This window comes from Rhizobium oryziradicis, assembly GCF_001939045.1.
GTDB lineage: Bacteria > Pseudomonadota > Alphaproteobacteria > Rhizobiales > Rhizobiaceae > Allorhizobium > Allorhizobium oryziradicis.
Map to the genome: position 1 here is coordinate 1 of NZ_MKIM01000022.1, position 57,671 is coordinate 57,671.

49 protein-coding genes, 1 riboswitch and 1 other annotated feature (1 of these 51 running past the window's edge) are annotated in these 57,671 nt (G+C 54.8%); of the genes, 22 read left to right on the forward strand and 27 right to left on the reverse strand.

The window, feature by feature from the left end; genetic code table 11:
* Positions 1-181 precede the first annotated feature (181 nt).
* The 6 genes from BJF95_RS03860 to BJF95_RS03885 form a co-directional block, all read right to left on the reverse strand.
* Positions 182-790, reverse strand: a complete 609-nt coding sequence (locus BJF95_RS03860) for a thiamine phosphate synthase (protein WP_075638153.1) — start codon at positions 788-790, stop codon at positions 182-184.
* Positions 787-1,560: a thiazole synthase gene (locus BJF95_RS03865; protein ID WP_075638154.1), complete on the reverse strand. Its 774-nt coding sequence runs from the start codon at positions 1,558-1,560 to the stop codon at positions 787-789. The genes BJF95_RS03860 and BJF95_RS03865 overlap by 4 nt, the downstream gene beginning before the upstream one ends.
* A 1-nt stretch (position 1,561) precedes the next feature.
* Positions 1,562-1,759, reverse strand: a complete 198-nt coding sequence (gene thiS / locus BJF95_RS03870) for a sulfur carrier protein ThiS (protein WP_075638155.1) — start codon at positions 1,757-1,759, stop codon at positions 1,562-1,564.
* On the reverse strand, positions 1,756-2,748 hold the full coding sequence (gene thiO, locus BJF95_RS03875; RefSeq protein ID WP_075638156.1) for a glycine oxidase ThiO: 993 nt from the start codon (positions 2,746-2,748) through the stop codon (positions 1,756-1,758). The genes thiS and thiO overlap by 4 nt, the downstream gene beginning before the upstream one ends.
* 1 nt (position 2,749) lies before the next feature.
* On the reverse strand, positions 2,750-4,582 hold the full coding sequence (gene thiC / locus BJF95_RS03880) for a phosphomethylpyrimidine synthase ThiC (protein ID WP_075638157.1): 1,833 nt from the start codon (positions 4,580-4,582) through the stop codon (positions 2,750-2,752).
* A gap of 106 nt (positions 4,583-4,688) precedes the next feature.
* A riboswitch (TPP riboswitch) is annotated at positions 4,689-4,807 on the reverse strand.
* A 46-nt stretch (positions 4,808-4,853) separates the two neighbouring features.
* Positions 4,854-5,894: a dipeptidase gene (locus tag BJF95_RS03885; protein ID WP_075638158.1), complete on the reverse strand. Its 1,041-nt coding sequence runs from the start codon at positions 5,892-5,894 to the stop codon at positions 4,854-4,856.
* A gap of 177 nt (positions 5,895-6,071) precedes the next feature.
* On the opposite strand from BJF95_RS03885, the gene BJF95_RS03890 reads away from it, so the two are divergent.
* Positions 6,072-7,568 carry a serine hydrolase domain-containing protein gene (locus tag BJF95_RS03890; protein WP_075638375.1) on the forward strand — a complete coding sequence of 499 codons (1,497 nt, stop codon included), beginning with the start codon at positions 6,072-6,074 and terminating at the stop codon, positions 7,566-7,568.
* Between the two features lie 43 nt (positions 7,569-7,611).
* On the opposite strand, the gene BJF95_RS03895 is transcribed toward BJF95_RS03890, so the two are convergent.
* The 5 genes from BJF95_RS03895 to BJF95_RS03915 form a co-directional block, all read right to left on the reverse strand.
* Positions 7,612-8,478 (reverse strand): D-amino-acid transaminase, encoded by an 867-nt coding sequence (locus tag BJF95_RS03895; protein ID WP_075638159.1) that lies wholly within the window; start codon positions 8,476-8,478, stop codon positions 7,612-7,614.
* Between the two features lie 24 nt (positions 8,479-8,502).
* Positions 8,503-9,552 carry a DmpA family aminopeptidase gene (locus BJF95_RS03900; protein ID WP_075638160.1) on the reverse strand — a complete coding sequence of 350 codons (1,050 nt, stop codon included), beginning with the start codon at positions 9,550-9,552 and terminating at the stop codon, positions 8,503-8,505.
* Between the two features lie 89 nt (positions 9,553-9,641).
* Positions 9,642-10,130, reverse strand: coding sequence for a nuclear transport factor 2 family protein (locus BJF95_RS03905; protein WP_139317398.1), 489 nt, complete (start codon positions 10,128-10,130; stop codon positions 9,642-9,644).
* A 105-nt stretch (positions 10,131-10,235) separates the two neighbouring features.
* Complete coding sequence (locus BJF95_RS03910) at positions 10,236-11,393, reverse strand: CaiB/BaiF CoA transferase family protein (RefSeq protein ID WP_075638162.1); 1,158 nt, start codon at positions 11,391-11,393, stop codon at positions 10,236-10,238.
* A gap of 20 nt (positions 11,394-11,413) precedes the next feature.
* The gene (locus BJF95_RS03915) at positions 11,414-12,589 is read right to left on the reverse strand and encodes an acyl-CoA dehydrogenase (RefSeq protein WP_075638163.1); all 1,176 of its coding nucleotides are present in this window, start codon (positions 12,587-12,589) and stop codon (positions 11,414-11,416) included.
* Between the two features lie 101 nt (positions 12,590-12,690).
* Between BJF95_RS03915 and BJF95_RS03920 the strand changes: the two genes are divergently transcribed.
* Positions 12,691-13,605, forward strand: coding sequence for a LysR family transcriptional regulator (locus BJF95_RS03920; protein WP_075638164.1), 915 nt, complete (start codon positions 12,691-12,693; stop codon positions 13,603-13,605).
* Between the two features lie 25 nt (positions 13,606-13,630).
* Here BJF95_RS03920 and BJF95_RS03925 read toward each other — a convergent pair whose 3' ends face one another.
* The gene (locus BJF95_RS03925; RefSeq protein ID WP_175577194.1) at positions 13,631-14,575 is read right to left on the reverse strand and encodes a DUF535 family protein; all 945 of its coding nucleotides are present in this window, start codon (positions 14,573-14,575) and stop codon (positions 13,631-13,633) included.
* 547 nt (positions 14,576-15,122) lie between these two features.
* On the opposite strand from BJF95_RS03925, the gene BJF95_RS03930 reads away from it, so the two are divergent.
* On the forward strand, positions 15,123-16,082 hold the full coding sequence (locus BJF95_RS03930; protein ID WP_075638166.1) for a hypothetical protein: 960 nt from the start codon (positions 15,123-15,125) through the stop codon (positions 16,080-16,082).
* Positions 16,083-16,196: 114 nt separating this feature from the next.
* On the opposite strand, the gene BJF95_RS03935 is transcribed toward BJF95_RS03930, so the two are convergent.
* Positions 16,197-16,922 carry a pentapeptide repeat-containing protein gene (locus BJF95_RS03935; RefSeq protein ID WP_083638682.1) on the reverse strand — a complete coding sequence of 242 codons (726 nt, stop codon included), beginning with the start codon at positions 16,920-16,922 and terminating at the stop codon, positions 16,197-16,199.
* A gap of 510 nt (positions 16,923-17,432) precedes the next feature.
* Between BJF95_RS03935 and BJF95_RS03940 the strand changes: the two genes are divergently transcribed.
* The 10 genes from BJF95_RS03940 (at position 17,433) to BJF95_RS03985 (ending at position 30,863) form a co-directional block, all read left to right on the forward strand.
* Complete coding sequence (locus BJF95_RS03940; RefSeq protein WP_075638167.1) at positions 17,433-18,020, forward strand: ANTAR domain-containing response regulator; 588 nt, start codon at positions 17,433-17,435, stop codon at positions 18,018-18,020.
* Between the two features lie 11 nt (positions 18,021-18,031).
* The gene (locus BJF95_RS03945) at positions 18,032-19,324 is read left to right on the forward strand and encodes a CmpA/NrtA family ABC transporter substrate-binding protein (protein ID WP_083638683.1); all 1,293 of its coding nucleotides are present in this window, start codon (positions 18,032-18,034) and stop codon (positions 19,322-19,324) included.
* Between the two features lie 318 nt (positions 19,325-19,642).
* Positions 19,643-21,055 (forward strand): CmpA/NrtA family ABC transporter substrate-binding protein, encoded by a 1,413-nt coding sequence (locus tag BJF95_RS03950; protein ID WP_075638168.1) that lies wholly within the window; start codon positions 19,643-19,645, stop codon positions 21,053-21,055.
* Positions 21,056-21,149: 94 nt separating this feature from the next.
* The gene (locus BJF95_RS03955; protein WP_075638169.1) at positions 21,150-22,235 is read left to right on the forward strand and encodes an ABC transporter permease; all 1,086 of its coding nucleotides are present in this window, start codon (positions 21,150-21,152) and stop codon (positions 22,233-22,235) included.
* 10 nt (positions 22,236-22,245) lie between these two features.
* Entirely contained in the window at positions 22,246-24,006 is a 1,761-nt protein-coding gene (locus BJF95_RS03960) for an ABC transporter ATP-binding protein (RefSeq protein ID WP_075638170.1), read from the forward strand.
* Between the two features lie 9 nt (positions 24,007-24,015).
* Complete coding sequence (gene nirB / locus BJF95_RS03965) at positions 24,016-26,460, forward strand: nitrite reductase large subunit NirB (RefSeq protein WP_075638171.1); 2,445 nt, start codon at positions 24,016-24,018, stop codon at positions 26,458-26,460.
* Entirely contained in the window at positions 26,457-26,783 is a 327-nt protein-coding gene (gene nirD, locus BJF95_RS03970; protein ID WP_075638172.1) for a nitrite reductase small subunit NirD, read from the forward strand. Before nirB ends, nirD begins: the two co-directional genes overlap by 4 nt.
* A gap of 31 nt (positions 26,784-26,814) precedes the next feature.
* Positions 26,815-27,648, forward strand: a complete 834-nt coding sequence (locus BJF95_RS03975) for a formate/nitrite transporter family protein (RefSeq protein ID WP_075638173.1) — start codon at positions 26,815-26,817, stop codon at positions 27,646-27,648.
* A gap of 59 nt (positions 27,649-27,707) precedes the next feature.
* Complete coding sequence (gene cynS / locus BJF95_RS03980) at positions 27,708-28,151, forward strand: cyanase (RefSeq protein ID WP_075638174.1); 444 nt, start codon at positions 27,708-27,710, stop codon at positions 28,149-28,151.
* A gap of 33 nt (positions 28,152-28,184) precedes the next feature.
* Positions 28,185-30,863, forward strand: a complete 2,679-nt coding sequence (locus BJF95_RS03985; protein ID WP_075638175.1) for a nitrate reductase — start codon at positions 28,185-28,187, stop codon at positions 30,861-30,863.
* Between the two features lie 283 nt (positions 30,864-31,146).
* Here the strand turns inward: BJF95_RS03985 and BJF95_RS03990 are convergent, their stop codons facing one another.
* Both BJF95_RS03990 and BJF95_RS03995 read right to left on the reverse strand, forming a co-directional pair.
* A complete protein-coding gene (locus BJF95_RS03990) occupies positions 31,147-32,628 on the reverse strand; it encodes a SulP family inorganic anion transporter (protein ID WP_075638176.1) in 1,482 nt (493 codons plus the stop codon).
* 62 nt (positions 32,629-32,690) lie between these two features.
* Positions 32,691-32,746, reverse strand: a sequence feature (sul1 is cis-regulatory element that is thought to sense ions involved in sulfur or methionine metabolism; They are found in Alphaproteobacteria).
* 66 nt (positions 32,747-32,812) lie between these two features.
* Positions 32,813-34,138 (reverse strand): NAD(P)/FAD-dependent oxidoreductase, encoded by a 1,326-nt coding sequence (locus tag BJF95_RS03995; protein ID WP_075638177.1) that lies wholly within the window; start codon positions 34,136-34,138, stop codon positions 32,813-32,815.
* A 238-nt stretch (positions 34,139-34,376) separates the two neighbouring features.
* Here BJF95_RS03995 and BJF95_RS04000 point away from each other — a divergent pair, with 238 nt between their 5' ends.
* Positions 34,377-34,853, forward strand: coding sequence for an Lrp/AsnC family transcriptional regulator (locus BJF95_RS04000; protein ID WP_075638178.1), 477 nt, complete (start codon positions 34,377-34,379; stop codon positions 34,851-34,853).
* Positions 34,854-34,910: 57 nt separating this feature from the next.
* Here BJF95_RS04000 and BJF95_RS04005 read toward each other — a convergent pair whose 3' ends face one another.
* Together BJF95_RS04005 and BJF95_RS04010 are read right to left on the reverse strand one after the other, a co-directional pair.
* Positions 34,911-36,368 carry an NAD-dependent succinate-semialdehyde dehydrogenase gene (locus tag BJF95_RS04005; RefSeq protein ID WP_075638179.1) on the reverse strand — a complete coding sequence of 486 codons (1,458 nt, stop codon included), beginning with the start codon at positions 36,366-36,368 and terminating at the stop codon, positions 34,911-34,913.
* Between the two features lie 107 nt (positions 36,369-36,475).
* A complete protein-coding gene (locus tag BJF95_RS04010; protein WP_075638378.1) occupies positions 36,476-37,399 on the reverse strand; it encodes a 2-hydroxyacid dehydrogenase in 924 nt (307 codons plus the stop codon).
* A gap of 310 nt (positions 37,400-37,709) precedes the next feature.
* Between BJF95_RS04010 and BJF95_RS04015 the strand changes: the two genes are divergently transcribed.
* Both BJF95_RS04015 and BJF95_RS04020 read left to right on the forward strand, forming a co-directional pair.
* Positions 37,710-38,633, forward strand: a complete 924-nt coding sequence (locus BJF95_RS04015; protein WP_075638180.1) for a GNAT family N-acetyltransferase — start codon at positions 37,710-37,712, stop codon at positions 38,631-38,633.
* A gap of 180 nt (positions 38,634-38,813) precedes the next feature.
* Positions 38,814-39,239: a hypothetical protein gene (locus tag BJF95_RS04020; protein WP_075638181.1), complete on the forward strand. Its 426-nt coding sequence runs from the start codon at positions 38,814-38,816 to the stop codon at positions 39,237-39,239.
* 69 nt (positions 39,240-39,308) lie between these two features.
* Here BJF95_RS04020 and BJF95_RS04025 read toward each other — a convergent pair whose 3' ends face one another.
* Positions 39,309-39,974 (reverse strand): GntR family transcriptional regulator, encoded by a 666-nt coding sequence (locus BJF95_RS04025; protein ID WP_075638182.1) that lies wholly within the window; start codon positions 39,972-39,974, stop codon positions 39,309-39,311.
* Positions 39,975-40,268: 294 nt separating this feature from the next.
* Here BJF95_RS04025 and BJF95_RS04030 point away from each other — a divergent pair, with 294 nt between their 5' ends.
* Genes BJF95_RS04030 through BJF95_RS04050 form a run of 5 tightly spaced genes read left to right on the forward strand, consistent with a single transcriptional unit; the run spans position 40,269 to position 46,488 of the window.
* Positions 40,269-41,540 (forward strand): NRAMP family divalent metal transporter, encoded by a 1,272-nt coding sequence (locus tag BJF95_RS04030; RefSeq protein ID WP_075638183.1) that lies wholly within the window; start codon positions 40,269-40,271, stop codon positions 41,538-41,540.
* A gap of 12 nt (positions 41,541-41,552) precedes the next feature.
* A complete protein-coding gene (locus BJF95_RS04035; protein WP_075638184.1) occupies positions 41,553-42,317 on the forward strand; it encodes a LamB/YcsF family protein in 765 nt (254 codons plus the stop codon).
* Positions 42,318-42,320: 3 nt separating this feature from the next.
* Entirely contained in the window at positions 42,321-43,127 is an 807-nt protein-coding gene (locus BJF95_RS04040; RefSeq protein ID WP_075638185.1) for a putative hydro-lyase, read from the forward strand.
* Between the two features lie 7 nt (positions 43,128-43,134).
* Positions 43,135-44,730 carry a 5-oxoprolinase subunit B/C family protein gene (locus tag BJF95_RS04045; RefSeq protein WP_075638186.1) on the forward strand — a complete coding sequence of 532 codons (1,596 nt, stop codon included), beginning with the start codon at positions 43,135-43,137 and terminating at the stop codon, positions 44,728-44,730.
* 21 nt (positions 44,731-44,751) lie between these two features.
* Complete coding sequence (locus tag BJF95_RS04050; RefSeq protein WP_075638187.1) at positions 44,752-46,488, forward strand: acetyl/propionyl/methylcrotonyl-CoA carboxylase subunit alpha; 1,737 nt, start codon at positions 44,752-44,754, stop codon at positions 46,486-46,488.
* A gap of 66 nt (positions 46,489-46,554) precedes the next feature.
* Here the strand turns inward: BJF95_RS04050 and BJF95_RS04055 are convergent, their stop codons facing one another.
* The 6 genes from BJF95_RS04055 to BJF95_RS04080 form a co-directional block, all read right to left on the reverse strand.
* Complete coding sequence (locus BJF95_RS04055; RefSeq protein ID WP_083638684.1) at positions 46,555-47,487, reverse strand: SphA family protein; 933 nt, start codon at positions 47,485-47,487, stop codon at positions 46,555-46,557.
* A 180-nt stretch (positions 47,488-47,667) separates the two neighbouring features.
* A complete protein-coding gene (locus BJF95_RS04060; protein ID WP_075638188.1) occupies positions 47,668-48,660 on the reverse strand; it encodes a helix-turn-helix domain-containing protein in 993 nt (330 codons plus the stop codon).
* A 363-nt stretch (positions 48,661-49,023) separates the two neighbouring features.
* Positions 49,024-50,265 carry a saccharopine dehydrogenase family protein gene (locus BJF95_RS04065; RefSeq protein WP_075638189.1) on the reverse strand — a complete coding sequence of 414 codons (1,242 nt, stop codon included), beginning with the start codon at positions 50,263-50,265 and terminating at the stop codon, positions 49,024-49,026.
* 39 nt (positions 50,266-50,304) lie between these two features.
* Complete coding sequence (gene nspC, locus BJF95_RS04070; RefSeq protein WP_075638380.1) at positions 50,305-51,402, reverse strand: carboxynorspermidine decarboxylase; 1,098 nt, start codon at positions 51,400-51,402, stop codon at positions 50,305-50,307.
* 325 nt (positions 51,403-51,727) lie between these two features.
* Complete coding sequence (gene ligM, locus BJF95_RS04075; RefSeq protein WP_075638190.1) at positions 51,728-53,137, reverse strand: vanillate/3-O-methylgallate O-demethylase; 1,410 nt, start codon at positions 53,135-53,137, stop codon at positions 51,728-51,730.
* A gap of 217 nt (positions 53,138-53,354) precedes the next feature.
* Positions 53,355-54,089 carry a GntR family transcriptional regulator gene (locus BJF95_RS04080; protein ID WP_075638191.1) on the reverse strand — a complete coding sequence of 245 codons (735 nt, stop codon included), beginning with the start codon at positions 54,087-54,089 and terminating at the stop codon, positions 53,355-53,357.
* 472 nt (positions 54,090-54,561) lie between these two features.
* On the opposite strand from BJF95_RS04080, the gene BJF95_RS04090 reads away from it, so the two are divergent.
* The gene (locus BJF95_RS04090; RefSeq protein ID WP_075638193.1) at positions 54,562-55,458 is read left to right on the forward strand and encodes a methylenetetrahydrofolate reductase; all 897 of its coding nucleotides are present in this window, start codon (positions 54,562-54,564) and stop codon (positions 55,456-55,458) included.
* 4 nt (positions 55,459-55,462) lie between these two features.
* Here BJF95_RS04090 and BJF95_RS04095 read toward each other — a convergent pair whose 3' ends face one another.
* The 3 genes from BJF95_RS04095 to BJF95_RS04105 all read right to left on the reverse strand — a co-directional run.
* On the reverse strand, positions 55,463-56,257 hold the full coding sequence (locus BJF95_RS04095; protein WP_075638194.1) for an ABC transporter permease: 795 nt from the start codon (positions 56,255-56,257) through the stop codon (positions 55,463-55,465).
* Positions 56,254-57,123, reverse strand: coding sequence for an ABC transporter permease (locus BJF95_RS04100; protein WP_075638195.1), 870 nt, complete (start codon positions 57,121-57,123; stop codon positions 56,254-56,256). The genes BJF95_RS04095 and BJF95_RS04100 overlap by 4 nt, the downstream gene beginning before the upstream one ends.
* Before the next feature lie 84 nt (positions 57,124-57,207).
* A protein-coding gene (locus BJF95_RS04105; RefSeq protein ID WP_075638196.1) for an ABC transporter substrate-binding protein crosses the window boundary here: on the reverse strand, positions 57,208-57,671 show its end. 715 nt of this gene lie beyond the right edge of the window; the window shows 464 of its 1,179 coding nt (coding positions 716-1,179); its start codon lies beyond the right edge, outside the window; the stop codon is at positions 57,208-57,210.

Below are 57,671 nucleotides of genomic sequence, written 5' to 3' on the forward strand. Positions count from 1 at the left end.
CAACAAAGCCGCTCGCCGCTCTCGCGCCGCCGCCCCGTCTGCTGTGAGGCGGTTTCTAAGCCCACAAAACCAACAAGTCAAATGGATTTTTTCAATTTTATGACGTTTTTTGTAAGATATTGAAAAAAGACAAACTTAGATTGATTTTGACCCTTTGATTTCCCCGTTTAAGCGGACGTCCCTACCCCCGCCACTGGGCGGTCTTTGCCAGCCATTCCTGCACTCGTGCTTCAGGATTGCTGTTAAGGGTAATATCCGTGACAACGGCCGCACTGTCGGCGTGGTGAGCAAAAACATCGTCCAATCGCTCGACCGTTATTCCGCCAATGGCCACAAGAGGGATGCCTCCGGCTTTGGCCTTCCAGGTTTGCAGCTTTGCCACACCTTGCTGTTGCCACTTCATCTGCTTCAAGATGGTGGGCCAGATTGGACCGAGCGCCACGTAATCCGGCTTTACTGCTAGGGCAATGTCTAGCTCCGTATCATCATGGGTGGAAAGGCCAAGGCGTGCACCGGCACTGCGGATGGCCGATAGGTCGGCGTCCATCAAATCTTCCTGCCCGAGATGGATAAAGTCGCACCCTTCATCCAGTGCGATGCGCCAATAATCATTGATGATCAATTGGCACTGGTGCGCCGTGCACACGGCTTTGGCGCGTCTGATATGGTTGCGCAAGGAGGGCTCTTGCGCATCTTTCATGCGCAATTGCACCAACTTGACACCAAGCGGAATCAAGCGCTCAATCCAATCGGCACTGTCCACGATGAGGTAAAAGGGATCGAGTTTCATGCAAACACACCTTTGCCAATGACGGGAGTGGATGGAACAGCCATATCTCGAGGCTCAAGCATTCCGGCGAGATACGCCTCCCGCCCCGCTTCAATTCCTTTTGCGAAAGCACCCGCCATCAGGATTGGGTCCTGAGCACTTGCGACCGCCGTGTTGAGCAAAACCGCATCAAAGCCGAGTTCCATCACCGTGGTCGCATGGGATGGTCTGCCAATTCCGGCATCCACGATCAGCGGGATTTCGGTGAATTCAGCGCGCATGGCCCGCAAGCCGGGAATATTTTGCGGCCCCATGGCACTGCCGATCGGCGCACACCACGGCATCAGCACTTTGCAGCCCGCTTCCAGCAATCGCTCACCAACCACCAGATCCTCTGTGGTGTAGGGGAAAACCTCAAATCCATCGTCGCTCAGAATACGGGCGGCTTCGACGAGCTGAAAAACATCGGGCTGCAAGGTATCCTGATGGCCAATTAGCTCCAGCTTGATCCAGTTGGTTTTGAAAACCTCTCGGGCCATTTTGGCCGTCAGCACGGCCTCGGATACGCTGTGGCAGCCAGCGGTGTTGGGTAGCACGCGCACGCCGAGTTCTTTGATCAACTCGAAAAATGCGCCGCCGGATTTGCCACCTGCCGTTTCGCGCCGAAGTGAAACCGTAACGATCTCGGTTTTCGAATGGCGCACCGTATCGACGAGTACCGCAGGCGATGGATAACGGGCAGTGCCAAGCAGCAGGCGAGACGACAATTTCACATCATAAAGTGTCAACATATCAGCCCCCTTGCATGGGTGAAAGAATTTCGATGCGGTCACCATCTTGCAAAACATGGGTTGGGCGGTCTTCGGCATGAACAAGTTCGCCATTGACCGCCGTTGCCAGCCACTCTCCTTCATAGTCTAACTCAGACAACAGTAAGGAGAGAGTGTGTTCTGCGGTTTCCAATGCCTCGCCATTGACGACAAGCTTCATGATACCAACCTCGGTTTTTGATGATTAGCCACAGTTTGCTCAATGCGCTCTGCAGCCTGCCGGGCCATGGCGGGCGAAAGCAGAAAGCCGTGGCGATGCATGCCTGCAATGGCCAGGCCATCAGCGGTTTCGATCACGCGTGGAATATTATCGGCAAAAGCCGGGCGAGTGCCGACGCCGGTTTCAATCAGCCGCGCTTCGCCGAAGGCCGGATGCAACGTATACGCCGCATTGAGGAATTCCATCAGGGAGCGGGCACTGATGGGGCCGTCGTCTTCTGCCTCAATCATGGTGGCACCCACCATGAAACGGTGGTTGGCGCGCGGCACGATATAAATCGGATGGCGGGGATGCAGCAGCCGAATGGGACGGCTGAGGGCAACCTCTGGCGTGCGCAGATAGATCATTTCGCCGCGCACACCGCGCAAACCGGGCTGCTGCTCGATGGCGGCGGCCCCTGTGCAATCCACGACCAGGTCGAAAGCCGAGAAATCGGGTTTGGGCACATCGCCCAGATAAAAGCAAACGCCCCGCTGAAGCAGCGTACGCCAAAGCCCATCCAGGGCTTGTCGGGGGTCGAGATGCGCTTCCTGCGCAAAAAACAGTCCACGGCGAAAGCGCCCTGCAAGGGCGGGTTCCAATGCTGCAATCTGGGTTTCATTCACCCATTCAAATCCAGATGTACGGCTGGCGAAGCGATTGAGATCGCCTGCGTCGCGGCTGGGAGCCAACACCAATGTACCATTGCGGGTGACAGAGCCGGGAAGCGCCGCCTCCCACCAATCTGCCGCACCACGACCGAGGGTGAGAACGATTTCGTCCGCGGCCTCGCGCTCGCAATAGGGTGCCAGCATGCCGCCCGCATAATGCGATGCGCCCTGCCCGACCATTGATGCCGTATCAACCAGCGCAACCTTGATGCCGCGCCGGGTTAATTCTGTGGCCAAGGTGAGACCGGCAACGCCGGTCCCTTTGATCAACACGCTCATCTTACTCACCTGCGGGCTGGTTGGCCCCATCTGCAAGCGGCATGTAGAGATCGCCACCGTCGCGGTATTTTGCCGCCATGGCTTCCAAACCCTCTTTCTGCGCTTCTGCACGAATGTCGTGCGAAATTTTCATCGAGCAGAATTTCGGGCCGCACATGGAGCAGAAATGCGCGACTTTGTGGGCGTCTTTTGGCAGGGTTTCGTCATGGAAAGAGCGCGCTGTGTCCGGGTCCAGTGACAGGTTGAACTGATCTTCCCAACGGAACTCGAAGCGAGCGCGGCTCAGCGCATCATCGCGCACCTGAGCTGCTGGATGACCTTTGGCGAGGTCTGCTGCGTGGGCGGCGATCTTGTAGGTGATGACGCCCACCTTCACATCGTTGCGATCCGGCAGGCCAAGATGTTCCTTCGGCGTGACGTAACACAGCATCGCCGTGCCAAACCAGCCGATCATGGCAGCGCCGATGCCGGAGGTGATGTGATCATAGCCGGGGGCGATGTCGGTTGTGAGTGGTCCGAGCGTGTAGAATGGTGCTTCGCCACAAACGGCCAATTGTTTGTCCATATTGGCCTTGATTTTGTGCATCGGCACGTGGCCGGGGCCTTCAATCATCACCTGACAATCTTTCGCCCAGGCGATTTTGGTCAACTCGCCCAGCGTTTCCAACTCGGCAAATTGGGCGGCATCATTGGCATCGGCGATAGAGCCGGGGCGGAGGCCATCGCCGAGCGAAAACGACACATCATAGGCGCGGCAGATGTCGCAGATTTCGTCAAAATGCTCGTAGAGGAAGCTTTCCTTGTGGTGATGCAGACACCACTTGGCCATGATGGAGCCGCCGCGAGACACAATACCTGTCACGCGGTTGACGGTGAGATGGATATAGGAGAGGCGCACACCGGCATGGATGGTGAAATAATCCACGCCCTGCTCGGCTTGCTCAATCAGCGTATCGCGGAACACTTCCCAGGTGAGGTTTTCGGCAATGCCGTGGACTTTTTCCAGCGCCTGATAGAGCGGCACCGTGCCAATCGGCACCGGCGAATTGCGGATGATCCAATCGCGGATATTGTGGATGTTGCGGCCGGTGGAGAGATCCATCACGGTATCACCACCCCAGCGGATGGCCCAGACCATTTTTTCCACTTCTTCCGCCATCGAGGAGGTGACGGCGGAATTACCGATATTGGCGTTGATCTTCACCAGAAAATTCCGGCCAATGATCATCGGCTCGGCTTCGGGGTGATTGATATTGGCCGGGATGATGGCGCGGCCCATGGCCACTTCCTGACGGACAAATTCCGGCGTGACATAGTCTGGAATGGCTGCACCGAAGCTTTCACCATCGCGAATCAACGCTTCTTTGGCAGCTTTGCGGCCAATGTTTTCGCGGATAGCGATGAATTCCATCTCGGGTGTGATGATTCCCGCTCTTGCATAGGCAAGCTGGGTTACGGCCTTGCCGTCTTTAGCCTTCAAAGGCTGGTGGCGCACCGGAAATTCCGGCGTCAGTTTTTCGCCCGTGGCAAAGCCGTTGTCCTCAGGCTTTACATGGCGGCCATCATAGGCTTCCACATCACCGCGCGCAGTGATCCATTGGCTACGAATGCGCGGCAGGCCCTTATCAATGGCAATGGTGGCCTTGGGGTCGGTGTAAGGGCCGGACGAATCATAGACATTCACCGGCGGCTCGCCGGATGTTGGGTGCAGCGCGATCTGGCGCATGGGCACGCGGATGTCAGGGTGCAGCTCACCAGCAATGTGGATTTTGGTGGAGGCAGGAAGCGGACCCGTGGTGACTTCGGGTGTTGGGAATTGCGGGGCAATATTCATCTTGAGGCTCCAAGTGTTAAGGTTGGAGACCCAGTCATGACAGCCGGAATGATGATAAGACGCGTTAGCCCCAATGCGGGGCATCCAACCCAATAAGAGTCAGAGTTTTGCAGCGCTTGCACCGTCCCTACGCCAGTATGAACTGGATCAGGTTCAACGGGTCACCGCGCTGCATATCTGCCTAGCGGAATCTCAGCCCCTTGCGGGACACCCCTGGTGAATGAATCTAGATTAAAGCCGGGTAGCCCCCGGCGTCAATGATTCATTTGGATCAAACGCCCCAAGTGCGTTCCAGCACCGAAATCCAGTTGCCGTGGCAGATTTTGGCGACTGAGGCCGCGTCATAGCCACGTTTTTCCAGCTCTTTGACCAGAAGAGGCAGGCCGGTGGCATCTTTCAGACTTGCCGGAACCGTGGTGCCGTCGAAATCTGAACCGAAGGCAACGTGATCAATGCCGATGCGCTCGACAACATAATCAACGTGGCGCAACAGCACCTCCAGATCGGTATCGGGGTTTTTCACGCCGTCCTCGCGCAAAAACAGCACGCCGAAATTAATGCCCACGAGACCACCGGTCTCACGAATCGCGTCCAATTGTTTGTCGGTGAGATTGCGGCTGTGCGGTGTGAGCGCGTGAACGTTGGAGTGTGATGCCACCAAAGGTGCGTCGGACAGCTTGGCAATATCCCAAAAGCCCTGCTCGTTCATATGGGAAAGGTCGATCATCACCTTCAGTTCGTTGCAGGCGCGGATCAAATCTTTGCCAGCATCGGTCAGGCCGGGGCCAATATCGGGCGAGGATGGAAAACGGAAGGGCACGCCATGGGCAAAAATATTCGGCCTGCTCCACACCGGACCCAGCGAGCGCAACCCTGCCTGATGCAGCACATAGAGCGCATCCAGATCGGCTGCCACGGCCTCGATGCCTTCAATATGGAAAACAGCAGCAAAGGCACCCGTGTCGATGGATGCGCGAATATCCTGCGCCGTGCGGCACACCTTCACCTGACCTTGGGAATTGGCTTCGATGTCGAACAAAATACGGGCCATGGCCACGGTTTCATTCAAGGCATCGGGTTGTGATGGCGCAACGAAATCGCCATTGGCATCGGGTTTCATGGTAGGCGGCGGCACAAAAATTGCGCAAAGCCCGCCTGCCAACCCGCCTTGTTTTGCCTTTGGCAAGTCAATATGCCCCTCCACTTCCCCTTCGAGAAAGGCTTTATAGGCAGGCATTTTGCCAGATCGGCGCAGCCGCAGCAAAACATCATTGTGACCATCAAAAACCGGCATGAGGGATGAAGTGGACATGGTATTTCCTTGAAATGATTACAAAGCCATCAGAGCAGCGGGTGGCCTCACCCTTTCTAGAAGAAATAACCGCCGAGGCCAATGCATGGTTTGCATGGAAGCCCCTTAAAATAATAGGGGCATGCGATCCTTGTTTCGTGTTAGGCGCACTTTGAAATGTGCATGAAGGATTTTGCTATGACTGCCCCTCTCCACTGGACCGCTGCTGAAACAGCGGCAAAGACCTTTACCAACCAATGGGCATCAGACACCCCCGGTGGTGCGATTTTGGGTTTTGATCAGGATGGTATTCGCTTTGCCCTATGTGGCGGGGCGGAAAGCCTGAGCACGGGGAAGGCGTTTACCTCGAAAAGCGTGGTGCGCTACGCATCCGTCACCAAACATGCCTTTTGCACGTTTGTGTTGACCCACCCGGATCTGATCAGCCTGGATGATACGTTGGGCAGTCACCTGCCGGAATTGCAGGAACCTTTGGCCCGCGTCACCGTGGGGCGGGCGCTGGATATGAGCGGTGGCTTACCCGATACCCGCGAGGCATTAAGCCTGCTGGGTCTTTCGGTTTACACGGAAACGCAGGCTCCTGCTCTGCTGGAATTTCTGGCACGAATGACACGGCTGAATTTCGAGGCGGGCACAGAAGTGTCCTATTCCAACACCGGCTACCGGCTGGTGGAAGCAGCACTGGAGCGCAAAGGCGTATTCTTCCGCGATTACATCACCAAAGCGGGTGCGGATTGCGGCGCAGTGCTGGATGCGCCGGATGTGTGGAATGACACCGTTGCCAACCTGGTGCCGGGTTATTGGCACAATGGGCAAAAATGGCAGCTCTCGGCAGCGGGTCTGCATATTTCCGCCTCTGGCAGCATGACCGGCAGTGCAGAATCGCTCTCATTTTGGCTTCAAGACTTGCTGAAGAACCAAGACATGCTCGATGCCATGGCCGCACCGCGCGCGCTGAAAGATGGGCGGTTGAGCGGCTATGGTCTGGGGCTGGCCAAAACCACCATTGGTGATCGCGATTTCATCGGCCATGGTGGATCGCACCCGGGCTATAAAACCTATTTTCTGCTGGATCGGCAAAATTCTTGCGGTTTTGTGATTGTGTCCAACCGCGAAGACACAAATGGCGGCAAGATTGCCCAAAGTGCCATGGCAGCTTTGCATGATTTGGCACTGCCAGTGCCTTCCATCGCTTTGATCGATGGTCTCTATGTGACGGAAACCGGGGCCAATTGGCTTGAGGTCAAGGGCAGCACTGTGGTCTCGCTGGATGCCGATGATACCGCTTATGATGACGGACAAGGCTGGATTTCGTCTCGCTCCGCCACCTCGCCCATGCGGCTGAAAATGGAAGGCCATGATATTGTTGGAGAGGTCGGCCATGCTGCCCACCACTATCACCCGGCAAACTCTGAGCCAATTGCCGAAAGCGTGAGTGGTCGCTGGCTGTCTTCTGAAGGCGCACGTTTTGAGATCGATGGATCAGAGCTGATCATGGGCATCGGCCCCACCCGCCGCCGCATGCCGCTTCAAGCCTTGGGTGGTGGGCGGTTTTTGTTCACCCTGCATGATGGTCCATGGACCAAGCGGGTCTGCCTGAATGTGTTGGATGATAGCACTGTGGAACTGGTGCTGAACCGCGCGCGGATGATGGAATATCGGCGCGATCGGTAAAAAGTCCCCTCCCCCTTGTGGGGAGGGGTTCTCATTCGCGCAGTTAAACCGCCGTCTTCCGGGCATTATCCATGTAGAATTCCCGCAGCTTCGCAATCATCGGGCCGGGTTTGCCGCCACCAATGGCTTTGCCATCAATCTCGGTGATCGGCACGATGAAATTCGATGCGCTGGTCAGCGCCGCTTCGCGGGCGTTCAATGCTTCTTCCACCGTGAAGGGGCGCTCTTCAATGATCAGGCCATGGGCGCGGGCCAGATCCAGCACGGCGAGCCGTGTGCAGCCCGGCAGGGTGGCATTGCTGTTGGCGCGGGTGATGATCTTGTCGTCAGCGGTGATGATATAGGCGGTCGAAGATGCGCCTTCTGTCACAAAGCCATCTTCCACCATCCACGCTTCATCGCAGCCTGCTTCCTTGGCAATCCGCTTGGCCAGAACCTGCGGCAACAGGCACACACTCTTGATATCACGGCGTTCCCAACGCTGATCCGGCACGGTTTTCACCTTCAACCCGGTTTCCATCACGCTTGCCACATCCAGCTTTTTCGACTGGGTAAACATCAACAGGGTTGGCCGCAAATCCTTGGAATAGAAGAAGTTCCGGTCTTCTGCGCCACGGGTATATTGCAGATAGATCATACCTTCAACAAGGCCGTTTTCCGCAATCAGGCGACGTTCGATCTCAACAATCTCGTCGGTGGAAATTGGCAAAAAGCCGCCGATTTCACCAATGCTGCGCTCCAGCCGCGCCATATGCAGGGGGCTATCGACCAGCTTACCTTCCAGCACGGCGGTGACTTCATAAATGCCGTCGCCAAACAGGAAGCCACGGTCGAAAATCGAAATATGCGCCTCGTTCTCAGGCAGGAAGGCACCGTTAAGATAAACGGTACGAATGGCGGGATTGGACATGGGAACTCCTGATGCTTGCAAGAATTAAAGGCTGCGGATCGCATCCAGCGAAATAGCCTCAAAGGTAGAAGGCTTGCCGGTGCCAGCATTATAGCCGGTGACGGTATGGGCCATGGTGAGGGAATTGAGAATGGCTTCTTCGGTTGCCTCGATCACAGCTTCAAAAAGCGGCGAAACAACGTCATTGGAAAGCGCAACCGCATCGGAAATGTCCTTGCGGCGTTCCGGCGTACGCCGCACCGATTCCGCCGTGGAAAACGCCAAGGCATAATCGCCCGATCCATTGCTGAGTGCCGCCCCCGTGCGGGCGAGGCCGCCAAAGCAACGCTCGGCCAGACGCTTGAGATTGCGCGAACATAAAGGTGCATCAGTGGCCACAATCATCACAATCGAGCCGTCTTTGTCATGACTTGCCTTGGTCTGATAGGGTCTGCCAGCCACCATCAAATGGCCACCATAGTTGGATTGGACCAGAACACCCACAGTATAATAGGCTTTGCCCACCTTGACCTTGCGCGAACTGGTGCCAATGCCCCCCTTGAGGCCAAAAGCCACCGTGCCGCAGCCCGCGCCAACAGCACCTTCCGGTACAGGACCAGACTGGGCATTACGGATAGCTTGTTCAATCTCTTCCACGCTGGGGCGGCAGGCGCGAATATCATTGAGGCGGCTGTCATTGGTTTCGCCGACAACGGCGTTGATGGAGGTGACTTTTTCATTGCCGCTTTGCGATAGCGTATAGCGGTTCAGCGCTTCAATCGCACGGCCCACCGCGAGTGTGTTGGTCAGCACAATCGGCGTTTCCAGCTCGCCCAACTCAACAATCTGCGTGCTGCCGGCAAATTTGCCAAAGCCGTTCAGCACAGCAAATCCGGCGGGCACCTTATCTTGAAACAGATTGCCACCATGGGGCAGAACGGCCGTGGCACCCGTGTGGGTGCTCTCGCCCTCGTGCAGGCTCACATGGCCAATGGCCACACCGGCCACATCTGTTATCGCATTGAGCGGGCCTGTTGGGATATGTCCTACCGTCAGGCCCAGCTCTCTCAACCGCTGTCGCGGGGTTTCCGTCACGTTATGCTCCGCCAAATGCTGAATTCCGCGGCACACTACGCACATGCGTCGAGGATATCACGGCAAAAATGCAGATATCCCCTTGATCTTTACGGTTTTAATGCCGAATCCCAATGCTCGTCAGCCTTGCCATCCTTAAAGCGCCAGCTGTCAAACCATGTGGTGCTATAGGTCTTGGTTGGGTCTTTGGGATCTTTCATCTCTCGCGGGTAGGCCACCGTGACAATATCACCCTCGGCGACAACCGAGACGATTTGGGTTTTCGTCTTTGAGGGAATCGGTGTCGGCTTTACCTTCAACACCTTGGTGAAATAATCCACCACCCCTTGACGGCCAGAGGCAGCATTGGGGTTGTGCTGAATATAGCGCGCAGTCAGGTACTGATCCGCCTGATCCCAATGATTGGCCTCCAGCAACACCGTGATGATTTTATAGGTCACCTGCTTGTTGTGGTTTAATGCCGGGTCTTTGCTGGTAAACAGCTGATCGGCATTCTTCACCCCCACCACTGCTTCTTGCGCAAATGCCGCGCCACCGAACCCTAAAGAAGCCACCAGAGCTACGACTGCAAATTTCATGTCTGCCATCCTACCGTATCCGTATTGTCGCACTGGAAAATAGATGGGTGGGCATTTCTTGCAAGAAGGCATTTATTTGGCCCATAGGCAGGAAAAGCAAACCATCTAATCCTTCTGATCACCTGCCGAAAGCTCTGCCAAAATCTCATCTCGGTGTTCATTCAATCGTGGTGAACGGCGCGCGGTGTTCAAATCCGCATCGGAAAACATGATGGGCGTGCGAATGCCCGGCACGCCATCGGGCATGATTTTCATCTCACGAAAGGCAAATTGCGGATCAGCAAACAAATCGGCAACGCTATTGATTGGGCCAGCGGGCACCGTTGCACGCTCCAAAGCAGCCAGCAAATCATCACGCGAAAACCTGCGGGTTGCCGCTTCCATTATCTCGGTCAGTGCTGCCCTGTTGGCGACGCGCGCAGCATTGGTGGCAAACTCAGGTTTGATCGCCACACCATCCAGGCCAAGAACGCCGCACAGCCGCGCAAACTGACCATCATTGCCGCAGGCAATGATGATATGTCCATCTGCCACGGGAAATGTCTGATAAGGGGCAATATTGGGATGTGCATTGCCCATACGCTTCGGTGCCACGCCAGAAGCTGCAAAATTCATCGCCTGATTGGCCAGCACCGCTGACATGCAATCCAGCAAGGCCATGTCAATGGCTTGCCCCAAGCCGGTCTTTTCGCGCTGCGCCAGGGCGGCCTGAATAGCGATCACCCCATAAAGACCGGTGAAAATATCGGCAAATGCCACACCGATTTTCTGCGGCGGGCCATCCGGCTCACCGGTGAGATCCATAATGCCGCCCATGCCTTGAATCATGAAGTCATAGCCAGCGCGGTGGGCGTAAGGCCCCGCTTGTCCAAAGCCGGTGACAGAGCAATAAATCAGCCTTGGATTGTCCGCCTTGAGGCTTTGATAATCCAGCCCGTATTTTTGCAAGCCACCAACTTTGAAATTTTCAATCACCACATCGGCAGAGGCAATCAGCTGCCGCACCATTTGCTGATCATCTAGCTTTGAAAAATCTGCGGCAATCGAGCGCTTGCCGCGGTTGCAGGCGTGGAAATAGGCGGCAGACTTTTCGGCCCCGTCATCAATGAAGGGAGGCCCCCATTTACGGGTGTCATCGCCCTCCGGGCTTTCCACCTTGATCACATCTGCACCCAGATCAGACAGGGTTTGTCCAATCCACGGCCCCGCCAGAATACGGGCAAGCTCGATGACTTTCAATCCGGCAAGCGGGGCCTCGGACATGGTGAATTCCCTATCGGTTTTTAAAAGAACGCCTGAATGCCGGTCTGCGCACGACCCAAAATCAGGGCGTGAACATCATGCGTGCCTTCATAGGTGTTGACCGTTTCCAGGTTCTGGGCGTGGCGCATGACGTGATATTCAATCTGAATACCATTGCCGCCGTGCATGTCGCGGGCCATGCGGGCAATGTCGAGCGCTTTGCCGCAATTGTTGCGCTTGATCAGCGAGATCATTTCCGGGGCCATTTTATGCTCATCCATCAAGCGGCCAACCCGCAAGGATGCCTGAAGGCCAAGGGTGATTTCGGTTTGCATATCGGCCAGCTTCTTTTGATAGAGCTGCATGCCCGCCAGCGGCTTGCCAAACTGATGACGATCCAGACCATATTGGCGTGAACGCGCCCAGCAATCTTCTGCGGCACCCATAACACCCCAGGAAATGCCGTAACGGGCGCGGTTGAGGCAGCCAAACGGACCTTTCAGGCCGGAAACACCGGGAAGCAGCGCATCTTCACCGACTTCCACGCCATCCATGACGATTTCGCCGGTGATTGATGCACGCAGCGACAGCTTGCCGCCGATTTTTGGCGCAGACAGGCCCTTCATGCCTTTTTCCAGCACAAAACCACGGATCGCACCATCATGCGCCTCAGACTTGGCCCAGACGACAAACACATCGGCAATCGGCGCGTTGGAAATCCACATTTTCGAGCCGCGCAGACGATAGCCACCCTCGATTTTCTCAGCGCGGGTTTTCATGCCGCCAGGATCAGAGCCGGCATCCGGCTCAGTCAGACCAAAACAGCCAATCAACTCACCGGACACCAGGCCCGGCAAATATTTGTCTTTCTGCTCTTCCGAGCCATAGGCAAAAATCGGGTAGATCACCAGTGAGGATTGCACGCTCATCATCGAGCGAAAGCCGGAATCAACTCGCTCCACTTCGCGGGCCACCAGGCCGTAAGCCACATACCCTGCGTCCGCCGCACCATATTTTTCCGGCAAGGTCACGCCCAATAGGCCAGCCTTACCCATCAGCGGAAACAGCTCGCGATCGGTGGTTTCATTGAGATACATGTCAGCAACGCGCGGCGCGAGTTCGGCCTTGGCAAAGGCGCTGGCCGCATCGCGGACCATCCGCTCTTCTTCCGTTAACTGATCTTCCAGCAAAAAGGGATCGTCCCACACAAAGCTCATAGCCAACCTCGATAACCGTGTTTCTGGCAATAATTGTACAGATTGTGGCTGGAAAGCAAAACGATGTTTACGAAACGAGGTATGAGAGATATTCATAGCTGATGAAATCCTTGCAGCGCCGTCTCTTACCCTCGACCACCGCCCTCGTGACCATGGATTCCGTGGCGAGGCTCGGCAGCTTTTCGGCAGCAGCAGCAGAGCTTAACCTGACACAAGGGGCCATCAGCCGCCAAATTCTGGCGCTGGAACAGCAGCTTGGCACACCTCTGTTTGTGCGCAACGGTCGCGGGGTTGATCTCACTGCCCGCGGCGAGGCTTTTCACAAAACCATCCAGACCGCCCTTTCTCTTATTCAAGATGCATCGCTGGAAGCCATGACCGGCTCCGAAGACAGCCGTTTGAACATTGCCATCCTGCCAACCTTCGGCACACGCTGGCTCTTGCCCCGCATTTCGAGCTTTGTCGCTCTTTATCCCCATATCAATTTGAATTTCGCGACCAGAATCGGCCAGTTCGATTTTCAAGCCGAGCAATTGGATGCCGCCATTCATATCGGCAAGCCAAATTGGCCGCGAGCAACTTGCCGATTTTTGATGGATGAAACGGTGGCTCCGGTCTGTAGTCCATCTTTTTTAAAAGCGCACACTATCACAGGGCAAGACGCGCTCGCAACATTGCCGCTTATCGAAATGAAATCCCGCCCTTTGGCCTGGGATAACTGGTTCGCAAGCCTTGGCATAAAAGCCAATCCATCCGCCACCATGGGATTTGAGCAATTCATGAATGTGGCACAGGCCTGCATCGCCGGTCTCGGTGTCGCCCTTATGCCGCTGTTTCTGATCAAGCCGGAACTGGAAAGTGGTCAATTGGTGCTGGCCTCAGCCCATAGCGTCAAAAGCCAGAGCAGTTACTATCTCGTATCCCCGGACGACAAGCGGGCCTCAAAGCCATTGATTGCCTTCACACAATGGCTTTTGCAAGAGGTTGAGACATTTCGCGCCAGCACCTGCGACTGATCACGGACATAGTAGGGATGGAGCGTTACAGCGCCATCTCGCGGCGCTTCAAGCTTTCAAACATCTGGCACATTGCATGCCTCAAGCCCATCTCCAGTTCCTGACGCTTTTTGGCTTGAGACCGCTTGTTGGGCTTATACTCGGATAAATCGCGCGGCGGGCGATCGCAAGGGATCTGATACAAATACTGATTGATCTTTTCCCCGCCGCACTCCTCCCAGAAACCATCATAATCGGCATGAACGCGCTGCTTGAAGCGTCGGCTGGATGCGACCGCCTGCCCGATATAAGATGGTGCGAAAATCTCGGAAATTCCAAGCGCGCGGGCCAGGGACTGGACAAACATCACATGCAGATATTTGGGGCGCAGCCCTTCAAAAGCCTTGGTGAAATGGCGAAAGCTCTCTCGCCCCGGCTCTCCCGGAATACTGGATTTAACGATGCCGATCCAAAGAGCATCTCCAGAAGCGCCCAGGCCAAGCGTCTGCCGATTCACAAATGACATGCCCATCTGGACAATGGTGACATTGTTGAAGGTTAGCTTGACGCGAAGCTCCGCCTCGCGCGAGAACCCGTCCTGTTTGCATAAATACAGTGCGAGTTTCTGATCTTTATAGAGCATCTCCGCAATCAAAATCTCTTGGGTATGAGCGGCCAGAAACACGTTGTCATCGAAATACTTTGAAAACAAAGTATAGTGATCAACAATGGCACGAAATCGCCCACGCGCATTTGTGCAGCGTGAAAAATACCGGCCAACAGCTTTTGTCTGTAGATCGACCGATATATCTCTCACCTTACTAAAGGGAGGTTGTGACAAAAAGAAATTCAAGTCTTTCAATTCACGTCTATAAATCGATTCTAATACAAAGCGTCGTATTGAACAAATTATGAAACGCTTAAAGCTCTTTTTTTCGACTGAATACTCAGAAGCCGGCAAAAATTCTAATGTATTATTGACATCCGCCACGTCGCGCACCGTTTTAAAAACATCCCCATTTGCGCCCTAGCACAATAATTTTCACTATTTCAACGAAATAATGTTAAAACTATAAAAAAAATTTCACACCCAAATAAAGTAACATTCTGGCAAATTTGAAAATTAATTTTCTTTTGTATCTTTTTTTAGAAAAAAATATAGCGAATTAATTCTAATTGCCTATAAAAACTCAATCAAAACTAATAAAATTAGATTTTATTTTCAAAACCCGCCCGCTAGGAGAACGATTGTGTGGTATAACTTTCTGAAATTCTATTCATAAATGTGGAGAAATATACATAGTATTTCTACAACAAGACATTGATGTGAAGGTCGGACATACATACAGTCAATTCGGCTAATTTAAATATTACATTATAAAATTTAAATAATTTAGAAATATACGCTAAAAATTCAATAAATTCATTGCTATCAAAGCCTAACAGGATTAGAAGGTTTGTGTCGAAAGACACTCATGCATGGCTTGAATACCATCCAAATCGATTGCTGACATGGCGGTCACAAGGAGAATGCCGAGATGCAAAAACTTGATGTCCAATCCAAAGACCTTGAATCAATTGCGCGCAGCGGCAGCAAACTGCGTCGAATGGCCGTGCGGCTGCCAACCTATATTGCTGACATTCGCGAAAATCCCGCCTGGCTTCCAATGTTTATGTTTGCAAGAACCCTGCCTGGGCGAAACCTGCATTGGCTGACAGCCCGAAAGCCAAAAACAGAGCAATCGAGCGGCAAAAGCATGTTTCATGCTGATTACCGCTCTGCGGTATCCGCCTTAAAACAAGATGGCATATTCACCGGCTTACATCTTCCACAGGCCATCCATGAAGAAATTCATGCCTATGCTCTTAACACGCCATGCTTTGGCAACTTCGATCGCCGGCTGGAGTTCAAAGCGAGCGATCATGCAAACGCTGAAAAGCAATATGGACGCTCCCTGTTGAGCGGCCACCTGTTTGACCGGATTATGGACTGTGATGCAGCCCTTGCCGTGCAAAAAGATCCGCTTTTGATCGACATCGCCAAAAACTATCTTGGTGCCGACGCGCAATTGATTACAACGCGAGTTTGGTGGAGTTTTCCAACGCTCGCGTCCGAAAAAGACCGCAGCATGGCCTCGCTCGACAAATTTCACTTTGACCTTGATGACTGGCGGATGTTGAAATTTTTCTTCAATATCAACGCAGTCGATGAAGGCACCGGCCCGCACGTGTTTGTGCGTGGCAGTCATCGTCGTCGCCGCCTCAAACATCAGTTGACCTTGCTGGTCGGCCATCCCGCCGACGATGTGTTGGGATATTATGGCCCAGACAGCGCAATCACTCTCACAGGGCCAGCCGGTTCGGGTTTTGTCGAAGATCCCTTTGGCTTCCATATGGGAACAGTGCCAACATCAAAGCCTCGCTTGATGATGGAGGTTGGCTTTGGCGTTTCAAAACCCTCCAAGCGCCGCTTTCACGGCGAACCAATCATCCGATAGGCTGACACAAAAGCAGAAAGCACCGTGCGGATTTGAATGTTCTGCACGCTGCTATTCTGCATAATATTAAACATCGGATTTTTGAAAGGCTGGTGAGCGCGCAATCCTGTTCGCTCAATCCGGCTGGCAGGGCCAATCACTGGGGGCCGTCAAACCGAGAGGCAAGCGGGTTTGGCTATCACCACAGGCCAGATCAACCTGATCTTGCTTCAACCCTTTGGCCGTCGACAAATCAACGCCCTCAATGCGGGTGCGAAACATGAAGGCTTCACCAAAATCAACGCCCCCATCCAGGCGGGCGTTGTTCAAACTCACACGCGACATGTTGGCCAGGTTAAATTTGGCACCGGTGAGAATCGCTTTTTCAAAGTTCACCCGGCCAAGCTCGGCCTTGGTGAAATCGGCTCCGGCCAAATTGGCCGCCTTGAGGTTTACGCGCTGCATTTCAGCGTTCACGAAGCTCGCATCCACCGCCGAGATGCGCGACATTTCAGCCCGATAGGCTTCGATGCGCTCAAACTTTGCCCCATCCGCTTTGGCGCCTGCAAGCAAGGTACGGATCAGTGTGGCTTTTTCCAAATCTGCCGATTGCAGATTGGCGTTGCTTAAATCTGTAAAACTCAGGTCCGCATCATAAAGGTTTGCATCGCGCAAGTTGCTTCCGCCCAACATAAGCTGGCGTTTGTAACAGCCAGACCAGTCAACCTTGGTGTCGGGACTGCTACGGCAATCAGCGGCACCCGCAACTGTCGCTGAAACAATGAAAGCGACCACCAGAGACAACAGCACGCTGGCCCAACGACTGGCGATTTTGATCCCATACAACACTGTGGGTGTCATTTTCAAAACTAACCTCTCCTGCGGATGCTCTGCACGCACAAACCTGACGTCGCTATCGAGCTCGGATTTTCGCTCTAATTGACCCCAAAAATCAAATTTGATTTCCCGGACAAACTTAAACGACAGAATTCGAGCTATATTGGACTCATTGGCGTAAAAACAACCTATCGTTTTAGACTTTCTCGACTGGATGAAACCAGCAACCACTTACCCCATCATGCCGCGGCCATATTCCATACCATCGGCATAATCCTCGTCTTTATTCGGGTCCGATTTAAGGAATTATGCAGTAGCACGGATATGCACCGATGAATTTTACAATTCATCTTACATCCGCCTTTTTTATTGTGTCGCGCAAAGCCTACATCATCATAAGTGCCAAACCCAGCCAAGGCCGCAAAAATGTGAACGACTGTGATCATTGCTGCACAAGGGCTGCGCGGCGCTGTGGTTGATGGCTTTTCCACCAAGGCGATTGTCAAGCTTTTCGCAGTGCAGTATGCCTAATGCGTGGACCACAGCGACCTGACCATTCTTGTGATTGATGAAAACACCATCCGCGCTTCCATTATCGAGGAAGGCCTGCGGGAGGCAGGGCACTTGCGTGTCACCGTTATCCACGACGTGAATGGCATTGCCCGCAGCATAGAGCAACTGACGCCAGACGTTATTATCATCGATCTCGAAAATCCAAACCGCGACATGCTGGAACACCTGTTTCAACTGACACGCAGCGTCAGCCGCCCGATTGCCATGTTTGTCGATCGCGCCGATACCGAATCCATTGCTGCCGCAGTCGATGCGGGCGTGTCGGCCTATATCGTTGATGGCCTCAAAAAAGAGCGGGTCAAGCCTATTCTTGATATGGCCGTCATGCGATTTCGTGCGTTTGATCGCTTGCGGCGCGAATTGACCGACGCCAAAACTGCACTCACGGAACGCAAGGTCATTGAGCGCGCCAAAGGCATATTGATGAAAATGCGCGGGCTTTCCGAAGAAGAAGCCTTCGCACTTTTGCGGCAAACCGCAATGAATGAAAAAAAGAAAATGGTAGACATTGCCCAAAGCGTCGTCACCGCCGCCAGTCTTTTGATGTGAGGAACCCCGAGATGACCAAGGCGGACACGCACAAAAGCAAACCATCCACACCTTCAGCCCCCGCCGTGGGCCGCAAGGAAAACCGCTATCTGCGCGCAGGCTTTATTCCGCTGGTCGATGCATCGCTGCTGATTGCAGCTGTGGAATTTGGCTTTGCGGCGAAAGAAGGCCTGACGCTTGATCTGGTCAAAGATGTCTCCTGGGCCAATGTTCGCGATCGCCTCGCCTTTCAGCAATTCGATATTGCCCATATGCTGTCGCCCATGCCGGTGGCCTCCATGCTGGGGTTGGGCTCCAACCCCTCGCCCACAATCACCGCGTTTTCGCTGGGTCAGGGTGGCAATGCGATTACCTTGTCCACCCGCCTGTTTCAACGAATGCTTGATACCGGCACAATAACCGAGACATCAAGCGCACTCGACAACGCCAGGGCCTTGGCTCTTGTGCTGGACAGCATGCGTCGTGGGGGAGAACCATCCCCCACCCTCGGCGTGACCTATCCGTTCTCGTCCCACAATTATGAATTCCGCTATTGGCTGGCGGCTGGCGGCATCAATCCAGATACAGACGTCAAGCTGGTGGTTGTGCCGCCACCGCTAACCTCCGATGCGCTGGCGGCAGGCGCGATTGATGGCTTTTGCGTTGGCGCGCCGTGGAATATGGTGGCATCAAAGCGCGCCACCGGCCGCATTGTGGCAACCAAGCAAGATATTTGGCCCTCGGCACCGGAAAAAGTTCTGGGCATGCGACCAGAATGGGCGAAAGACCATCAAGACACAATTGCACGTTTGATTGTAGCACTGGATGCGAGCGGGCGATGGTGTGATCAGCCCGAAAATCGGGCTATTCTGGCTGACGCTCTTTCCAGTGAGCGCTATATTGGTGTTGCCGCAGAGATCATTCAGCCGGTGCTGGCGGGCGAATTCAATGTTGATGCCAAGGGCAACCGGCGCATCGTTGATAACTACTTCCGCTTTCACGGCAATCAGGCCAATTACCCTCGCCCCAGTCACGCCTTGTGGATTTACAGCCAGATGATCCGCTGGGGGCAGACAGAATATTGCGCAGAACAGGTCGCAAATGCAGCATCCGCCTATCGCCCCGACATTTACAGGCAGGCGCTTGGCCTGCCCGAGAGCCTCAATGCGCAAGACATGCGCGTGGAAGGACGTGATTCGGCCGATGCATTCATCGATGGCTTTTCGTTTGATCCTCACCAGATCGCTGGCTATGTCGAGGCATTTCCGGTGAAGGCACCCCATGTCCAGCCGACTGGAGATGAGGCAACCTCACCTCGTCTTTGAGCAAGATTGCCACTTATTAGGCAGGCTGCACAAGAAAGAAACAGCGAATTGCGTGCAGCCGCTTAGATTTTGAGCAGAAAATAAAATAAATAAACATTTGTTATCAAGAAGATAGATTCCATCTAGCCAGACTGGCACAAGATATGCTTATCTATCTTTGCGCGATCAACGGCGATCAGCGCAAAATTATCGCTTCGATGCGAACTCCATGACACAACGGCGTCTCACGGTTGCAATTCGACTTTTTCAAAAAGTCTGAGTGGCAAATCTTGAGGCGTTTTTTTGTTTTTATTTCCGTCAAAAAAGGGGAACCGCCACATGGTGCACAATGCCACCACAGGAAGGCTAAAGACGAGAAATCTGGTTCAATGTCTGTCCGTGTTGACCGCTGTTTTGCTTGGCAGCAGTGCTATACCGGTTGATGCCAAGATGCTGAAGGTCGAAAAGGATGAGCTGAAACTTGGCTTCATCAAGCTGACGGATATGGCGCCCTTGGCGATTGCCAAGGAAAAGGGCTTTTTTGAAGATGAGGGGCTTTATGTCACCCTTGAGCCGCAGGCCAATTGGAAAGTGCTGCTGGACCGGGTGATTGATGGCGAGTTGGACGGCGCACATATGTTGGCGGGCCAGCCGCTGGCCGCCACCATTGGCTATGGCACCAAAGCCCATATTGTGACCCCCTTTTCCATGGACCTGAATGGCAATGGCATCACCGTTTCCAATCCGGTGTGGGAGGCGATGAAGACGAATATTCCAGCCGGTCCTGATGGCAAGCCGCAACACCCGATCAAGGCTGACGCGTTGAAACCTGTGGTCGATGCTTTCAAGGCCCAGGGAAAATCCTTCAAAATGGGTATGGTTTTTCCGGTTTCGACCCATAATTACGAGTTGCGCTATTGGTTGGCCTCTGGCGGCATCAACCCCGGTTATTACAGCACCAATGACACATCGGGCCAGATCAAGGCGGATGCGCTGCTCTCTGTAACACCACCGCCGCAAATGCCGGCAACATTGGAAGCTGGCACCATTGATGGCTATTGCGTGGGCGAGCCATGGAATCAGGCGGCTGTGTTCAAGGGCATCGGCGTGCCGGTGATTTCCTCCAGTGAAATCTGGAAAAACAAGCCGGAAAAAGTGTTTGGCCTGACAGACGAATTCGTCAAGAAATATCCCAACACCACGCTGGCCTTGACCAAAGCGCTGATCCGCGCCGCCGAATGGCTGGATGAAAACAACAATGCCAACCGCATGGAAGCGGTCAAAATTCTTTCCAAACCGGAATATGTCGGTGCGGATGCCGCTGTTATCGCCAATTCCATGACCGGCACGTTTGAATATGAAAAGGGCGACAAGCGTCCCGTTCCCGATTTCAACGTGTTCTTTCGTTACAATGCCACCTATCCGTTTTACTCGGATGCGGTCTGGTATCTCAGCCAAATGCGCCGCTGGGGCCAGATTGCCGATCAAAAGCCCGACACGTGGTATGACGAGACGGCGAAATCGGTCTATCGCCCCGATATTTACATGAAAGCCGCAGAGCTTCTGATTGAAGACGGCGAAGCCAAAAAGGAAGATTTCCCTTTTGGCACAGATGGATACAAGGCCCCGACCGCCGAGTTCATCGATGGCATCACTTATGATGGCAAAAAGCCCAACGCCTATATCGACAGCCTGAAGATCGGTCTGAAAGCCGGCCAAAAGCTCGAAGGCACAACTGTTGTTGGCAATTGATTGAGCCTTGTGATTGAGCCTGGTGCCCGCATCCCATGCGCCAGGCGGCCCCTCATTTCTCTATTCAAGACTACGTTTGCGAAGGACCGGACCTATGACCAACGCGACAGAGACCTTCAATGTCACTTTGACTGACAAGGCCAAACGCAAGGAGCGCACCCTCCAGCGAATCAACAGTGCGGCCCGCTGGCTGGATGTGCTGGGCCTGGTCTGGCTGACGCCCATCCTGAAAATGGCGGCTGGCGAAGATCCCCGTGAGCAATTGGGCGTGCTCAAGCGCGTTTTGCTCTATCCTCTTGTCGGCATTCTCAGTTTTCTGGTGTTGTGGGGTGTGCTGGCCCCGCAAGTTCACACTTCGCTGGGTGCCATTCCCGGCCCGTTTGAAGTGGCAAAACAAGCCGAAGTGCTCTGGGCGGATTATCGGGCAGAACGGGCCAAAGCGGCTGAGTTTTATGCGCGTCAGGACAAGCGCAACGCAAAACTGGTGGCCGACGGCCAAGCCGATATGGTGAAAAACCGCAGCTACACCGGCAGCCCCACCTATATCGACCAGATCGGCACATCCCTGCTCACGGTGGGTCTCGGCTTTTTGATTGGCACCGTGATTGCCGTGCCGCTTGGCATTGCCTCCGGCCTGTCAAAAGCCTTCAACAGCGCCATCAATCCGCTGATCCAGATTTTCAAACCGGTCTCGCCCTTGGCCTGGCTGCCGATTGTCACCATGGTGGTGTCAGCGTTGTATGTTGACACTTCGGATTATTTTCCAAAATCCATGGTGGTCTCTGCCGTCACGGTGACGCTCTGCTCTCTTTGGCCAACCCTGATCAATACCGCGATGGGTGTTGCCTCGATTGACAAAGACCTCGTCAATGTTGGCAAGGTTTTGCAGCTCTCCACCGGCACCACCATTCGCAAACTGGTGCTGCCATCGGCGTTGCCGCTGATTTTCACCGGGATGCGCCTCTCGCTCGGCGTGGGCTGGATGGTGCTGATTGCCGCAGAAATGCTGGCGCAAAACCCCGGACTTGGCAAATTTGTCTGGGATGAGTTTCAGAACGGCTCGTCTGCGTCGCTTGCCCGCATTCTGGTGGCGGTTCTCACCATTGGCATCATCGGCTTCATTCTCGATCGCATCATGTATGCGCTGCAATCGGCCTTCACCTTCACCACCAACCGCTGAGGAGAGTTTGATGAGCATTTTGCAACTCTGCAATGTTTCCAAAAGCTTCGGCGACGGTAAAAGCCGCAATGACGTGCTGGACACGGTCAACCTCACCGTTGAGCAAGGCGAGTTTATTGCCATCGTCGGCTTTTCTGGCTCTGGCAAATCCACGCTGATCTCGCTGCTATGCGGCTTGACGCAGCCTGATAACGGCCAGGTGTTTTTCAAGGGTAAAGAGATCACCAAGCCAGACCCTGCCCTTGGCGTTGTCTTTCAAAACTATTCGCTGATGCCATGGCTGTCGGTGCGCGATAATGTGGCGCTGGCGGTGGACAGCATCCACAAGGACAAATCCGCATCCGAGCGGTCCGGGATTGTCGAGCACTATATCACCATGGTGGGCCTCGCCCATGCAACAGACCGCAAACCGGCCGAGCTTTCGGGCGGCATGCGCCAGCGGGTCTCTGTTGCACGGGCACTGGCCATGCAGCCGGACGTGCTGCTGCTGGATGAGCCCTTATCGGCCCTTGACGCCCTCACCCGCGCCAAGCTGCAGGATGAATTGGCCGCCATTTGCGAGCAGGAAAAGAAAACCATTATCCTGATCACCAATGATGTGGATGAGGCGATTTTGCTGGCAGACCGGATCATTCCGCTGACACCGGGGCCAAAGGCGACGCTAGGCAAAAGCTTTGATGTGAAACTGGCCCGTCCGCGCGAACGCACCGAGATGAATGCTGATGACGCGTTTATCGCTCTTCGCGCCCGTGTAACCGAATATCTGATGGATCTGGGTGCAGCCCGCAACAGTGATGCAGACCCCGGCATTGTTTTGCCAAATGTGGTGCCAATCACGCGAAAACCGCAAGCCGAAAACCTGCCCGCCGCCTATGCCCGCAAGGCGCAATCAGCCATCGAAAAGGGCTATGTCGAGTTTTTCGAAGTCAAGAAGATCTACCCCACCCCCAAAGGCCCGCTGACCGTTGTGGACGGGTTCGACCTGAAAATGAAACAGGGCGAGTTTATCTCCATCATCGGCCATTCTGGTTGCGGCAAATCCACGGTTTTGTCGATGGTGGCGGGACTGAACCCGATTTCATCGGGCGGTATTATTCTGGACGGTCGCGAAATTTCAGGCGCAGGACCAGACCGCGCCGTGGTGTTTCAAGCCCCGTCCTTGATGCCATGGCTGACGGCGCGCGAAAATGTCGCTCTGGGTGTGGATCGGGTTTATCCGGACGCAAGCCCTTCTGAGCGCAAGGATATTGTCGAGTATTACCTGCACCGGGTTGGCCTTGGCGATGCTATGCATCGGCTGGCCAATGACCTGTCCAACGGCATGAAGCAGCGGGTGGGTATTGCGCGTGCCTTTGCGCTCTCGCCCAAACTGCTGCTGCTGGATGAACCTTTTGGCATGCTGGACAGCCTGACCCGCTGGGAATTGCAAGAAGTGCTGATGGATGTGTGGAAACGCACAAAAGTCACCGCCATCTGCGTAACCCATGATGTGGATGAAGCCATTTTGCTGGCCGACCGCGTGGTGATGATGTCGAACGGGCCGAATGCCAAGATCGGCAATATCATGGAGGTGGACTTACCCCGTCCACGCTCGCGCAAAAGCCTCCTCTCTCACCCTGATTACTACGCCTATCGCTCGGAATTGCTGGAATTTCTTGAAGCCTATGAAGGCGGCGCAAACCCAAGCGCAGAACAGCTCACATCCATTCAGGAAAAACGCTCTGAACGGATCAATCGGCAAACATCATCCCGTATCGCGGCTGCGGAATAGGAGGCTCCCATGAGCGAAAAACTCGTTATTATCGGCAATGGCATGGCACCGGGGCGCATGCTGGAAGAATTGTTTGAAAAGGCCCCCGGCCTTTATGATGTCACAATTTTCAACGCCGAGCCGCGCGTCAACTACGACCGCATCATGCTCTCGCCGGTGTTGTCGGGCGAAAAAGCCTATGACGACATCATCATTCATGATGATGCCTGGTATGGTGCCCACAATGTGACGCTGCACAAGGGCGCAAAAGTCACGCAGATTGACCGCCACGCCAAAACTGTCACCTCTGCCAATGGCATCACGGTGGCTTACGACAAACTGGTGATCGCTACCGGCTCGCTTCCCTTCATCATTCCGGTTCCCGGCCATCAATTGCCGGGTGTTTTGGCCTATCGCGATCTCGATGATGTCGAGAAGATGCTGGACATCTCCAAAGGTAAAGGTCGAGCCATTGTCATTGGTGCGGGTCTTCTGGGGCTTGAGGCTGCCTATGGCCTGAAGCGTCAAGGCATGGAGGTCACCGTCATTCACCTGATGCCAACCATTATGGAGCGTCAGCTCGACCCTGCCGCAGCTTACCTTTTGGAAAAAGCGCTGACTGAGCGCGGCATCGAAATCATCACCAAAGCCAACACCAAGCAGATTCTTGGCACAGACAAGGTCGAAGGCATTGAGCTGGAAGATGGCCGCACCATAGAGGGCGACATGGTGGTGATGGCGGTTGGCATTCGCCCAGCCTCAGCCTTGGCGAAAGATGCAGGCATTGCCGTCAATCGCGGCATTGTGGTCGATGATGGCATGCAGACATCGGATGCCTCGGTGTTTGCGCTTGGCGAATGCGCCGAGCATCGCGGCCAATGCTATGGGCTTGTTGCCCCGCTCTATGAAAGCGCGCGGGTGCTGGCGGATCGATTGATTGGTGGTAGCGCTGAATATCACGGCTCGGTGGTCAACACCAAGTTGAAGGTCACGGGCATCAATCTGTTTTCGGCTGGGGATTTTGCCGAAGGGCCAGACCGGGAAGAAATCGTTTTGCGCGATGCCTCGTCGGGCATCTACAAGCGGCTGATCCTCAAGGAAAACAAGATTATCGGGGCGGTGCTTTACGGCGAAACCGGCGATGGCTCATGGTTTTTCGACCTGATGAAACGCGGCACTGATATTTCGCAAATGCGCGATACGTTGATCTTCGGCCAGTCCTATCAGGGGGGTGCCCCGCTGGACCCTATGGCGGCCGTTGCAGCCTTGCCAGATGATGCGGAAATCTGCGGCTGTAACGGCGTTTGCAAGAGCAAAATCGTCACCACCATCACCTCCAAGGGCCTGACCTCGCTGGACGAGGTCCGCGCCCACACCAAGGCCTCGGCCTCCTGCGGCTCCTGCACAGGGCTGGTCGAGCAACTCATGGGCCTCACTTTGGGCGATGCCTATAACCCATCAGCCGTGACGCCGATGTGTACCTGTACCGAGCTGGGCCATGACGATGTGCGCCGTCTGATCAAGGCGAAATCGCTCAAAACCATCCCCGCCGTGATGCAGGAGCTGGAGTGGAAAACCTCCTGCGGCTGCGCCAAATGTCGGCCTGCGCTGAACTATTACCTCGTCTGCGATTGGCCGGATGAATATGCCGATGATTACCAATCGCGCTTCATCAACGAGCGGGTTCACGCCAACATCCAGAAGGATGGCACCTATTCGGTGGTTCCACGCATGTGGGGCGGCATGACCTCCTCCAAGGAATTACGCGCCATTGCCGATGTGGTGGATAAGTTCAACATCCCCGCAGTAAAATGCACCGGCGGCCAGCGCATTGATATGCTTGGCATCAAGAAAGAAGACCTGCCCGCCGTCTGGGCTGATCTCGGCAAAGCTGGCTTCGTTTCCGGCCAAGCCTATGCCAAGGGGCTTCGCACCGTTAAAACTTGCGTGGGTTCCGACTGGTGCCGGTTTGGCACGCAGGATTCCACAGGCCTTGGCATTCGGCTGGAAAAATTCATGTGGGGCTCATGGACACCGGCCAAGCTGAAACTGGCAGTTTCCGGCTGTCCGCGCAATTGCGCCGAAGCGACCTGCAAGGACATTGGCGTGATCTGCGTCGATTCCGGTTTTGAAATCCATTTTGCCGGGGCTGCCGGTCTCGACATCAAGGGAACCGACGTGCTCGGCCTCGTTAAAACCGAGGATGAGGCGCTGGAGCATATTGTGGCGCTCACCCAGATGTATCGCGAACAGGGCCGCTATCTGGAGCGCATTTACAAATGGGCCAAACGCATCGGCCACGACGAAATCCGCCGCCAGATCATGGAGGATGCCGATAAGCGCAAAGCCTATTTCGACCGCTTCGTGTTTTCGCAAAAATTCGCACAAGTAGACCCATGGTCAGAGCGCGTTTCCGGCAAGGACAAGCATGAGTTCAAGCCCATGGCAATCATGCGCAAGGAGGCTGCGGAATGAATTTGATAGCTCAAAACTGGGTGGCAATTGGCTCGCTCCACGACATCCCGCCGCAAGGTGCCCGCTGCGTCGAAAATGGCGACACCACCATTGCGGTGTTTCGCACCCATGACGACCGGGTCTTTGCCATGGAAGACAAATGCCCCCACAAAAACGGACCCTTGAGCCAAGGCATTGTGCACGACAATTGCGTCACCTGCCCGCTGCACAATTGGGTGATCAATCTGGAAACCGGATTGGCGCAAGGGGCCGATGAAGGCGCCACAGTCACGTTTCCGGTGAAACTGGAAGGCGAGACCATCTACATCGCAGTGTCATTTTAAGCAAAACCACCAACAAAAAAGGGGAACGCATATGTCATATCTCTCTCCCAAAGAGTTCGTGACCAAAATGATCGATGCAGGCGAATCCAAAGTGTTTATGTCTACCCGTGACACCTTGATCCGTGCCTATATGGCCGGTGCCATTCTGGCGCTGGCAGCGGCTTTTGCCGTGACCATCAATGTTCAAACCGGCCAGCCTCTGGCCGGAGCCGTGCTGTTTCCCGTTGGCTTCTGCCTGCTCTATTTGATGGGCTTTGATTTGCTGACCGGCGTGTTCACACTGACCCCGCTGGCCTTGATTGACAAACGCCCCGGCGTGACCATCCAAGGCGTGTTGCGCAATTGGGGTCTGGTGTTTATCGGCAATTTTGCCGGTGCGCTCACTGTCGCCGTCATGATGGCGATTGTGTTTACCTATGGCTTTACCACAGCCCCCAACCCGGTTGGTGTCGCCATTGGTCACATCGGCGAAGGCCGCACTGTCGGTTATGCCGCCCATGGCGCTGGCGGCATGCTGACCCTGTTTATTCGCGGCGTGCTGTGCAACTGGATGGTCTCAACCGGCGTGGTGGCCGCCATGATGTCCACCAGTGTACCGGGCAAGGTCATTGCCATCTGGATGCCGATCATGTTGTTTTTCTACATGGGTTTTGAGCATTCCATCGTCAACATGTTCCTGTTTCCGTCGGGCCTGATGCTGGAAGGCAATTTCTCGATCATGGATTACATGATCTGGAATGAGATCCCAACGGTGGCCGGCAATCTCGTGGGCGGCATCGCCTTCGTTGGCCTCACACTGTACAGCACCCATGCCCGCACCGCTGCCAAGCGCAACGCCCATGTTGCAATGGTTCCTGCTGAGTAAAACGGCGTTGGCCCCCGCGCGCCGGGGGCTATTTTTCTCATATTTACAGGAGCTAATCCATGCTGAGCAAACGCGATGTTACTGATCTGATCCATGAAAAGAAACGTGCTGCCGGACTATCCTGGGCCTCCATTTCAGAAGGCATCGGCATGAGCGAGGTGTTTGTCACCTCTGCCTGTCTGGGGATGAACTCGCTGCCACGCGACAAAGCCGACCAACTGGTGCTGAACCTTGGCCTGCCGCAGGAAGCCGCAGTGGTGCTGGCCGAATATCCCAACAAGGTTTTTGATCAGGCCATTCCCACCGACCCCTGCATCTATCGCTTTTATGAAATCATTGGCGTCTACGGCCAAACCCTAAAGGAGCTTATTCAGGAAAAGGGCGGTGACGGCATTATGAGCGCGATTGATTTTGATATGAGCGTCGAAAAAATCCCCTACCCCAAGGGCGACCGCATCGAGATCCGCATGAGCGGTAAATTCCTCTCCTACAACAATTGGTAACGGCACCAAGCTTAACCTATTCGGAGACCCATCATGAACATTTCCGTCGACAACACCCCCGTTGAGACCAAAACCACCTGCCCCTATTGTGGGGTTGGTTGCGGCGTGATTGCGCGGGTGGAAGAAGACGGCAAGGTCAGCATCAAGGGCGATCCAGACCACCCGGCCAATTTCGGCAGGCTTTGCTCCAAAGGCTCAGCGCTTGGTGAAACGCTGGATCTGGATGGGCGGGCCTTGGAGCCTCAGGTTTTTGGCGCGCCCGCCAGTTGGGATGAGGCGCTTGATCTTGTCGCGGCACGCTTCAAAGACACGATTGCAGAGTTCGGCCCGGAATCGGTGGCTTTTTACCTCTCCGGCCAATTGCTGACTGAAGATTATTATGTCGCCAACAAGCTGATGAAAGGCTTTATCGGCTCTGCCAATATCGACACCAATTCACGACTGTGCATGGCGTCTTCTGTGGCTGGTCACAAACGCGCTTTTGGCTCCGACACCGTGCCGGGCTGCTATGAAGATCTGGAATTGGCGGATTTGATCGTGCTGGTTGGCTCCAACATGGGCTGGTGCCATCCGGTGCTGTATCAGCGTATCGCCGCTGAAAAGGCACGGCGGCCCTCGCTGAAAGTGGTGGTGATAGATCCGCGCCGCACCGCGACCTCCGACATCGCCGATTTGCATTTATCCATCAAACCGGATGGTGATGTAGCGCTGTTTAATGGGCTTTTGGCGCATCTGATTGAAACAGGCGTAATTGATCAAACCTATATTGCCGCCCACACCCATGGATTTTCCGAGGTGTTTGAACAGATCATGGGCCAGTCACTGGCCGATCTGATGATGCAAACAGGCTTGCCTGCCATGCAATTGCGCCAGTTTTTCAAATTGTTTGCTGCAAGCGAAAAAGTGGTGACCTGCTACAGCCAGGGCGTCAACCAATCCTCAAGCGGCACCGACAAGGTCAATGCGATTATCAATTGCCACCTCGCCACCGGGCGCATTGGCAAGCCCGGCATGGGGCCGTTTTCGCTGACCGGCCAGCCCAATGCCATGGGCGGGCGCGAGGTGGGCGGGCTTGCCAATATGCTGGCCGCTCATATGGATCTTGAAAATCCGCGTCACCGAGAAAGCGCACAAAACTTCTGGGCCGCACCAACAATGGCTGAAAAGCCCGGCCTGAAAGCGGTTGATATGTTCAAGGCTGTGGCAGACGGCCGCATCAAGGCTTTGTGGATCATGTCCACCAACCCCGTGGTATCAATGCCCGATGCCAATGCGGTGAAGGCAGCGATTGAGGCCTGCCCCTTTGTGGTTGTATCCGACATGCAAGCCGACACGGACACGGCACGGCTCGCCCATGTGCTGTTGCCCGCCAGCGGCTGGGGCGAAAAATCCGGCACAGTCACCAATTCCGAGCGACGCATTTCGCGCCAGCGCCCGTTTAAAGCCGCTCCCGGCAGTGCACAGCCCGATTGGTGGCAGTTGGCAGAGGTAGCCCGCCGCATGGGGTTTGCGCAAGCCTTTGCCTACACATCGCCAGCTGAGATTTTTGCTGAACATGCGGCTCTATCGGGCTTGAACAACAACGGCAGCCGCGATTTTGACATCAGTGCCTATCGCACCATTGATGCTCAGCACTATGACGCGCTCTCTCCATTTCAATGGCCGCAACCTCTTGGCACCGCGCCGAAAGACAGCCGCTTTTTTAGCAACGGGAAATTTTATCATTCCGACGGCAAAGCCCGTTTTAGCGCCACGGCACCGGCTCAATCCGACAGGGTGAACGATGCCTTCCCCCTCACCCTAAACACCGGTCGCGTGCGCGACCATTGGCATACCATGACCCGGACTGGCAAAAGCGCGCGCCTTTCCGCTCATTTGGCCGAACCCTTTGCTGAAATTCATCCCCTGGATGGCCGGGATTTCGGCATAGAAGATGCAGCGCTTGTCGAGATAACAAGTGTCACTGGGCAAAGGGTGATTGTTCGCGCCCTCTTGAGCGAGCGCCAAAGCCGGGGTGCCATTTTCGTGCCCATGCATTGGACTGGCGAGGTCGCGCCCACCGGACGGGTGGATACACTCATACCATCGAACACCGATCCCATCTCCGGCCAACCGGCCCTGAAAAGCTGCGGTGTTGCTATCAAACCCTGCGTGATGGAGGCCTATGGCTTTGCCATATCCGCAACCAAGCCAACCGCCATTGATGCGACCTATTGGGCTTTGGCAAAAGCCGAAAGCGGCTGGCGGCTGGAACTGGGGTTTGAACGCACGATGGATTGGACAGCCTGGGCAAGAGCCACCTTGAACGTACCCTCGGATGCCGACATGGTGGGTTATCAGGATCAGGCCAGCGGCGATGTGCGCTTGGCATTTTTTGATGGAGATCGGCTCTGTGCGGCCCTTTTCATGGCGCACGAGCCCGTCAGCGTTTCGCGCAACTGGGCCGCATCGCAGCTATCGCAGTGCTTTGCCCATCGGAACAATCGGGTAAGCCTAATCGCCGGTCGCCCCAGCGCCAACCAGATCGATCCGGGCGCTATCGTTTGCTCGTGCTTTTCCGTTGGCATCAACCAGATCACCGATGCCATCGCCAAGGGCTGCACAACAGTCAAGGCAATTGGTGAGACGCTTTCGGCTGGCACCAATTGTGGGTCTTGCCGGGCCGAAATTGGCGCGATTTTAGCGGCCACACGGCCGATTGCAGCAGAATGAGAAATTGGGAGATAACAAGGCTCTAAATACGAAAAACCTGCCGCGGGAGGAGGTGCGGCAGGTTTTCCGAAAAGAACCGAATGACAGCTGGGAGGAGGAGTGCTGTCATTCCAACGGGCCGTTCTGGGAGGAGGAGTGAACTGGCCCGTAACACGAAGCTTTGCGGGAGGAGGATGCATCGCTTCGTTGAAATGATTTATACGCTATTTTCGCCCAATTAACAGGCAGGTTTTCGCACACCAGCCATGCGCCATGCGCGTAGCGAATTACTCACTTCACCTGATTAATGCCCGGCTGGCGCGGCCACTGCAGTCTCATCCTTATGGACGGCAAACCGGTCAATCATATGGCTGGTGGCCTCACTGACACCATTCACCTGCACCACAGCGCCCTTGGAGCGGAATTTCAGCACCACTTTGTCCAATGCACTGATGGAAGTAATATCCCAAAAATGCGCGCGGGTGACATCAATGGTGATGGCTTTCACCTCATCATCAAAGTCAAAGGCGGCAATGAACGCCTCGCTGGAGGCAAAGAAGATCTGCCCATCGACGCGATAAAGCCGGGAGCCATCGGCGTGATCCTCTGCCTTCACATGCACCATGCGCGCCACCTTGCCGGCAAAAAACACGCCCGACAAAAGCACGCCCACCAGCACACCCTTGGAAAGATCGTGAGTTGCAACCACCGTGACCACGGTTGCCAGCATGACCAAGGAGGAGGATGGCGGGTTCTTGCGCAAATCCAGAATTGAGCGCCAGGAGAAGGTGCCAATGGACACCATGATCATGATCGCCACCAAAGCTGCCATGGGCACAACACGCAAGATGTCATCAAGCACCAGCAACAGCACCAGCAAAAACGCACCGGCCACAAAGGTTGAGAGCCGACCGCGCCCGCCCGAGCTGACGTTGATGACCGATTGGCCAATCATGGCGCAACCGCCCATGCCACCAAACAGGCCCGACGCAATATTGCTGGCTCCTTGCCCGATGCACTCCTGGCTTTTGTTGCTCTGCGTATCCGTCATGTCATCGACAATCTGGGCCGTCAGCAGGGATTCCAGCAGGCCAACGGCCGCAAGAGCAACAGAATAAGGGAAGATAATCTGTAGCGTCTCAAAATTCAGCGGCACCTGCGGCCATGCAAAAATGGGCAGGCTGGTGGGCATTTCACCCAAATCGCTGACGCTGCGCACATCAAAGCCGAACCACCATGTCGCCGCCGTCAAAGCGGCAATTGCCACCAATGGCGAAGGGATGGCTTTGGTGATGCGTGGGAAAAGATAGATGATGGCCAAAGCGATGGCGATCATGATGTAGGTGGAATTGGGACGCCCCACCAATTCGGGCAATTGTGCCATAAAAATCAAAATCGCCAGCGAATTGACAAAGCCGGTCATGACCGAGCGCGACACGAAACGCATGACGCGGCCCAATTTCAAAAAGCCAGCCAGGATTTGCAGCACGCCCATCAACAGCGTGGCGGCAAACAGATATTGAATGCCGTGATCACGCACCAAGCCGCCAATCAAGACGGCAGTGGCAGCGGTGGCTGCCGAAATCATGCCGGGGCGGCCACCACAAAAAGCAGAGACACAGGCAATGATGACAGAAGCGAATAATCCGACTTTCGGATCAACCCCGGCAATCACAGAAAAGCCAATGGCTTCCGGGATGAGGGCAAGTGCCACGACAAGGCCCGCAAGGACATCGCCACGGATATTGGAAAACCAGTCACGCTGGTAACGTTTTACAATGTTCATGAGTTTTTCACATAGGTTCAGCGCTGACCGCAAAGCGGTCCAACATATTCAGGAATGTTGTGCGTTGTCTGGCGGATCGGCGGCCAGAATAGCCACCCGGAATTTCACCGGGTCCGGGGTGATTGGCCTTTTCTAAATGCAGTGCGGCGAAAAATCAAGGGCACAAGACACATGTATCGCGGCATCAAAATGCTGCGACTTTACCGCGGGCTGATTTTTCGAGCCGAACAGGATCATAATCGGCGGGATCGACCAAGGGCGTTTGCCCGGTGATCAGATCTGCAATCAAATGACCGGCCCCCGGACCAATGCCAAAACCATGGCCGCTAAAGCCCGCCGCCAGAATAAAACCGGGAAGCTGCGGCAAGGTGCCAATCGCTGGCACGCCATCCGGTGTGCTGTCGATATAGCCCGCCCAGCTGGCGGCAATTTTGACGGAAGAGAGTGCAGGGATCAGCTCAACAGCGCGGCGATAGGTCTCCGCAACCAGGGCAGCATCAGGCGTGGGGTCCAGCACACGCTGGCGCTCCATCGGGGTCACGCTGTCCAGCGCCCATTTCGACAGGGTTTCATGGCCGCTGCGAAACGCCTCAAAGCCGCCTACTTTCAAGCTCTTCCAGCGACGCTGAAACATCGGCAAAAATGCCGTGCTAAACCGCAACTGCTGAAGGGTTGGATCCACACTGGCGCGCCCGCTGATCGCCAGCGTATAGCCACCGTGACCCCGCTGGGTCAAAGACACCCGCGCCGTATGCAAAGCGCTGGGAAGATCGGTCACACCCGGTTCCACCGACAGAATGGACGAGCGAACACTGGACTGCGGAAAGCGAATGCCCAATTGATTGCAAAAGGACGACGCCCACGCCCCGCCAGACATGACCACCGTTCTGGTGCGAATGGTGCCTCTTTCCGTCACAACCCCGCTCACGCGCCCGCCGGAGGTTTCCAAACCGCGAGCAGCACATTGCTGCAAAACAGTGCCGCCGAATTTCATCACACCCCGCGCGATGACGGGGGCGGCTTTTTGCGGATCGGCAATGCCGTCCGATGGTGAAAACACGCCGCCGAGCCATGGTTTTCCGGTCGCGCGCCCGCGTTCAGTCGCCTCTTGCGAAGACAGCATGTGGGTGGTCACGCCAACCGTTTTTGCAAAATCACGCCATTTGGCCCAGCCGGCAATTTCGGCCTCGTCATTGCTCAAATACAAAAGACCTGAGCGTTTGAAACCAACATCCTCGCCGATCTCTTCGGCAAAGCGGCCCCATAAATCGAGGCTTTTGGTGGCCATTGGCAATTCGCGGGCATCGCGGTTTTGCTGGCGGCACCAACCCCAATTGCGGCTGGATTGCTCGGCCCCGATCAGGCCTTTTTCCAAAAGCACGACATTCACGCCGCGCTTTGCCAGATAATAGGCCGCACACGTCCCAACGATGCCGCCACCGATGACAACAACATCTGCCTCTGTCGGCATCACTGGGCTGGATTCAATCCGCAAAAGGGGGACACGCATGGAAAACTCCTTTTTTCTTGCAGCATTTTACCGCGTTCCTGCAGAAAAAAGTGTTGCATATGAAAAAAAATCAGCATTTCATTCTGTTTGGCACATGTCAAAAAACACCGGCTAGGCTGCTGAATTTTCGCGGTTTTCTCTGCTATCGCATTCCATTGCAGCCTTGCCCTTTCATAAATTAGGCATAATATGCTGTGAGATTTTTTCCGGTAGCCGGACTGAAAAAGGAACAAGGCCCGTGAAGCTTGACCGGATCGACATCAAAATTCTCTACGAATTGCAAAAGAATGGCCGCATCACCAATGTGGAACTGGCCGAGTTGGTCAACCTGTCACCCAGCCCCTGCCTGATGCGGGTAAAAAAGCTACAGGCTGAGGGTTATGTCAGCGGTTATTCCGCCCAGATCAATGTCAGCAAACTTGGGCAAACCCTGACGGTGTTTACCGAAGTGACCTTGAAAAACCACAGGCAAATCGATTTTGCGCGGTTTTTGGCCGCCGTGGAAAAGGTAGAGCAAGTGATCGAATGCCATCTGGTGTCAGGTGGATACGATTATATGCTGAAGTTTGTCACCTCCGGCATTGCGGAATACCAGATCATTATGGAACGGCTGACCGATATGGACATCGGCATCGACAAATATTTCAGCTTCGTGGTGCTGAAATCGCCTATCGTCAAATCCCACATGCCGCTGACCAGCCTGTTTCCCATGTGAGCGCGTTGGTGGGGCGCTTTAAATGCGCCCCTCACGTTCTGATCAGAGCAAACTCGCTCAGGCAAGCCCGCCCATATGGAAGGTCTTCAGTTCCAGATATTCCTCAATCCCGACTTGCGCACCTTCGCGGCCAAGGCCAGATTGCTTGACGCCGCCAAACGGTGCCACTTCGGTGGAGATCGCACCGGTGTTGAGGCCTATCATGCCCGCTTCAAGTGCTTCACCTACCCGCCATGCGCGTTTCAGGCTCTCGGTGTAGAAATAAGCGGCGAGACCAAAAGGTGTCGCATTGGCAAGCTTGATGGCTTCTTCTTCGGTCTCAAACTTGAAAAGCGGTGCCACCGGACCAAAGGTTTCTTCATCCGCCAGCAGCATATCTGTCGTCGCCCCGGTCAACACTACCGGCGCGGCATATTGCTTGCCTTCAGGCATGGCGGGTGCGGTGGTAACGATCTTTGCGCCCTTGGAAAGGGCATCAGCAATATGTTGATTGATCTTTTTAATGGCATTTTCGTTGATCATCGGGCCAATTTGCACGCCTGCCTGCGTTCCGGGGCCGACTTTCATGGCGTTCACACGTGCAATCAGCTTGTCTGCAAACCGCTCATAAACGCTCGACTGCACCAGAATGCGGTTGGCGCAGACGCAGGTTTGGCCACCATTGCGGAATTTCGAGACAATCGCGCCTTCAACCGCCAAATCCAGATCGGCATCGTCAAACACGATGAAAGGCGCGTTGCCGCCCAGTTCCAGACTGAGTTTCTTGATGGTGTCGGCAGAACCGCGCATCAAAAGCGCCCCCACCCGCGTTGAACCGGTGAAGGAAATTTTCCGCACAATTTCGCTTGCCATCAGCTCATTGCCGATCTCGGTTGGCATGCCGGTGACAATGTTGATAACGCCGGCCGGAATGCCAGCACGCTCGGCCAACACACCCAGCGCCAAGGCCGAATAAGGGGTGAAATCAGACGGTTTGATCACCACGGTGCAGCCAGCCGCCAGCGCCGGAGCAACTTTGCGGGTAATCATGGCATTCGGAAAATTCCATGGGGTGATGATACCGCAGACGCCAACCGGCTGCTTCAGCACAACAATGCGCCGATCCCTGGTGGGCGATGGAATGGTATGCCCACCGACCCGGCGCGCTTCCTCGGCAAACCATTTAACAAAGGAGGCACCATAGCGAATTTCACCGCGCGCTTCCTCTAGCGGCTTGCCCTGCTCCAGCGTGAGGATCAAGGCGAGGTCTTCAAGGTTTTCCATCATCAGCGCATACCACGCTTCCAGCAGGCTGGCGCGCTCGGCATTGGTGGTGTTTTTCCATGTTTCAAATGCTGTTTCGGCGGCTTCGATGGCCGCAGCAGTATCCGCCCTACTCATGTCCGGCACGCTGCCAAGCACGGCTTGCGTGGCCGGATCAATGACATCAATGGCCTTGCTGGAGGCCGCATCCAGCCATTTGCCACCAATCAAACCCTGTTGGCGAAAAAGGCCTGCGTCTTTGAGATTATGCATGTCACGTCCTTTCGAAGTCAAAACCGCTCTCTTGCGCGTAAGTCTCTAAGCTTGTTGATGTTTATCGCTCACATGCTACAGCGTTCCATGGGCATTCGGCAGGTCTGCTAATAGCCACGGCTGCGATCAACAAGACCCACGGGATCAAGCCCGCTTTCCACCCGGCGAATATTGTCAATCACCGCCAGCGCCGCGGTCTCTGGCTGAGTTGCGCTGGCAATATGCGGCGTGATCATCACCCGCGGGTGTCGCCATAAAGGATGTTCTGTCGGCAAAGGCTCAGGCTCGGTGACATCCAGAACGGCACCCGACAACGCTCCAGTGTTCAGAGCATCCAGCAATGCCGACTGGTCCAGATGCCCACCGCGCCCTACATGCACAAGCGACGCCCCTTTTGGCAGCACGGAAAACAGCTTGGCGTTCAAAAAACCACGGGTCTCATCTGTCAGCGGCAGGAGACAAATCAGAATATCGGTTTGCGACAACAGCATTTGCAAGGCATCATCGCCCGCCACACAATGCACGCCTTCGATCTCGCGCTTTGAGCGGCTCCAACCCGAAAGTTGAAAGCCGAAGGGTTTCAGCCGTTCCAACACCGCCTGGCCCAACATGCCAAGCCCCAGCACGCTCACGCGCTGCTGATGGGCCTGGCGCACCGGCCTTGCCTCCCACACACCTTGCCGCTGCTGCTCCAGATAGCCGGGCAGATCGCGGTGCAGGGACAAGACAGCCATCGTGACATATTCCTGCATCATGCGGATAATGCCCGTTTCCACCATGCGGACAATTTTCACATGGGCTGGCACAAGCTTGTCGTCAAACTGATCAACGCCCGCCCCGATTGAAAACAGGATTTCCAGATTTTCATAGCGCGCGAGATCTGAAGGCACCGTCCACGTTATCAGATAGCGCACCGAGCGAGGATCAAACGTGCTGGAGGGCTGTAAAAACGGCATGTGAGGCATTTCACGGGCAAAGGCCGAAGCAAAAACCGCCCCCCGCACAGGATCAGAATTAAAAAGGAATGCCATGATTGCCTCTGCATAAATGATGGTGACGCCCGACAGAGCCAAGCAATCGGCAATGCTTGAAACGCACGTCATACCAAGCGTCAATTTCAATATCTCTTGGTATGAAGGAGACAATAACGCCGAAACTGCATTTTCACTGCCGTATCTGTGATGGTTTCGATAAATTCTGCTGACAGAGAGAGGCTTTTCAGCAAAATCTACTGATACAATCAGAGTTAAGTGAAACGCGGTCGCTTTGATGCCGCCGGTGCCTTTCCTTTTCGGCATCATCCAAACATACATATAATGGCAATGGCGTGAGGGGCAAAAGATGACGGCACAACCTTCCAGTCTGCTGGCATCCATTCAGCTGGAATCTTTTGAATTCACACTCAAGGACATCCACTCCATCGATTTGGAACAGTTGCACAGCCTGTCTGTCAGCGTCGGCTGGCCCCATCGCCTCGACGACCTTCGGTTTTTGCTGGCACATGGATCGGGATTCGCTGCGGTGGATTCCATTGGCCGCGTTCTTGGCTCCGCGATGTCCTTTCCCATGGGCGGGGATTTTTCAACCATCGGCATGGTGATCACCTCGCCGCGCCTGCAAACCCAAGGCACGGGACGTTGGCTGATGGACCACGTGCTTGAAAATGTGAAAGGGCGGCGGCTGGGCCTCAACTCCACCCGTGCCGCAAAGCGGCTTTACAGCACAATGGGCTTCACCGCAGAAGCCACTGTGTTTCAATGTCAGGGGCAAGCGACATTGCCCGCCGCGCAAAAGGGCCAGCCAGAGGCTCTGCCACCATCAACGCAGCTGCGCGCCATCACCCCCGATGATCTGGAAGAGATCATTGCCCTTGATCACCTCGCTTATCGTGCACCGCGCGCGGTATTGCTGTCGCAGCTTCTTCCTCTTTCCAAAGGGGGCGCGCTGATCCGCGACAATAAAATTATTGCTTTTTCTCTGATCCGTCCTTTTGGTCGCGGATATGTGATTGGGCCGATTGTGGCCTCCTCCGATGAGGAGGCAATTGCGGTGACACGGCCCCATATTGCCTCTCATGAGGGGCGGTTTTTACGCATCGATACGCGGGAAAAGTCCGTGCCTTTTGCCGAGTTTATAAGGCAATCCGGGCTGGAATTGTTTGATACCGTCACCACCATGTCGATGTATGGCCGGCTGCTCAACCCGGATCAAGAAAATGGTAAGGATGTGAAAATTTTCGGCCTTGTAAGTCAAACACTGGGTTGACTATCAAGGGCAGACAATCGTAAAGCCCCACTCCCTTTGAAACGCTTCGTTAAGATCAATAGCTTAGCAGCGCCCATCCCGGCACCTCCCTTGTCGGGCTATTCATGAGTTGCGAGTAATATGCCCCGATTGTCACCTTCCGCTCCGATATTCCTTCGGAAAATAGAGAGTTTTTGCGATGTGCGGCTTGCACCCGTCCTTGCAAAAGAAGATTACGAAAACCTGCGCAGCTATATGCTGGATCTGGTTGTGCGTCAGGCTTTGCCCCCTTTGCATGGCGGCCGTCCAAACTGGAAAGAAATTGGCTCGACCTGTCTTTTGACCGGCGACGGCCTGAAGGTCGCACGTCGTGAAGGTCGCCACGCTTTTGAAGCCATCATGCGCTGGGTTGCTCTGGCCGCAAAGGCCAAGGAAGCACCCGTTGCAGCACCTGCGCCCGCCCCTGTGGCAACCAAAACCATCATTCGCCCCGTTGGCATGCGCACCCTGTCAGCCAACACCAATCGCCGCGCCCCTGAAGCACAAGTGTCGCGGATGCAAAAGCCCATGATGGCAGGCGTCAAGCCCGCGCAAACCATGGTGCAGAAAAAAGCAGCCAGCCGCTAAGCTTACCCAAGTCGCTAGGCTTATTGTGATAACCGGCCCACCACGGGCCGGTTGCGTCACCCCATAAAGTTACCGCGCAGGCTCAACAGCGCGTGCAAATGCGGCAAGAACGGTGCGCTCGGACAACATCAGATAAGCCTCCAGTGCAGATGCGGCTTCCGCCGGTTTTCCTTCCAACAAAAGCGCCAAAATCGCTGCATTTTGATCCACATAGGGCACATGCAGCAATTCCGGATCATCCAGAAGCCCAAAACTCAGCCGCAATTCAGCAGCAATGCGGGCATAAAATTCACTGAGGCGCACACTGTCGGCCAGATCAACAATGGCGGCATGAAACAGCATATTGGCGCTGCCCATACCCATCCAGTCCTGATGTCTGCGGCACTCTTTCGCCACATCCACCGCTTCCCCCATGCGCGCGACCGCCGGGTGGTTGGGATAGGATTGGGCGAGCGCCTTGCACTCGACCAATCGACGCACACGATAAATATCGATAATCGAGGCCATGCTGGGTGTGGCGACAAACACCCCTCGGTTAGGCTCATGGCGCAACAAACCATCCTTGGTCAGCAGGCGAAAAGCTTCGCGCAACGAATTTCGTGACACATCAAGCCGGGTGCTGAGTGCTTCTTCAGACAGCCTTTGGCCGGGTCGCAGCTCCCCCGCAATCAGCTTGTTGCGAATGCGCTGCGCCAATCTCTCGGCGAGCGTGAGGCTTGCTATATCCTGCGTCATGCATGTCCCTTCTGCCAAAATCTCTCTCAAGAGTCCGGCTGATCTCCCATAGGCCGACTATTACCAGACCGGTCAACGCTGGCAAGCAACAGCCGTTTCAAGGCTCGATATTGCACCAATAGCGGGCAGTTTTCGCTTAAAATTTGGGCAAATCGCTTGCATAATATACAGAATGCGGCAGAATTGCGGAAATATTGTTGAACAATATTGACCATTTTGTAAAACATGGCAGATTAATTTCATGAATCATTCGCAGAGGGGCGAATGAACAAGACTGCTCACCGGAGATATTCCATGGAACAGAGCTCATTGCCTGCAAGCGGCCCACAGAAGGCAGCAAGCGGCGGACTGATACACACCGCAAAATCGCGCCGCGCATCGCTGGTTGCCGCTATCTTTCTCATGGCCACATCGGCCATTGGTCCGGGCTTTATTACCCAGACGGCCACATTCACCTCCAAAATGGGAGCCGCTTTTGCCTTTGGCATTCTGGCCTCGATCCTGATTGATTTTGTGGTGCAGCTGAATATCTGGCGCATCGTCACCTTGACCCGCATGCGCGCCTCCGACATTGCCAATGCCGCCATTCCTGGCTCTGGCTATGTTCTGGCGGTACTCGTCATCATCGGCGGGCTGTTTTTCAACATCGGCAATATTGGCGGCACAGGTCTTGGCCTGAATGCGCTGTTTGGCCTTGATGTCAAATGGGGCGGTGCCATCAGCGCGCTGATTTCCATCGGCATTTTCCTGTCAAAGCGCGCAGGTGTTGCGGTGGACCGCTTCATTGTCGGCGCTGGCATCATGATGATCGCGCTGACGGTTTATGTTGCCTACGCCTCCAATCCACCGCTGGGTGAGGCGCTGCGCCAAACAATTTTGCCAGACACCATCAGTTTTGCCACCATTACCACCATTGTTGGCGGCACCGTGGGTGGTTACATCACCTATTCGGGCGCGCACCGCCTGCTTGATCGCGACATGGTCGGCATTGAAAACCTGCCAGCCGTCAATCGCGCCGCCCTCACCGGCATCGCTGCCACGGGCATTATGCGCTATGTGCTGTTTCTTGCCATTCTCGGCGTTGTTGCCAGCGGCGTTGTCATCGACGTATCCGGCAAGTCTGCCAATCCCGCAGCGCAGGCTTTTCAGGCGGCCGCGGGTTCGGTGGGCCTTCGCCTGTTTGGTCTGATTTTCTGGGCAGCCGCCGTCACCAGCGTGATTGGTGCGGCTTATACGTCTGTGTCCTTCCTAACAGTCTTCAAACAAGACATGAGCGAGCGCGCCCGCAATATTGCAACAGTGATCTTCATTGCCTTTTCGCTGCTTTGCTTCGTGTTGATGACCACCACGCCCGCCGCCATGCTGGTGTTTGTCGGTGGCCTGAACGGCTTGATCCTGCCGATTGGCCTGAGCATTTTCATCTATGCCGGGTGGGCACGCTCTGATCTCATGGGTGGTTATCGCTATCCGCGCTGGTTGCTGATTTTGGGCGCGCTGACCTGCGCATTGACATGGTATATGGCCGCCAATTCTGTTGGCCCTATCTTTGCGCTTTTGAGCAAATAAGGAGGAAATCTCATGGCATCGATTGATCTGAACAGTGACCTCGGCGAAAGTTTTGGCGCGTGGAGCATGGGCGATGATAGCGCCATGCTGTTCATCGTCTCCAGCGCCAATATTGCCTGCGGCTTTCATGCGGGCGATCCGTCCGGTATTTTCAAAACCGTGAAGGCAGCAGCCGACAACAATGTGTCCATCGGTGCCCATGTTTCCTACCCTGATCGCGTCGGCTTTGGCCGACGCGACATGGACGTGACCTATGATGAGTTGGTGGCCGATGTGATCTACCAGATCGGTGCCCTCAAGGGCATTGCGGCAGCTGCTGGAACTTTGGTGCGCTACGTCAAACCGCATGGCGCGCTCTATAACCGCATTGCCAATGACGCCAAGCAGGGTCAAGCCGTGATTGATGCCATCAAGGCCATTGACGGCTCGCTGGTCCTGATGGGCCTTGCCAATGCCCCCATTCTGGAACTGGCACAAAAATCCGGCCTTGCCACCGTGGCAGAAGCCTTTGCCGATCGCGCCTATACACCGCAAGGTCAGCTTGTGTCCCGGCGTGAGGCTGGGGCCGTGCTGCATGATGCCGATGAAATTGCCCGCCGCATGGTGCAACTCGCCACGCAAGGCACGCTGCAAGCCATTGATGGCAGCGTGATCAAAATCGAGGCGCAATCGATCTGCGTCCATGGCGATAGCCCCGGCGCGGTCGCCATTGCCCGCGAGATTGCAGCTCAGTTCAAGGCGAGCGGCATCACTGTTGAACCCTTTGCAAAGGCTTGACCGATGATAGCTCTGGACCATCTCCGCCACGTGAACGTGGAACCCGCCCGCCTTGCCCGCGAAAGCTATCGGGCAGGCAAGGTTGTGCCCACCTCCGGCATCGCCCCCGGCTTTACCCAGGCCAATATGATTGTGCTGCCGCGTGATTGGGCCTTTGATTTTCTGCTCTATGCCCAACGCAATCCCAAAGCCTGCCCGGTGCTGGATGTGTCTGATCCCGGCTCACACAGCACGGTGCTGGCTGCGGGTGCGGATCTGCGCAAAGATATTCCACTTTACCGCATCTGGCGCGATGGCAAGCTGGCCGAAGAAACGGCCGATGCTTCAGCTGCATGGGCCGAACATACTGATCTGGTTAGCTTTTTGATTGGCTGTAGCTTCACGTTTGAAACGCCCATGGTTGAGGCTGGCATTGAAATCCGCCACATGACCGACAAGTGCAATGTGCCGATGTATCTCACCAACCAGCCTTGCCGCCCTGCGGGTCGGCTGCACGGCAATATGGTGGTGTCCATGCGACCGATTCCGGCCAATCGCGTTGCCGATGCCGCGATGATTTCCGGACGTTTTCCCTCTGTGCACGGATCACCCGTGCATATAGGCGCACCGGAGCTGATTGGCGTTACAGACATCTCGAAACCCGATTTTGGCGATGCGGTGCGGATTAAACCCGGCGAAGTGCCAGTGTTCTGGGCCTGCGGTGTCACCCCACAAGCGGCAGTGATGGCCTCCGGTGTGCCTTTCGCCATCACCCATGCGCCGGGCCATATGTTCATCACGGATATTCCCGATTCCGCCTATCACGCCTGAGGTGTTCATGCGCTTTCTCCCTGTCAGCCTCACGACCATTCTGGTTGAGCTTGTCGATCTTGATGAAACCTTGGCGCTGTTTGCCTCGCTGCAAGCCAATCCCGTGGCGGGCATTCAAGACATGGTGCCCGCTGCCCGCACTTTGATGATCCGCTATCAGCGGGAAATCATCAGCACGGAGACCTTGGCAAGCGAGATCAGTACCCGCGATCTCTCTGCCAAGCTGAAGCCATCGGACCATTTGGTCGACATCCCTGTGACCTATGACGGCGAAGATTTGGCCGATGTCGCAGAGCTGACGGGTTTAAGTATCGAAGAGGTCATCCGTCGCCATACCGAAAGCACGTTTACCGTTGCCTTCTGCGGATTTGCCCCCGGCTTTGGCTATCTGGTGGGTGGCGATCCGGCTTTGCATGTGCCACGCCGCAAAAGCCCACGCACCCGCATTCCCGCCGGAGCCGTTGCTCTGGCAGGCAATTTCAGCGGTGTTTATCCGCAAGCCAGCCCCGGCGGATGGCAAATCATTGGTGTTACCCCGCTTAAAATGTGGGACCTGAGCCGTGATCCGCCAGCGCTGTTTCAACCGGGCCATCAAGTGCGCTTTAGCGATATGGCGAAGTCCGCGAAGGTCTATGATCTTCCGGCTGAGATCAGCACCATAAGTGCCGAATCTCTTGAAGATACGGCACATTTCAAGGTGTTGGCAGCGCCCATGCCAGCAGTGTTTCAGGATTTGGGTCGATTTGGCCAAACTGGGCAAGGTGTCTCCGCCTCTGGTGCGCTGGATCAATCGGCCTTGAAATCTGCCAACCGGGTGGTTGGTAATCCGGTGGGCACAGGCTGTCTTGAGATCACCCTTGGCGGCTTTTCGTTTGAGAGTACGGCGCGGGCGGTGATTGCCTTCACGGGCGCACCCTGCCCTATCTCTATTTGCGATACCAAAGGCCGCGTTCAGGACGCATCACCCTATCAACCAATCGCGTTGGAAGCGGGCGACGTTGTCACGCTTGGTCAGCCAACGGCTGGAATGCGCAGCTATCTGGCGGTGCGCAGTGGTTTTAAAGTGAAACCCGTGCTGGGCAGTGCTGCCACCGATACGCTGGCTGTGGTGGGGCCTGATCCTGTCACCACTGGAACCATTCTGGCTTTGGCAGAAGACACCACAGCCCTCACCAGCGTCTCGCTCACAGAAGCGCCCACCTTTGCCTTGCCTACAGCAGGCGATATCGTGACGCTGGACGTGGTTCTTGGGCCCCGCACCGACTGGTTTACCGAAAAGGGCCTGAGCACCCTCACCGACCAGCTCTGGCAGGTAACGCCGCAATCCAGCCGCGTTGGCATTCGTCTTGCGGGCGATGTGGCGCTGGAGCGCTTTGATAGCAAGGAACTGCCCAGCGAGGGCACCGCCACCGGAGCCATTCAGGTGCCCCATAGCGGCCAGCCGGTGCTGTTTTTGGCCGATCACCCGCTTACGGGCGGGTATCCGGTGATTGGCGCGGTTGCCGAATACCATCTCGATCTGGCCGGACAAATCCCGATCAATGCCAAAATTCGTTTTCGGCCCATCGCGCCCTTTGGCGAGATCGCCCCGAACAAGCCATAAAAAGACAGAGAGGAACACGCTATGAAGAAAGTTCTGATTGCCAACCGGGGCGAAATTGCCGTTCGCATCATCCGCGCCTGCCGCGATTATGGCCTGCAATCGATTGCCGTCTATGCTGACCCCGATATGGATGCACTGTTTGTGACGCTGGCCGATGAGGCCTATGGGCTGGATGGCGTGCGGCCTGCGGAAACCTATCTGGATATTGATAAGCTGATTGCCATTGCCAAGCGCTCTGGTGCCGATGCCGTCCACCCCGGCTATGGCTTTCTCTCTGAGCGGGCCGAATTTGCCCGCGCCGTGATCGATGCCGGTCTCATCTGGATTGGCCCCGACCCAGAGGTGATTGAGGTGCTGGGCGATAAAGTCGCCGCCCGACGTTTGGCGCTTAAAGTTGGCGCGCCTTTGGCCGCTGGCAGCGATGGCCCGGTTGACTCTGCTGCCGAGGTAATCGAATTTGCCAAGCAACACGGCCTTCCCGTGGCCATCAAGGCGGCCCACGGCGGTGGCGGGCGCGGCATCAAGGTCGTGCGCAATATGGAAGAAATTTCCGAGTCGTACGATTCGGCAGTGCGCGAAGCGGTTGCCGCCTTTGGCCGTGGCGAGTGTTTTCTGGAGCGCTTCCTCGACCGCCCCCGCCATATCGAAGCGCAGATTTTGGCCGACAAGCATGGCACTGTGCTGGTTCTCGGCACCCGCGATTGCTCGCTACAGAGGCGAAACCAGAAGCTGGTGGAAGAAGCCCCGGCCCCGTTTTTGAGCGACGCACAGCGCCAATCCATCCACGATTCCGCCAAAGCGATTTGCGCAGCCGCTGGCTATAGTGGTGCTGGCACGGTGGAATTCCTGTTGGGCGTGGATGGCACCATTTCCTTCCTCGAAGTCAACACCCGCCTTCAGGTGGAACACCCGGTGACGGAAGAAACCACGGGGATTGATCTGGTCATCGAGCAATTCCGCATTGCCGAGGGACGAAAGCTTCGCATCAGTGAGACGCCCGTTCCGCGCGGCCATTCCATCGAATTTCGCATCAATGCGGAAGATCCCGGTCGTGGCTTTCTGCCAACCCCCGGCACCATCACCCGGTTTGAGGCACCCTCAGGCCCCGGCGTGCGGCTGGATAGCGGTGTGGTCAGTGGCTCGACAATTCCAGGCGTGTACGATTCGCTGATGGCAAAATTGATTGTCACCGGCCCCACCCGCGAAGATGCCTTGAAGCGGGCGCGACGGGCCTTGAAGGAATTCAAGATCGAGGGCGTGGCAACCGTTCTGCCCTTCCACCGCGCCGCCATGGAGGCCGTTGATTTCATTGGTGATCAGGGTTTCAACGTCCACACCCGCTGGATCGAAACTGATTTCACGGAACGACTGCCGGCCGAGCAACGGCCTGAGCCCTTGCAGAGCAGTTCCATCATCCGCACCCCCATCGAGATCGACGGGAAATTGCATATGCTTGGCCTTCCAGCCCAATTTCTGGCTGGGCGCGGCAGCCTCGGCACCAACAATGATGATGCATTCGCCCCGAAGCCGTCATCTGCAGAGGACAAGGGTGCTGTCACGGCTCCGATTTCGGGCACACTCCAGAGCCTCAAAGTCAGCGATGGTGCGGCAGTATCAGCAGGCGACCTATTGGCCGTGATGGAAGCCATGAAAATGGAGACACCCATCACCGCACCCGTCAATGGTGTGGTGACGATTGTCGCCGCAGAAGGTGAGTATCTTAACGCAGGCGCGGTGCTTCTGCGCATTACCGCTTAATAGCGTTACAGCACCGCGCGTTTTGAGACGCGCGGTGCTGTAATATTTTAAATTTTTTGCAAAATTTTAGAAACTCATCGCAACATTGACGGCAATATTATAACCTTCGGCGCGGTTTCTGACACCAAATTCCTTATAGGCATGTAAGGACACCAAAGGCTTTCCAGGCTCAAAATAGGAAAGTGCAGGCCCCAATGCAAAGGCTCTGCCGCGGTTGCCGTTCACCACACCCGCGCCTTTATCGTCGGAGATCTGTTGATGATAATAACCACCCACACCTGCCGTCCACGGCCCAAAATGCTGGCCGACAGCAAATTCATGCTTATACTCGACACCGCTCTTATATTTCGTATCGGGATTTTCAGTGTTGAAATTCAGCTGAAAATTTGAGGACACCTCAAATCCGCTTTTTGTCATATAGGTCACACCGCCATAAGGCGTGAATGTCCAAACATTATTGCCAACGTTGAACGGTTTGGAAGCATCATAGGCACCGGTTGGGGCTTGCACTGCAAAACCACCATTCACGGAGAGACTGTCATCAACGGTCCAACCAAGCAGGATTGGCAGGAACTGGACGTCACCGAGGTTGAAATCGTCACCTTTGAGCAGTGTGGGGCCAGCGCCCGTGACCACACCGATTTTACCTTTCATATTCAGCACGGGCACCACAACACCGAAACCGAAATTGCCGCCAAGAATTTTCTCTTCCGTCATGCGCAGATAGGTCAGGCTGACACTCTCGACATTAATTTTAAAATCGGTGCCCAGCTTATTACCATTGCCATCACGCAAATGGCTGGCCGTGTAATAGGCGGTACGAATACCGAAATTGCCGACAGGCGATGGTGGCGGCAGAAGACCTGCGCCAAAATCAAAGACCCCAAACGGGGTGAAGGTTGTGCCACCTTCAGCAGCCCCAGCTTGACCTGCATGACAGCACAAAGCCAATGCCAATGGTGCTACGACCTTAAAACCAGACGTGAGAATGTTACCCATTTTAGAAATCGATCCCTCTATTTCATTTTTTTTGCTTGTAAAAAATATAAAAAATTGCGCGCACCAAGCGTTAGCCATTTTGTGCACGAAAATATATTTTGATCATATTTTTGCCATAAATCGGCATCGCACACCCAGGATGTGCCAACAAAGGATCAGACAAGTTGCCGATAGCACAGGTTATGGGGCCGTCTTGCCATTCAACGTTTGTGAGGGAAGCTCATAAAATATCTGCACATAATCTGCAGCGAATCGGCTTTGGTGCCAAAAGCCCCATTCTGATGCGACATCTCCAATCGACACACGGCGATTGTTTTTCCGAGACATCAACAATTCAAACCTGACCTTATTCAAGCGCATCGCCTGCAAAAGCTGATAGCCACTGACACCAAAAGAAGACATGAAGCAATTGTGAAGGTGACGTCGGCTGATACCAAGCTGGCGCGCGATGTCACCAAAACCAAGCGGCTCGCAAAGATTTTGCAAAAAAATCTGTCTTGCAGCATCAGCTATCCGTTTTCGCTCAGTGTCCTTGATATGCGCAACCCGATAAGCATCAGATAACGCGTGCAAAAGCTGCGCCGCCACCAAGTTTTCTATCGCAGCAAAGTTGAACTGCGGCGCTTCTTTTAAATCGTTGCGACAAATGTCGCTCAAAAAGCGCTCAAAAAATGCCGATAAACAGGCCTGCTGTGTGAGCTGCAAGGAAAAGGAATGTGTAAATTGCAGTGCATGCGCAACCTGTGTAAAGCCACGCTCAAGCGCTTGAGCCATAAACCAATTTCGGTCTAAAGCGATAAAAACCACGTCAAGGTGACTTGGCGTGACCATTTCATTCAGCAGCGTGCCGTCTTCAAGCAGGCTAACCTTGTCTTTCAGCTCGGCACCACACATCCAGCCAGAGCCTGCTGCGTGTATTGGCAGACTGAAAATCACAGATCCTGCCCAACTGTTGCCGGTCTTCAAGAGTGTCAGATTGCTGTATTCTCGAAAAATCTGCATGTGAGGACAATCAATTCTGAACAGACGCCCCGTGAAGCGGCCCGCAGATAACTGCACGATCTCCATGTCCCAGCGGTCATAGAAGCGTGCATGCTCGTGAAGATCCGTTGTTTGTCGGTTGATTAACCACCCCTTGTCCTCCCAAGGCAATTCGGAAAAGTCTTCCTCCACTTGCGCGCCCCCTCATGCAACTCGCGTTTCCGCTCTCCCAGGCGTAGTCAGACTGTTGTTTTGAGGAAAGTCAATTGGTAAGTTTTACATACAAGCAGCCCGGCTCGATATGGGACAGACGCCTTTCAAGCTCGAATGATACCAAGAGGTATTGAAAATGACGTTTGATGTTCCTTTTGAAAACATCTCAAGCACCTGATGCATTTGAAATATTTTCAATGCCTTCAAAGCGAGGAAACGTCATCGCCAAAGCTCCATCACCCCATGGAAAAGCCCAGACGCTTGCGCATCCGGGCTATATCAATCTCAAACGCAACGGCGTGCCGCTGCTTTATCAACACTGTTCGAGCGATTTGTGCCAGATCAGGAGAAATCCAGAGCGCGATCGCCGTCCTCGTCTTTGATCCGTGTTGGCAGGCCGATATGGTTGAGAATGTTGAGGAACGGCCGTGGGGGCAGTTCTTCCACATTCGCCATCTTCTTCACATCCCACGCGCCCGTTGCCACCAGCATGGCAGCAGCCACAGGCGGCACGCCTGCGGTGTAAGAAATACCCTGCGAGCCCACTTCGTTATAGGCTTCCTTGTGGTCAGCCACGTTGTAGATGAAAACGGTCTTTTCCTTGCCGTCCTTCAGGCCCTTCACGTAGTCACCAATGCAGGTCTTGCCTTCATAGTCTGGTGCCAGCGACGATGGATCAGGCAAGCAGGCCTTGACCACCTTGAGCGGCACAACTTCAGAGCCATCGGCCAGCTTCACGGGCTGTTCCGACAGAAGACCAATGCTTTTCAGCACGGTGAAAACGTTGATGTAGTGATCGCCAAAGCCCATCCAGAAGCGCACATCGGCACCGTCCATGTTCTTGGCCAGCGAATGCACTTCATCATGGCCGCAGAGATAAGCGCGGCGTGTGCCAACCACCGGCAGGTCATAATCCTTGCCGATTTCGAACATCTTGTTGACCTGCCATTCGCCCTTCTGCCACGAATACACAACGCCGGTGAATTCGCGGAAGTTGATTTCGGGGTCGAAATTGGTGGCGAAATACTTCCCATGGCTGCCAGCGTTGATGTCAACGATGTCAACATCCGTGACCTTATCGAGGTATTCGTCCTTGGCCAGCTTGGCATAGGCGTTGACAACGCCCGGATCGAAGCCAGCGCCGAGAATGGCGGTAATGCCCTTCTCTTCGCATTCTGCGGCCCGCTTCCACTCATAGTTACCATACCATGGCGGGGTTTCGCAGATCTTGTTGGGCTCTTCATGGATGGCTGTGTCGATGTAAGCAACGCCGGTATCCATGCAGGCGCGCAACACGGACATGTTGAGGAAGGCCGTACCAACATTGATGACGATCTGCGACCCGGTCTTTTCAATCAAAGCCTTGGTAGCTTCGATATCAAGAGCGTCCAGCGCGTGTGCTTCCAGCACACCTGGCTGTTTCATCGCCTTCTTTTCATGCACGCTGGCAATGATGGTGTCACACTTGGCCTTGGTGCGCGACGCAATATTGATGTCGCCGAGGACATCATTATTCTGTGCGCATTTATGGGCAACAACCTGGGCGACGCCGCCCGCGCCAATGATGAGAACATTCTTCTTCATAATGCCTGCTGATCTCCTAGAGTTATGTCTGAGCCAACCTCAGGACAGGTTAGCTTCAAAATCGGAATAGTCGAATTCACGAACGGTGCGGATGCTGCCATCCAGTTCCTTGATGGCGATGCTGGGCATTTTCACGCCATTGAACCAGTTTTTCTTCACCATCGTATAGCCCGCAGCATCCTGAACGGAAATGCGATCGCCAATCTTCAACGGCTGAGGAAACTGAAACTCACCAAACACATCGCCTGCCAGGCATGACTTACCACAAATCATATAGGAATGCGGCCCCTCATTCGGCGCAATCTTGGCCTTTTCGCGATAGATCAACAGATCCAGCATATGGGCTTCAATCGAGCTATCGACAATGGCCAGATCCTTGCCATTATAAAGCGTATCCAACACCGTCACTTCCAGCGTCGTGCTCTTGGTGATGGATGCCTCACCCGGCTCCAGATAGACCTGCACGCCATACTCGCCAGAGAATCGTTTCAGCCGCTCGGCAAAACGCTCAAGCGGGTAATTCTCGCCGGTAAAGTGGATACCGCCACCAAGGCTGACCCATTCGGCTCGCTTCAAAAGCGGCCCAAAGCGGCTTTCAATTTCGCCCAGCATTTTATCAAACAGATCAAAATCGCTGTTTTCGCAATTGTTGTGGATCATGAAACCGCTGATGCGGTCCATGACTGGCTCGACTTTGCGCAGATCCCACTCGCCCAAACGGCTGAACGGACGGGCCGGATCGGCAAGATCGAAGCTGGATGAACTAACTTGCGGATTCAGCCGCAAACCACGGGTGATGTTGGATGCCTTATCGGCATAACGCTCCAGCTGGCCAATAGAATTGAAAATGATTTTGTCAGCGTGAGAGACAACCTCGTCAATCTCGTTATCGCCATAGGCCACGCTGTAGGCATGGGTTTCCTTGCCGAATTTTTCACGGCCTAGACGCACTTCATAGAGCGAGGAGGATGTGGTGCCATCCATATACTCGCGCATCAGATCAAAAACCGACCAGGTCGCAAAGCACTTGAGTGCCAACAACGCCTTTGCTCCTGACGTTTCACGCAAAAGCGCAATCTTCTCCATATTCTGGAGCAGCTTGCTTTTATCGATCAGGTAGAAAGGGGTCTGGATCACGTATGCCACGCCTTTTCATTGAGAACACCGGGGCTGCGTGCTTAAGAAATTTAACCTCTCAACGCAAGCCACACCGTTCTTTTCAAACAAAATTGCTACAAGCGTATGATACCTTGCGTGCATCGAAGCTAAAAATAGAGCAATGACGCCCATATACAAGTGGAGCGGAGGCACAAAAAAGCCCCTCGCGCGTTTCCACGCAAGGGGCAAAGCATGCCAAAAACTTAGAGTTTGTCAGGGAAAGGTGGAATCCGGCTTTCCCGAAAAGACAAACGAAAACAAAAGAACCTAGAGTCTGTCAGGTTCAATCTGAACCTGACAGACTCTAGAGCGCGCGCTTGGTGCGCCAGCTTTCAGCGTAGTTCTCGCGCGCTTCGGCGGCATAGGGTGTTGCTGCCACGCGCACGCGAATCTGAGCCTGCTTGTGGGGCTCAACCGAGGTCTTGGCGGAACCACCGTTTGGCTCGCCCCATACCAGCGTCAAGATATCACCTTCCTGCACGTCCACATCCACAACACCAAGCGACAAGATGCAACGTTCATTGAAGCTATAGCCCGTAAACATCGACATCCCCACCTGCTTGCCATCACGCAAAATCAGGTCTGCGCCGGAAGAGGCATAATTGGCGACCGGGAAATCGATCCATTTGTAGTTTTCACCGCCGGGCTCGAAGGCCGACGCGATGACACGCACCACATCCTCTGCGTTCCACTCAAAGGTGACTTTCTTGCGCTTCACATTGTCTTTGATCTTCTCAAGGGCTTCGCGACCCACAAAATCATGATCAAACTTGACGTATACACCATAGCCCAACTCATAAGGATTCACGTAGTAATCCTCGATATTGCTGGAGACGAGGCTGCCACCAATTGAACCGACGGCTTCATACGCATCGGCCGGCAACCAATCGCGATAGGCCTGCAACTCATCTCCGGTGTAAATCCCCGGAAGCGGTGACGGAATCCAGCCTGATTCCAACGTATTAGTCGAATAAGCACGGCTGCCAACCGGGTGAAGATCAACGCCAACATCAACAGCCGCCTGCATGATGGTTTCGCGGATATAATCCTTATCTTCGTATGGACCCCAGATTTCCAGACCCGGCGCACCGGCCATGCCATGGCGCAAAGCCTGCACTTTTTTGTTGCCGACATTGATCCAGTCGACATGGAAGAACTTGATATCCGGCACAGGGCCGCCGTTGATTTTTTCGAAAATCTTCGGCGCATCCGGCCCCTGAATTTGGAAACGATAGTGCACGCGCGTCACCAGCTTGCCTTCCGGGCGCGACGGCGAGCGCGGATCATGGGTCAGCTTGACATTATACTTGCCCAAAGAGCCGTTATATTTCAGCCAATTGGCGGTTGGTGCGCGGCCGACCAGCACAAATTTGTCTTCGCGCTCGCGAAAGATGATCATATCGCCAATCACATTGCCAGCAGGCGTCACCGGCACATAGTGCTTGGCGCGGTTAGTGCCAAAATTGGCAAAGCTGTTGATGGAAAGGCTTTGCAAGAAAGCCTCGGCATCTGGCCCTTCCACGATCAGCTCATCCATATGGTGCGACTGATCGAACAATACCGCAGAATGCCGCCATGCCGCCTGCTCGGAGCGCCAATTGGTGAATTCGGACGCGACAACCGGGTAAACATAAATGCCGGTTTTAGAGTTTCGCAACATATCAACGGCGTTGCCAGCCTTGGCAATGGCGCTGGTGAGGTTAGCCTTGGTCATTGAATTTCCTCCCTGAAAATCCTGAGGGCTGCATCAAAACGAACAGCAATCCGGGTATCTCCTACGCTCAAATACCCACTGCATGTATACATGAAATGCCCATTCACTTGGAATTTGCAAGTCAAAATTTCGAATGCGCTCTCTTTTTAGCGTGAGCAAAATCAAAAAAAGCGGCCAAAGCCGCTTTAAATCTCGAAAAAATGGCGCAATTTAAGCACTAACCCTGAATCAGCGCCAAAGCCTTCACTTGTTCCAAAAGACTTGGATCCTCATTCAAGATGTATTCAAGATTATGCCGTGCAGTGCGCGCATGCTCTCGTGCAATGGCCTCGGCACGCGCGCCTTCTCGAAGCTCAACAGCGCTCACCATGGCTTTGTGCTGCTCCTGCCCCGTCCACAGGGAGCGGCGAAAAACCGTGAGATTCATACGCCCAGGCAAAAAGGCAGACGGTGATGCAAATGGCAGAGCGCTGACGCGCTCAACCTCACGGCGCACAATTTCGCTGCCCGAAAGCGCCGCCATTTGCTGATGAAACAGCTGATTGAGATCAGAATAGGCATCGAAGTCCACCTCATCAAACTGCGACCCAAAACAGGCATCCAGCTGTGCAAGCGTGCGCTTGATGGCGGCCATCGCTTCTGGCCGGGCACCACGCTCTGCCGCAAGACGCGCTGACATCCCTTCAACAACGCCGCGCAGCTCAATCGAGTCCACGACATCACTGACGTGAAAACGCCGCACGATAAAGCCACCATTCGGCAAGCGATCCAGCAACCCCTCTTCTACCAGGCGCGACATGGCTTCGCGCACAGGCGTGCGCGAAATCTGCAAAAGCTCCGCCAGCGGCACCTCGAACAGCCGCATTCCACCCTGCAATTCGCCACTTAAAATCTTCTCCCGCAACTCGATCACGGCCCGACGACCATGCGTTGCGGCTTCCGTTTGTTTCATCAACCATTCTCCAAACAGACAGAGGGTGCACCGAAGACAAAAACTGTTACAGACGCGAATTCAGGAAAACAAGCATACATTTTAGCATCCTCTCACGCCAGAGATGGCGAAAATTCGCACCCTTGGCAATGAATGCGTACACAATAAACATTGGAAGCCGCACCCGCATCCCGCTCTGCACGGATGCGAGATACGACATATTGCAGAGCAACAATTGACGCTTTAAGACGCGCAAACCATGCCAATCCTGCTAGACTTGAGCGATTACCTTCGCCGACACAGCTAGAATCCGCACAAACAACGCGCGACCCAAAACATCGAGTATGCCCTTCAGGTTATTTATGAATACATCTCCGGCGCAATCCTGGTCAAAAATTCTTGAAAACACCGTAAATATGCCAATTTCAAATTTGATCGTTGTCTGCACACTAAAAAATGTATACATTCCTCGTCAAGAGGACGGGAGGATATGATGGAACAGCCAATTTTCTCGCGAAGAGCAGACCCTGAGAGCACTGCTGAAGGGCAGGACAGCCTGATCTCCGGCTGGTCGATTGAGGTGATGCCACGAACCGCTGCCAAGATTGACAGTTTCCGCGACATTTTACCCGCGAATACGCGGATCTACATTGCGCATCTGGATGGCACGCCGCTGGAGGACGTGGTGGCGACAGCCAAGCGGCTGAACAGCGAAGGATTCGCCGTGATGCCGCATATTCCCGCCCGCAGCCTTGAAAGCCGCGAGGTGTTGGAAGATCTGCTCAACCGTTACAGAAGTGAAGCAGATGTGCGTCAGGCCTTGTTGCTGGCGGGTGGCAACACCAAGCCGCGCGGCAGCTTAACCAGCTCCATTGATCTGATTGAAACCGGCCTGTTTGATAAAATGGGGTTTAGCAATTTGCATGTCGCCGGTCACCCGGAGGGCAGCAAGGATATCGACCCTGACAGCTCGACCACCGAGGTGGATAAGGCCCTGCTGTGGAAGTGTGATTTTGCCAATCGGACCGATGCAAAAATGGCGATTACCACCCAGTTTGCCTTCGATGCCACATGCATTATCGACTGGGCAGAGCGTATTGAAGGTCTTGGCGTGAATCTGCCCATTCACGTTGGCATTGCTGGCCCTGCCAAGCTGCAAACATTGATCAAATATGCCATTGCCTGCGGCGTTGGCCCCTCGCTGAAAGTGCTGCAAAAGCGCGCGCTTGATTTTCGAAAATTGCTCACACCCTATGAGCCAACGGAGATTGTCAGCCAGCTTGTGGCTTATAAGGCCAAGACCCCTCACAGCATTATCAACAAGATCCACATGTTTCCGCTGGGCGGTATTGAGCCCGCCAGCCGCTGGGCAGGCCAATATGCCGGTTAACACTCTATGCTGCCCGCTTTTTGCCAGACACCGCGACAATAATCGCCACAAGAAAAACCGACACGATGAATATGCTGCCGGACATGGCATAGATAACCGGTGATGCGCCGCCATTCATTTTGCCAAACAGCACAACAGGGAGCGTATTTTGCCGCCCGGCGAGATAAAATGCGCGGGTAAACTCGTTGAGCGACAGCAGAAATGAAAAGATGAAGGCGCTGATTAAGCCCGGACGGATCAAGGGCAAGGTCACATCGCGAAACTGCCGCCACTTGCTGGCCCCCAGATCTGCCGCCGCCATCAAATAAGCCGGGCGCACCGCAGAAAAGCTGGTCAGAATAACAATGAATGCAAAGGGCATGGCCCATAGCAAATGCCCCGCCACGATTGTGTTGGCCGAAGGCTTGATCCCCATATGGCTGAACACGGTAGACAGGGCCAGACCCTGAATAACGCCGGGCACAAACATCGGCAGAATCACGCTCATGAACCACGTTGCGCGCGTTTTGTGCAGCTCAAAATAGGCAAGCGCCGCCAGTAGAGATAGCCCCGTTGCCAGCGATGCCGTGACGATGGCAACCAGAAGCGATTCCTGCAAGGCCGAAATCAAGGCACGGTCAGCCGGCAAAGCGGCATACCATTTCAACGTCATGTCACCCAGCTGCGGCAAACCCGGCTGAAGTGCCGGATTGAAGGATGCGCCGAGCAGATAGAGCGGCGGGGCATAAATAACGATCAGCCCCAGAACCGTCAGCGACCAGATCAAGACGCGGTTTGCATTTCCCTCCAAACTGCTCATGCTGAACGATCCTCAAAAAGTGACGCAAGACTAAACAGCTTGTTGCCAACCAGCACCAAGCCGAAAATAACCGTCAGCATCACCGCTGAAATCGCAAAGGCCAGCGGATAATTGGCCACACGCATCACATCATTGATCATGATGGTCACCACAGACACGCCAGCCCCGCCGAGCATTTGCACTTCGGTGGATGAGCCCGCAACCATGACAAAAACGAACAGAAACCCGGCAAACAGGCCAGAGCGCGTCAACGGCAAGAGGATGGTGATCAAAATGTGCCAAAAGCCCGCACCAAGATCCTGCGCTGCCGCCAGAAGGGTGCGATCCACCCGCCGCATGGCCAGCAGCAGCGGAAACGTGGCAAATGGCAGATAGGAGGCCACCAGGCCGACAATGACCGCAAAATTGCTGAACAAAAACCAGTCCACCGGGGCATCTGTGATGCCCATGGTTTGCAGCCAGGTGTTGATCACCCCAGTTCGGCCCAAAACCAGCCGCCAGGAAAAGGCGCGGATCAAATAGGAGGTGAAAAAGGGAATGGTCATCAGCGCCAGCAAAATAATGCCGCCCCGGCGTCCCGCCAGAAACTGCACGGCATAGGCCGCTGGATAGGCCAGCAGCAAACATATGCCTGCCGTCAGCAACGCTTTGGCCAGGGTAGAGACAATCACCGTCCAGCGCCCGTCTTTCAGAATTCCAGCATAACCGGCAAGGCTGAAATCAGGCTTGATCCAATAGGTTGACGGGTCCCAAGACCAGAAGCTCCATACCAAAATCACCATCAGCGGCAAAATGCCAAGTAGAGTGATGATCGAAAGTGGCGGCAGCAGAAGCTTTATTCCAGCCCCACGAAATTCGCGCTTCATAGCAATTTCCTTTTGCAGCGCCGATGTTCCCTTTTAAAGGCGTTGCACAGCGGAGAGCCGCGCAACGCTTGAAACAGGTGCCTATCAGGCGTTACGCAGCTTCTGCCACCATTCTTCATAGAGCTGGAAATTATCGGGCCGGGCATTTTGCCAAAAGACTTTGCCGGCAAATTTGGCCTTCACATGGTCGGCAAGAGCGGCAACGGCATCCGGCTTATATTCATCGGGATGGGCTTTGGCATAAGCGAGGTTATTGTCTGTGGGAACCAGATAACCGCGCGCCTGACCCAGTTCGCAGCCATAAAAGCCGCCCAGAAGCCCGTTGACAAATTGGTGGGCAATGTCTGTCACACCGCGCTCACCAGCACCTTTGAGCAGAACAGTGTTGTTGGCCCAGCCTTCATATCCCTCGACCGGCGCGGCATAATCAACCTTCAGCCCGCGCTTGCGACCTTCATAAACAATCGGTTCCCAGCCGGTCATGGCGTCAACTTCTTCGTTGGCCACCAATTGCACACCCTGCTCCCAGCCATTCCAGAAGGTTCTGA

Bases quoted from the DNA above. Each gene is read 5' to 3' on its own strand.
- BJF95_RS04065 (WP_075638189.1), bottom strand. From the start codon at position 50,265: ATGAAGAAGAATGTTCTCATCATTGGCGCGGGCGGCGTCGCCCAGGTT.
- BJF95_RS03995 (WP_075638177.1), bottom strand. From the start codon at position 34,138: ATGCGTGTCCCCCTTTTGCGGATTGAATCCAGCCCAGTGATGCCGACA.
- BJF95_RS04035 (WP_075638184.1), top strand. From the start codon at position 41,553: ATGGCATCGATTGATCTGAACAGTGACCTCGGCGAAAGTTTTGGCGCG.
- BJF95_RS04015 (WP_075638180.1), top strand. From the start codon at position 37,710: ATGACGGCACAACCTTCCAGTCTGCTGGCATCCATTCAGCTGGAATCT.
- BJF95_RS04055 (WP_083638684.1), bottom strand. From the start codon at position 47,487: ATGGGTAACATTCTCACGTCTGGTTTTAAGGTCGTAGCACCATTGGCA.
- thiS (WP_075638155.1), bottom strand. From the start codon at position 1,759: ATGAAGCTTGTCGTCAATGGCGAGGCATTGGAAACCGCAGAACACACT.
- BJF95_RS03930 (WP_075638166.1), top strand. From the start codon at position 15,123: ATGCAAAAACTTGATGTCCAATCCAAAGACCTTGAATCAATTGCGCGC.
- thiO (WP_075638156.1), bottom strand. From the start codon at position 2,748: ATGAGCGTGTTGATCAAAGGGACCGGCGTTGCCGGTCTCACCTTGGCC.
- BJF95_RS03985 (WP_075638175.1), top strand. From the start codon at position 28,185: ATGAACATTTCCGTCGACAACACCCCCGTTGAGACCAAAACCACCTGC.
- BJF95_RS03915 (WP_075638163.1), bottom strand. From the start codon at position 12,589: ATGAGCTTTGTGTGGGACGATCCCTTTTTGCTGGAAGATCAGTTAACG.
- ligM (WP_075638190.1), bottom strand. From the start codon at position 53,137: ATGACCAAGGCTAACCTCACCAGCGCCATTGCCAAGGCTGGCAACGCC.
- thiC (WP_075638157.1), bottom strand. From the start codon at position 4,582: ATGAATATTGCCCCGCAATTCCCAACACCCGAAGTCACCACGGGTCCG.
- nirB (WP_075638171.1), top strand. From the start codon at position 24,016: ATGAGCGAAAAACTCGTTATTATCGGCAATGGCATGGCACCGGGGCGC.
- nirD (WP_075638172.1), top strand. From the start codon at position 26,457: ATGAATTTGATAGCTCAAAACTGGGTGGCAATTGGCTCGCTCCACGAC.
- BJF95_RS03920 (WP_075638164.1), top strand. From the start codon at position 12,691: ATGAAATCCTTGCAGCGCCGTCTCTTACCCTCGACCACCGCCCTCGTG.
- BJF95_RS03865 (WP_075638154.1), bottom strand. From the start codon at position 1,560: ATGTTGACACTTTATGATGTGAAATTGTCGTCTCGCCTGCTGCTTGGC.
- BJF95_RS04030 (WP_075638183.1), top strand. From the start codon at position 40,269: ATGGAACAGAGCTCATTGCCTGCAAGCGGCCCACAGAAGGCAGCAAGC.
- BJF95_RS03960 (WP_075638170.1), top strand. From the start codon at position 22,246: ATGAGCATTTTGCAACTCTGCAATGTTTCCAAAAGCTTCGGCGACGGT.
- BJF95_RS03895 (WP_075638159.1), bottom strand. From the start codon at position 8,478: ATGTCCAATCCCGCCATTCGTACCGTTTATCTTAACGGTGCCTTCCTG.
- BJF95_RS03890 (WP_075638375.1), top strand. From the start codon at position 6,072: ATGACTGCCCCTCTCCACTGGACCGCTGCTGAAACAGCGGCAAAGACC.
- BJF95_RS04040 (WP_075638185.1), top strand. From the start codon at position 42,321: ATGATAGCTCTGGACCATCTCCGCCACGTGAACGTGGAACCCGCCCGC.
- BJF95_RS04050 (WP_075638187.1), top strand. From the start codon at position 44,752: ATGAAGAAAGTTCTGATTGCCAACCGGGGCGAAATTGCCGTTCGCATC.
- BJF95_RS03860 (WP_075638153.1), bottom strand. From the start codon at position 790: ATGAAACTCGATCCCTTTTACCTCATCGTGGACAGTGCCGATTGGATT.
- BJF95_RS03975 (WP_075638173.1), top strand. From the start codon at position 26,815: ATGTCATATCTCTCTCCCAAAGAGTTCGTGACCAAAATGATCGATGCA.
- cynS (WP_075638174.1), top strand. From the start codon at position 27,708: ATGCTGAGCAAACGCGATGTTACTGATCTGATCCATGAAAAGAAACGT.
- BJF95_RS03950 (WP_075638168.1), top strand. From the start codon at position 19,643: ATGGTGCACAATGCCACCACAGGAAGGCTAAAGACGAGAAATCTGGTT.
- BJF95_RS04090 (WP_075638193.1), top strand. From the start codon at position 54,562: ATGGAACAGCCAATTTTCTCGCGAAGAGCAGACCCTGAGAGCACTGCT.
- BJF95_RS03990 (WP_075638176.1), bottom strand. From the start codon at position 32,628: ATGAACATTGTAAAACGTTACCAGCGTGACTGGTTTTCCAATATCCGT.
- BJF95_RS03945 (WP_083638683.1), top strand. From the start codon at position 18,032: ATGACCAAGGCGGACACGCACAAAAGCAAACCATCCACACCTTCAGCC.
- BJF95_RS04080 (WP_075638191.1), bottom strand. From the start codon at position 54,089: ATGAAACAAACGGAAGCCGCAACGCATGGTCGTCGGGCCGTGATCGAG.
- BJF95_RS03910 (WP_075638162.1), bottom strand. From the start codon at position 11,393: ATGTCCGAGGCCCCGCTTGCCGGATTGAAAGTCATCGAGCTTGCCCGT.
- BJF95_RS03905 (WP_139317398.1), bottom strand. From the start codon at position 10,130: ATGAAATTTGCAGTCGTAGCTCTGGTGGCTTCTTTAGGGTTCGGTGGC.
- BJF95_RS04005 (WP_075638179.1), bottom strand. From the start codon at position 36,368: ATGCATAATCTCAAAGACGCAGGCCTTTTTCGCCAACAGGGTTTGATT.
- BJF95_RS03935 (WP_083638682.1), bottom strand. From the start codon at position 16,922: ATGACACCCACAGTGTTGTATGGGATCAAAATCGCCAGTCGTTGGGCC.
- BJF95_RS03885 (WP_075638158.1), bottom strand. From the start codon at position 5,894: ATGTCCACTTCATCCCTCATGCCGGTTTTTGATGGTCACAATGATGTT.
- BJF95_RS04095 (WP_075638194.1), bottom strand. From the start codon at position 56,257: ATGAGCAGTTTGGAGGGAAATGCAAACCGCGTCTTGATCTGGTCGCTG.
- BJF95_RS04010 (WP_075638378.1), bottom strand. From the start codon at position 37,399: ATGGCATTCCTTTTTAATTCTGATCCTGTGCGGGGGGCGGTTTTTGCT.
- BJF95_RS03955 (WP_075638169.1), top strand. From the start codon at position 21,150: ATGACCAACGCGACAGAGACCTTCAATGTCACTTTGACTGACAAGGCC.
- BJF95_RS04100 (WP_075638195.1), bottom strand. From the start codon at position 57,123: ATGAAGCGCGAATTTCGTGGGGCTGGAATAAAGCTTCTGCTGCCGCCA.
- BJF95_RS04045 (WP_075638186.1), top strand. From the start codon at position 43,135: ATGCGCTTTCTCCCTGTCAGCCTCACGACCATTCTGGTTGAGCTTGTC.
- BJF95_RS04025 (WP_075638182.1), bottom strand. From the start codon at position 39,974: ATGACGCAGGATATAGCAAGCCTCACGCTCGCCGAGAGATTGGCGCAG.